Annotated in this window: 51 protein-coding genes, 1 tRNA gene, 4 pseudogenes and 1 riboswitch; of the genes and pseudogenes, 21 read left to right on the forward strand and 35 right to left on the reverse strand. The window is 66.8% G+C overall.

The window, feature by feature from the left end:
• The 5 genes and pseudogenes from GOAMI_RS03505 to GOAMI_RS03525 form a co-directional block, all read right to left on the reverse strand.
• Positions 1-371: pseudogene (locus GOAMI_RS03505) on the reverse strand (hypothetical protein); the annotation flags it as partial.
• Between the two features lie 135 nt (positions 372-506).
• Positions 507-1,811, reverse strand: a complete 1,305-nt coding sequence (locus GOAMI_RS03510; RefSeq protein ID WP_006435009.1) for a wax ester/triacylglycerol synthase domain-containing protein — start codon at positions 1,809-1,811, stop codon at positions 507-509.
• A 25-nt stretch (positions 1,812-1,836) separates the two neighbouring features.
• A complete protein-coding gene (locus GOAMI_RS03515; protein ID WP_006435010.1) occupies positions 1,837-3,003 on the reverse strand; it encodes an acyl-CoA dehydrogenase family protein in 1,167 nt (388 codons plus the stop codon).
• Positions 3,004-3,017: 14 nt separating this feature from the next.
• Complete coding sequence (locus GOAMI_RS03520; RefSeq protein ID WP_006435011.1) at positions 3,018-3,266, reverse strand: acyl carrier protein; 249 nt, start codon at positions 3,264-3,266, stop codon at positions 3,018-3,020.
• Positions 3,267-3,315: 49 nt separating this feature from the next.
• A complete protein-coding gene (locus GOAMI_RS03525; protein ID WP_006435012.1) occupies positions 3,316-4,656 on the reverse strand; it encodes a salicylate synthase in 1,341 nt (446 codons plus the stop codon).
• Between the two features lie 147 nt (positions 4,657-4,803).
• Between GOAMI_RS03525 and GOAMI_RS03530 the strand changes: the two genes are divergently transcribed.
• Positions 4,804-6,471: a (2,3-dihydroxybenzoyl)adenylate synthase gene (locus GOAMI_RS03530; RefSeq protein WP_006435013.1), complete on the forward strand. Its 1,668-nt coding sequence runs from the start codon at positions 4,804-4,806 to the stop codon at positions 6,469-6,471.
• A gap of 95 nt (positions 6,472-6,566) precedes the next feature.
• Here GOAMI_RS03530 and GOAMI_RS03535 read toward each other — a convergent pair whose 3' ends face one another.
• A complete protein-coding gene (locus tag GOAMI_RS03535) occupies positions 6,567-6,914 on the reverse strand; it encodes a GNAT family N-acetyltransferase (protein ID WP_006435014.1) in 348 nt (115 codons plus the stop codon).
• A gap of 183 nt (positions 6,915-7,097) precedes the next feature.
• A riboswitch (TPP riboswitch) is annotated at positions 7,098-7,212 on the forward strand.
• Here GOAMI_RS03535 and thiC point away from each other — a divergent pair.
• Both thiC and thiD read left to right on the forward strand, forming a co-directional pair.
• Positions 7,203-8,894, forward strand: coding sequence for a phosphomethylpyrimidine synthase ThiC (thiC, locus tag GOAMI_RS03540; RefSeq protein WP_006435015.1), 1,692 nt, complete (start codon positions 7,203-7,205; stop codon positions 8,892-8,894). Its footprint overlaps the riboswitch before it by 10 nt.
• Before the next feature lie 77 nt (positions 8,895-8,971).
• Positions 8,972-9,772 (forward strand): bifunctional hydroxymethylpyrimidine kinase/phosphomethylpyrimidine kinase, encoded by an 801-nt coding sequence (thiD, locus tag GOAMI_RS03545; protein ID WP_051995364.1) that lies wholly within the window; start codon positions 8,972-8,974, stop codon positions 9,770-9,772.
• 36 nt (positions 9,773-9,808) lie between these two features.
• Here thiD and GOAMI_RS03550 read toward each other — a convergent pair whose 3' ends face one another.
• Genes GOAMI_RS03550 through GOAMI_RS03570 form a run of 5 tightly spaced genes read right to left on the reverse strand, consistent with a single transcriptional unit; the run spans position 9,809 to position 15,951 of the window.
• The gene (locus GOAMI_RS03550; protein WP_376740315.1) at positions 9,809-11,425 is read right to left on the reverse strand and encodes an ABC transporter family substrate-binding protein; all 1,617 of its coding nucleotides are present in this window, start codon (positions 11,423-11,425) and stop codon (positions 9,809-9,811) included.
• A gap of 32 nt (positions 11,426-11,457) precedes the next feature.
• Positions 11,458-13,533 carry a dipeptide ABC transporter ATP-binding protein gene (locus GOAMI_RS03555; protein ID WP_006435018.1) on the reverse strand — a complete coding sequence of 692 codons (2,076 nt, stop codon included), beginning with the start codon at positions 13,531-13,533 and terminating at the stop codon, positions 11,458-11,460.
• A complete protein-coding gene (locus tag GOAMI_RS03560) occupies positions 13,530-14,528 on the reverse strand; it encodes an ABC transporter permease (protein ID WP_006435019.1) in 999 nt (332 codons plus the stop codon). Before GOAMI_RS03560 ends, GOAMI_RS03555 begins: the two co-directional genes overlap by 4 nt.
• A gap of 1 nt (position 14,529) precedes the next feature.
• Positions 14,530-15,513 (reverse strand): ABC transporter permease, encoded by a 984-nt coding sequence (locus GOAMI_RS03565; protein ID WP_006435020.1) that lies wholly within the window; start codon positions 15,511-15,513, stop codon positions 14,530-14,532.
• Between the two features lie 48 nt (positions 15,514-15,561).
• A complete protein-coding gene (locus GOAMI_RS03570) occupies positions 15,562-15,951 on the reverse strand; it encodes an SHOCT domain-containing protein (protein ID WP_006435021.1) in 390 nt (129 codons plus the stop codon).
• A 194-nt stretch (positions 15,952-16,145) separates the two neighbouring features.
• Here GOAMI_RS03570 and GOAMI_RS03575 point away from each other — a divergent pair, with 194 nt between their 5' ends.
• Positions 16,146-17,201, forward strand: coding sequence for an LLM class flavin-dependent oxidoreductase (locus GOAMI_RS03575; protein WP_006435022.1), 1,056 nt, complete (start codon positions 16,146-16,148; stop codon positions 17,199-17,201).
• A gap of 3 nt (positions 17,202-17,204) precedes the next feature.
• Here the strand turns inward: GOAMI_RS03575 and egtD are convergent, their stop codons facing one another.
• Together egtD and egtB are read right to left on the reverse strand one after the other, a co-directional pair.
• Positions 17,205-18,215 carry an L-histidine N(alpha)-methyltransferase gene (gene egtD, locus GOAMI_RS03580; protein WP_006435023.1) on the reverse strand — a complete coding sequence of 337 codons (1,011 nt, stop codon included), beginning with the start codon at positions 18,213-18,215 and terminating at the stop codon, positions 17,205-17,207.
• Positions 18,212-19,516, reverse strand: coding sequence for an ergothioneine biosynthesis protein EgtB (gene egtB / locus GOAMI_RS03585; RefSeq protein ID WP_006435024.1), 1,305 nt, complete (start codon positions 19,514-19,516; stop codon positions 18,212-18,214). Before egtB ends, egtD begins: the two co-directional genes overlap by 4 nt.
• A gap of 177 nt (positions 19,517-19,693) precedes the next feature.
• On the opposite strand from egtB, the pseudogene GOAMI_RS03590 reads away from it, so the two are divergent.
• A pseudogene (locus GOAMI_RS03590) lies at positions 19,694-20,448 on the forward strand (Clp protease N-terminal domain-containing protein).
• A gap of 5 nt (positions 20,449-20,453) precedes the next feature.
• Here the strand turns inward: GOAMI_RS03590 and GOAMI_RS03595 are convergent.
• A complete protein-coding gene (locus tag GOAMI_RS03595) occupies positions 20,454-20,948 on the reverse strand; it encodes a DUF5709 domain-containing protein (RefSeq protein ID WP_006435026.1) in 495 nt (164 codons plus the stop codon).
• A 132-nt stretch (positions 20,949-21,080) separates the two neighbouring features.
• Here GOAMI_RS03595 and GOAMI_RS03600 point away from each other — a divergent pair, with 132 nt between their 5' ends.
• The gene (locus tag GOAMI_RS03600; protein ID WP_006435027.1) at positions 21,081-21,653 is read left to right on the forward strand and encodes a hypothetical protein; all 573 of its coding nucleotides are present in this window, start codon (positions 21,081-21,083) and stop codon (positions 21,651-21,653) included.
• A gap of 90 nt (positions 21,654-21,743) precedes the next feature.
• Here the strand turns inward: GOAMI_RS03600 and GOAMI_RS03605 are convergent, their stop codons facing one another.
• Positions 21,744-22,175 (reverse strand): DoxX family protein, encoded by a 432-nt coding sequence (locus GOAMI_RS03605; protein WP_006435028.1) that lies wholly within the window; start codon positions 22,173-22,175, stop codon positions 21,744-21,746.
• 219 nt (positions 22,176-22,394) lie between these two features.
• Here GOAMI_RS03605 and GOAMI_RS03610 point away from each other — a divergent pair, with 219 nt between their 5' ends.
• Positions 22,395-23,762 carry a M1 family metallopeptidase gene (locus GOAMI_RS03610; protein WP_006435029.1) on the forward strand — a complete coding sequence of 456 codons (1,368 nt, stop codon included), beginning with the start codon at positions 22,395-22,397 and terminating at the stop codon, positions 23,760-23,762.
• A gap of 7 nt (positions 23,763-23,769) precedes the next feature.
• Positions 23,770-25,074, forward strand: coding sequence for a polysaccharide biosynthesis protein (locus tag GOAMI_RS03615; protein WP_006435030.1), 1,305 nt, complete (start codon positions 23,770-23,772; stop codon positions 25,072-25,074).
• Between the two features lie 126 nt (positions 25,075-25,200).
• On the opposite strand, the gene GOAMI_RS03620 is transcribed toward GOAMI_RS03615, so the two are convergent.
• Complete coding sequence (locus GOAMI_RS03620; RefSeq protein ID WP_006435031.1) at positions 25,201-26,046, reverse strand: glycosyltransferase family 2 protein; 846 nt, start codon at positions 26,044-26,046, stop codon at positions 25,201-25,203.
• Positions 26,047-26,113: 67 nt separating this feature from the next.
• On the opposite strand from GOAMI_RS03620, the gene ppgS reads away from it, so the two are divergent.
• Positions 26,114-26,815, forward strand: coding sequence for a polyprenyl-phospho-N-acetylgalactosaminyl synthase PpgS (gene ppgS, locus GOAMI_RS03625; protein ID WP_006435032.1), 702 nt, complete (start codon positions 26,114-26,116; stop codon positions 26,813-26,815).
• Between the two features lie 7 nt (positions 26,816-26,822).
• Positions 26,823-27,170, forward strand: coding sequence for a DUF2304 domain-containing protein (locus tag GOAMI_RS03630; protein WP_006435033.1), 348 nt, complete (start codon positions 26,823-26,825; stop codon positions 27,168-27,170).
• 254 nt (positions 27,171-27,424) lie between these two features.
• On the opposite strand, the gene GOAMI_RS03635 is transcribed toward GOAMI_RS03630, so the two are convergent.
• Positions 27,425-28,045, reverse strand: coding sequence for a dTDP-4-dehydrorhamnose 3,5-epimerase family protein (locus GOAMI_RS03635; RefSeq protein WP_006435034.1), 621 nt, complete (start codon positions 28,043-28,045; stop codon positions 27,425-27,427).
• A 28-nt stretch (positions 28,046-28,073) separates the two neighbouring features.
• On the reverse strand, positions 28,074-28,949 hold the full coding sequence (gene rfbA, locus GOAMI_RS03640) for a glucose-1-phosphate thymidylyltransferase RfbA (protein ID WP_006435035.1): 876 nt from the start codon (positions 28,947-28,949) through the stop codon (positions 28,074-28,076).
• A gap of 153 nt (positions 28,950-29,102) precedes the next feature.
• On the opposite strand from rfbA, the gene rfbB reads away from it, so the two are divergent.
• Positions 29,103-30,107, forward strand: coding sequence for a dTDP-glucose 4,6-dehydratase (gene rfbB, locus GOAMI_RS03645; protein WP_006435036.1), 1,005 nt, complete (start codon positions 29,103-29,105; stop codon positions 30,105-30,107).
• A 101-nt stretch (positions 30,108-30,208) separates the two neighbouring features.
• Positions 30,209-31,228: a UDP-glucose 4-epimerase GalE gene (gene galE, locus GOAMI_RS03650; protein WP_006435037.1), complete on the forward strand. Its 1,020-nt coding sequence runs from the start codon at positions 30,209-30,211 to the stop codon at positions 31,226-31,228.
• Between the two features lie 4 nt (positions 31,229-31,232).
• Here the strand turns inward: galE and GOAMI_RS03655 are convergent, their stop codons facing one another.
• Entirely contained in the window at positions 31,233-32,069 is an 837-nt protein-coding gene (locus GOAMI_RS03655; protein WP_006435038.1) for an MBL fold metallo-hydrolase, read from the reverse strand.
• 207 nt (positions 32,070-32,276) lie between these two features.
• Between GOAMI_RS03655 and GOAMI_RS03660 the strand changes: the two genes are divergently transcribed.
• Positions 32,277-33,881, forward strand: a complete 1,605-nt coding sequence (locus tag GOAMI_RS03660; protein ID WP_006435039.1) for a DUF222 domain-containing protein — start codon at positions 32,277-32,279, stop codon at positions 33,879-33,881.
• A 149-nt stretch (positions 33,882-34,030) separates the two neighbouring features.
• Here the strand turns inward: GOAMI_RS03660 and GOAMI_RS03665 are convergent, their stop codons facing one another.
• From GOAMI_RS03665 to GOAMI_RS03675, 3 genes are all read right to left on the reverse strand, one after another.
• On the reverse strand, positions 34,031-36,148 hold the full coding sequence (locus tag GOAMI_RS03665) for a DUF6541 family protein (RefSeq protein WP_006435040.1): 2,118 nt from the start codon (positions 36,146-36,148) through the stop codon (positions 34,031-34,033).
• 100 nt (positions 36,149-36,248) lie between these two features.
• Positions 36,249-37,514 carry an MFS transporter gene (locus tag GOAMI_RS03670; RefSeq protein WP_006435041.1) on the reverse strand — a complete coding sequence of 422 codons (1,266 nt, stop codon included), beginning with the start codon at positions 37,512-37,514 and terminating at the stop codon, positions 36,249-36,251.
• Positions 37,511-38,161 carry a GntR family transcriptional regulator gene (locus GOAMI_RS03675; RefSeq protein ID WP_006435042.1) on the reverse strand — a complete coding sequence of 217 codons (651 nt, stop codon included), beginning with the start codon at positions 38,159-38,161 and terminating at the stop codon, positions 37,511-37,513. The genes GOAMI_RS03670 and GOAMI_RS03675 overlap by 4 nt, the downstream gene beginning before the upstream one ends.
• Before the next feature lie 266 nt (positions 38,162-38,427).
• Between GOAMI_RS03675 and GOAMI_RS03680 the strand changes: the two genes are divergently transcribed.
• Positions 38,428-39,624: an NAD(P)-dependent malic enzyme gene (locus tag GOAMI_RS03680; protein WP_040004559.1), complete on the forward strand. Its 1,197-nt coding sequence runs from the start codon at positions 38,428-38,430 to the stop codon at positions 39,622-39,624.
• Between the two features lie 42 nt (positions 39,625-39,666).
• Here the strand turns inward: GOAMI_RS03680 and GOAMI_RS03685 are convergent, their stop codons facing one another.
• The 3 genes from GOAMI_RS03685 to GOAMI_RS03695 all read right to left on the reverse strand — a co-directional run bounded on the left by GOAMI_RS03685 (position 39,667) and on the right by GOAMI_RS03695 (position 42,711).
• A complete protein-coding gene (locus tag GOAMI_RS03685; RefSeq protein WP_006435044.1) occupies positions 39,667-40,782 on the reverse strand; it encodes a TIGR03364 family FAD-dependent oxidoreductase in 1,116 nt (371 codons plus the stop codon).
• Between the two features lie 37 nt (positions 40,783-40,819).
• Entirely contained in the window at positions 40,820-41,833 is a 1,014-nt protein-coding gene (locus GOAMI_RS03690) for a zinc-binding dehydrogenase (protein WP_006435045.1), read from the reverse strand.
• A 128-nt stretch (positions 41,834-41,961) separates the two neighbouring features.
• A complete protein-coding gene (locus tag GOAMI_RS03695; protein WP_006435046.1) occupies positions 41,962-42,711 on the reverse strand; it encodes a phosphonatase-like hydrolase in 750 nt (249 codons plus the stop codon).
• Between the two features lie 103 nt (positions 42,712-42,814).
• Here GOAMI_RS03695 and GOAMI_RS03700 point away from each other — a divergent pair.
• Positions 42,815-43,254 (forward strand): annotated as a pseudogene (locus GOAMI_RS03700) (UTRA domain-containing protein).
• Positions 43,255-43,257: 3 nt separating this feature from the next.
• Here GOAMI_RS03700 and GOAMI_RS03705 read toward each other — a convergent pair.
• The 7 genes and pseudogenes from GOAMI_RS03705 to GOAMI_RS03730 form a co-directional block, all read right to left on the reverse strand.
• On the reverse strand, positions 43,258-43,929 hold the full coding sequence (locus GOAMI_RS03705; RefSeq protein ID WP_006435048.1) for a 4a-hydroxytetrahydrobiopterin dehydratase: 672 nt from the start codon (positions 43,927-43,929) through the stop codon (positions 43,258-43,260).
• Between the two features lie 105 nt (positions 43,930-44,034).
• On the reverse strand, positions 44,035-44,742 hold the full coding sequence (locus GOAMI_RS03710; RefSeq protein ID WP_006435049.1) for a hypothetical protein: 708 nt from the start codon (positions 44,740-44,742) through the stop codon (positions 44,035-44,037).
• Between the two features lie 83 nt (positions 44,743-44,825).
• Positions 44,826-45,308 (reverse strand): hypothetical protein, encoded by a 483-nt coding sequence (locus GOAMI_RS22450; RefSeq protein WP_006435050.1) that lies wholly within the window; start codon positions 45,306-45,308, stop codon positions 44,826-44,828.
• 138 nt (positions 45,309-45,446) lie between these two features.
• Positions 45,447-46,635 (reverse strand): annotated as a pseudogene (locus GOAMI_RS22455) (hypothetical protein).
• A 794-nt stretch (positions 46,636-47,429) separates the two neighbouring features.
• A complete protein-coding gene (locus GOAMI_RS23865) occupies positions 47,430-47,912 on the reverse strand; it encodes a hypothetical protein (RefSeq protein WP_006435054.1) in 483 nt (160 codons plus the stop codon).
• A gap of 98 nt (positions 47,913-48,010) precedes the next feature.
• The gene (locus GOAMI_RS03725; RefSeq protein ID WP_439644224.1) at positions 48,011-49,201 is read right to left on the reverse strand and encodes a hypothetical protein; all 1,191 of its coding nucleotides are present in this window, start codon (positions 49,199-49,201) and stop codon (positions 48,011-48,013) included.
• Between the two features lie 47 nt (positions 49,202-49,248).
• Positions 49,249-50,130, reverse strand: coding sequence for a DUF8176 domain-containing protein (locus GOAMI_RS03730; protein WP_006435056.1), 882 nt, complete (start codon positions 50,128-50,130; stop codon positions 49,249-49,251).
• Between the two features lie 215 nt (positions 50,131-50,345).
• Here GOAMI_RS03730 and GOAMI_RS03735 point away from each other — a divergent pair, with 215 nt between their 5' ends.
• The 6 genes from GOAMI_RS03735 (at position 50,346) to GOAMI_RS03760 (ending at position 54,852) form a co-directional block, all read left to right on the forward strand.
• Positions 50,346-50,927: a hypothetical protein gene (locus tag GOAMI_RS03735; RefSeq protein WP_040004546.1), complete on the forward strand. Its 582-nt coding sequence runs from the start codon at positions 50,346-50,348 to the stop codon at positions 50,925-50,927.
• A gap of 51 nt (positions 50,928-50,978) precedes the next feature.
• Complete coding sequence (locus GOAMI_RS03740) at positions 50,979-51,473, forward strand: helix-turn-helix domain-containing protein (protein ID WP_006435058.1); 495 nt, start codon at positions 50,979-50,981, stop codon at positions 51,471-51,473.
• A 60-nt stretch (positions 51,474-51,533) separates the two neighbouring features.
• Positions 51,534-51,959: a VOC family protein gene (locus GOAMI_RS03745; RefSeq protein ID WP_006435059.1), complete on the forward strand. Its 426-nt coding sequence runs from the start codon at positions 51,534-51,536 to the stop codon at positions 51,957-51,959.
• A gap of 47 nt (positions 51,960-52,006) precedes the next feature.
• Complete coding sequence (locus GOAMI_RS03750) at positions 52,007-52,858, forward strand: esterase/lipase family protein (RefSeq protein WP_040004547.1); 852 nt, start codon at positions 52,007-52,009, stop codon at positions 52,856-52,858.
• A gap of 171 nt (positions 52,859-53,029) precedes the next feature.
• Positions 53,030-53,105 (forward strand) — tRNA-Thr (locus GOAMI_RS03755).
• 340 nt (positions 53,106-53,445) lie between these two features.
• Positions 53,446-54,852, forward strand: coding sequence for a PE-PPE domain-containing protein (locus GOAMI_RS03760; protein WP_006435061.1), 1,407 nt, complete (start codon positions 53,446-53,448; stop codon positions 54,850-54,852).
• A gap of 19 nt (positions 54,853-54,871) precedes the next feature.
• Here the strand turns inward: GOAMI_RS03760 and GOAMI_RS03765 are convergent, their stop codons facing one another.
• The 3 genes from GOAMI_RS03765 to GOAMI_RS03775 form a co-directional block, all read right to left on the reverse strand.
• Positions 54,872-55,525 (reverse strand): hypothetical protein, encoded by a 654-nt coding sequence (locus tag GOAMI_RS03765; protein WP_006435062.1) that lies wholly within the window; start codon positions 55,523-55,525, stop codon positions 54,872-54,874.
• A gap of 196 nt (positions 55,526-55,721) precedes the next feature.
• Positions 55,722-56,288, reverse strand: a complete 567-nt coding sequence (locus GOAMI_RS03770; RefSeq protein WP_006435063.1) for a hypothetical protein — start codon at positions 56,286-56,288, stop codon at positions 55,722-55,724.
• Positions 56,289-56,531: 243 nt separating this feature from the next.
• Positions 56,532-57,104, reverse strand: coding sequence for a TetR/AcrR family transcriptional regulator (locus tag GOAMI_RS03775; protein WP_006435064.1), 573 nt, complete (start codon positions 57,102-57,104; stop codon positions 56,532-56,534).
• Positions 57,105-57,176 lie beyond the last annotated feature (72 nt).

Genomic DNA, 57,176 nt, shown 5'->3' on the forward strand with positions numbered 1-57,176 from the left:
ACCGTGCCACCGCTCTCGGGCACGTTCTCCGTCGCAGCGGGTGCGGGTGCTGCCGCCGGGGCGGGCTGCCCGGGCGCGGCGGCCGGCTGCTGGGTGGCGGCCGGACCCACCAGGCCCTGCTGCTGGGGTGCCTGTGCGGAACCCAGGTTCACGACGGTCGGCTGCGCCGCCGACGCCGTGTCGTTGCGTTCGCTGACCACGATGCCGACCACGCCGATGGTGACGACGATCGCCGAGATCACCGCCGCGACACCCGCCGATGCCAGCACCGTCGGAATGCTGACCCCGCCCGAGCGCTTCTCCGAACCGGCTTCCGGCTCGTGGGTGTCACCCACGTATCCCGGGTCCTGGTAGCCGACGTCGTTCTGCATGGTGTTCTCCGTGTTTTCTTCGGTATGGCGTGTTCACTCGTGTGGCGTGGCCGCGCGCTCGATCGGCGTCACCACGTACTGCATCGTTCCCGATTTCCACCGGGATTACTAGGCAAGCCTAAGCTAGCTTCAGTGTCACTCGGGCGTTAGGGCCTCGTTCAGCACCTTGTCGAATGTCGTGACGAACTTCTCCGCGTAGTCGGGCAGTGCCTCCGCATCGGTGACGATGCCGAAACTCGTCGTGGTGCCGAGGATGAGGACCGTCACCGAGAAGGAGTAGCCGGCCAGCGGCGACAGCGGGGTGAGGCTCACGATCGACCTGCCCAGCACCGACCGCACCCTCGAGAAGCCGGGGTTGATGCCGATGTGGATGTCCGGGTGCATGTGCGCCATCGAGGCGTTCACGATGGCGCGCTGCAGGCCCCACAGCGGCGCGCGCGGGAGGTCGTCCGCCGCTGCGAGATAGAGTTCGGGCCGCCGTTGCGCGATCGTGGCCAGCTCACCACGAGCCCGTTCGATCTGCTGCGACAGGTCGGTCTCGTTGCCGGGCAGGTTGAGCAGCGCCACGGACACCGCGTTGCCGGTGTGCCGGAACTCCTCGTCGAGGGTCACCGGAAGCGTCACGCGGAGGACCTCCGCCGGCGGCGACGCCGGCGGATCGAGGCTGAGGGCCCGGCCGATGGCCCCGAGGACGAACTCGTGCACGCTGGAACCGTTGGCCTTGGCCGCTTTACGAAGAGCGCGGGTCGACGTGCCGAACAGCGCATGTTCACGACGCCCCGACTTCGTCAGGCTCGGCCAGGCGCGCTTCTTGCCACCACCGGCGGCGTGCTGATCGTTGAACGCCGCCTTGGCCTCGCCCAGCTTCTCCGGGTCGATACCGCTGATGTGGAACCGGGGACTCGTGGCGAACCGCTCGAACTCGGCGAGGTCCTCGCGCTCACCGTCGGCGAGCAATGCCGCGAAGGCCGCACCGGCGATGCCGTCGGAGATGCTGTGATGCACGCGGAGCAACACCCACTGACCCACGCCCTCGGCGCCCGCAGAGGGTGTGAACAGCGTGATGTCCCAGAACGGACGCGGACGCGGCAACGGCGTCTCCAGGAGCTTGGAGACACGACGCTGCAGGTGCTCGCGATCGGTGAAGCCGAGTTCCGAGACGTGTTCGCCCGCATCCCAGTTCTCGTCGGCGAGCACCACCTCGGGCTTGCGCCAGCGGCCGTTCTTGACACCCAGCCTGAAGATCTCGAACAGCCGGCCCCGTTCACGCACCCGGGCACGGACCTCGTCGAGGCCGAGAAGCGTTCCACCCGTCTCGAGTTCGAGGATCATCGACCAGTGCATGGGCCGGCTGTCGGTGTCCATGTGCAGGTAGGTGTGGTCCGGGGGTGCGAGCTCGGTGACGCGAGCGTCGGCCGGGGAAGTGACTGTGCTGTTCATCGATGACCGCCTGGATGAAGGACGCTCAGGGCGCCTGGGTGAGAGAACCGGAGAAGTGCTGCTGGTAACGCTCGGTGTCGGGTTTCATGGCCGCGGCGACCAGTTCCCACAGCACCTCGTCGGTACCGCCACCGACGCGCGCGAGTTTCATGTCGCGCCACCAGCGTCCGATCGGGGTCTCGGTCTCGAGGTAACCGATACCGCCGAAGATGTGCAGGCATTCCGAGGCGACCTCTTCGCCCAGGTTCGCCGCGGTCGCCTTGAGTGCCGCCGCGGTCCGGAGGTTGATCCTGCCCCCGGCGGCGACGCCGTCGAGCGAGTAGCTCAGCACATCCACGCGGGCCTGCAGGTCCGCAAGACGCAGGCGGAGTGCCTGATGGTCGTAGAGCTTCTTGCCGAACTGGGTACGCTCCATCATGCGGGCGAGCGTCACGCCGAGCATCACCTCACAGGCGGCCGCGATCTGCGCGGCGACCGAATAGCGTTCGTGTGCAAGGCCCCAGCTGATGATCGCCAGACCCGTGCCCGGGCGGGCGATCAGCGCCTCCTCGGGGATCCACGTGTCGATGGCGACCGGGGCGGTGTCGAGCGGTCCGGCACCCAGCTTCTGATACGGCGCGCCGACGCGGACCTGGTCGACCGGCACCGCGGCGAGCGCGACGTTGCCTCCGGCGTCGGGGCCGTCCTCGACGCCACGACACACGACGAACATGTAGTCGGCGATCGGCGACAGCGAGACGAACTTCTTGTTCCCCACGACGCGGTATCCGCCGTTCTCGCCGAAGATCCGCGTCTCCGAGTTCTGCAGGTCCGACCCGCCCTGCTCCTCCGAGGCGCCGATGCACAGGACGGCGTCGGTGGTCATCGCCCGGTACGCGAGATCTTTCAGGAAGTCGTTGCGGCCGAAGCGTCGGAGGATGGCGATCGCCGAATCGTGCAGGCTGACACCGACGCCGATCGCGGCCGAGCCCAGCGATCCGAGACGACGGCCCAAGGCGAAGTGGTCATGGAGGTCGGTGAGCTTGCGATCCTCCCACTTCCGGGTGAAAACCCCTGCCTCACCCAGATGTTCGAGGAGTGGACGCGGGAAGCGATGGTCCCTCTCGGCCTGCGCTGTCCACGCGGTGACCTTCTCGTCGAACGCCGCGTCGAGCAACTCCGTGTACGTATGCACTCCGGTGTCCACACTCATCCCCTCGCCCCCGGTCAGGCCGCGGTCCCGGCCTTCGAGCGGACCAGGTCTTCGAGATCACCGACCGTCTTGGACTCGAAGAGTTCGCGCTCGGTCAGCTTCACGCCCAGACGCTCCTCGATCGCCACGACACCGATGGCGAATGCCACCGAGTCGAGCCCCAGGTCGTCGATCAGTCTCGACTCGGGGGTGACGTCGCCGAGCGCGAGGTCGAGGTCCTCGGTGAGGATTCCTTGTAGCGCTTCGGTGATGTTGTCGGACATGTGATCACTCCTGAGGTGACGATGGTGGTGGGTCGGACGTAACGGGCGGTCAGCGTGGGATGACGTAGGGGGCGACGCTGCCCAATTTCTCACAGGTCTCCTCGAACTCGCGCTCGGGTGTCGACTGCGCGACGATGCCGGCACCGGCGCGCAGCCACGCTTTGCCCCCGGTCGCGAAGACGGTACGCAGTGCGAGGGTCGCCTCGAGCTCCCCCGACGACGACGCGACGAGTATCGCACCCGAATACGGGCCGCGACGCCGGGACTCGAGCCGGTCGATGGCCTCGACGGCCGGGGTCTTCGGAACCCCCGAAGCGGTGATCGACGGGAAGACGACTTCGAGTGCGCGCCAGGGTGTTTCACCGTCGGCGAGAGTACCCTTCACGGTCGAGGCCAGGTGCTGGACGCTGCCACGCTCACGCACCTCCATGAACTCGCTTACCGCAGTCGTGTTCGCGGCCGAGATCGACGCGATCTCGTCGAAGCAGGCACGAACCGACATCGCGTGCTCGGCGACCTCTTTGGCGTCACCGAGAAGCTCGGCGCGGGCGGCCGCATCACGCTCCGTCGAGATTCCGAAAGCCCTTGTACCCGCAAGCGGTTCGGTCACCACCGTCCGGTCGTCGTGCACCGCGACCACGAGCTCGGGGCTGAATCCGGCGGCCGCGAGATCACCGAGCGACAGCAGATACGAACGCGCCGGGGTGTTGTCCGCGCGACCCCGCGCGTAGGTGGCGGGGATGTCGACCGGGAACGGGATGTCGACGGCGCGGGAGAGGATGACCTTCTGATAGCGCCCGGCGGCGATCTCGGCGACGGCGGTGGCGACGCGACTGCGATAGTCCTCCGAGTCGACTCGCACATCGACCGGGCGCGACTCGCCGGGAGCGCTTGCCGTGAGGGAGATCTCGAGGAGAAGACGTGCTCGTTCGGGATCGGCGGTGCCGGTGTCCACGCCATCCGCGTCGACGAAGGCCTCGAACTCGGGGACGATCAGATGCGCGAGGACCGTGTCGTCGGGAACACGGTCGAGGATGCCGTGGTACGGCGCGCAGAAGTCGAAACCGACCCAGCCGTAGAGACGCCAGTCGGCGATCGACAGGGATTCCGTCGCCGCGGCGAGGGCATCTGCCGGGTCGCCGTGCCAAGCAGTGGTCGTCCGGCGCCCCTGGTCGTCGACGATGACCTCGCTGCGCGTGACGACCACACGCGCACGGACGCCCGCGGCGAAGGTCCAGCGACCGTTGCGCTCGTAGACGACGTGGTCACCAAACTCGCCCGAACCCGCCCAGGCCGCCGAGATCTCGGCGGCGGCGGCGCTGACCGGGGTCGCCGGTCCGAGCCCCGCAGCGTCGAGCGTCGGGGTTCGCGAATCGGTCGTCAGCGACATGTCCTTGTCCTCCGGTCGTGGGCGGCAGCGTGATCTTAGGAAGATTAGGACAGCCTAAGCAAACAGCCCCCGTTCGTCGATGGCGTGGCTCACACCGCCGACCGATCGGTAAGGTTACCCTATCCTGTCTGTGTTTGAATGGGACCCATGCAGACGCATCTGGACCGAGTGACCGACCTACTCGACGGTTTCACCCCGTACGCCGACGTCCAGGCCGAGCGCTACCGGGACGCCGGACTGTTCCGCGGCCTCCCCCTGTTCGCGAGCTTCGACGCCAGTGCCGATCGCACCCCCGACGCCCCGGCCGTCACCGATGCGTCGACCGACGGACCGCGGACGCTCAGCTACTCCGACCTGCGTGCCGCCTCGCTGCGTCGTGCGGCAGGTTTCGTCGGGGCCGGACTCCGGCCCGGACAACGCGTCGTCCTGCAGCAGAACAACTCCCTCGACTTCGTCGTGAACCTGTTCGGCCTGCTCCGCGCGGGCATCGCCCCGGTGATGACCCTGCCCGCCCACCGGATCACCGAGATCGCCCACCTCGCGGCCGGCGCCGGGGCCGTCGCCTACATCGGCGAGGACGGACGGCGCGGCTTCGACTTCCGGGATCTCGCCACCGAGCTGCAATCCCGCGTCCCCGACGTCGAGCACGTGTTCATCTCCGGCGATCCCGGTCCGTTCCGGGGGGCACCGGACACGGACTCCGCCACGGTCGACCTCCCTTCCCCGCCGGATGCCGGCCTCCCGGCGCTGTTCCTGGTCTCGGGCGGCACCACCGGTCTGCCCAAACTGATCGCGCGGACCCACGACGACTACGACCTCAATGCGCGACTGTCGAGCGACGTCGCGAACCTGACGGCCGACGACACGTACCTGGTCGCGCTGCCCGCGGCCCACAACTTCCCGCTGTGCTGCCCGGGCATCCTCGGCGTCCTCGGCGTCGGCGGCCACGTCGTCTTCACCGACAACCCGAGCCCCGACAACACCTTCGACCTCATCGAACGCCACCGCGTCACGGTGACCGCACTGGTGCCCGCCCTCGCGCAGCTGTGGTGCGCGGCGACCGAGTGGGAACCCGCGGACATCAGCTCCCTGCGACTCCTCCAGGTCGGCGGCGCCAAGCTGGCCCACCCCGACGCCGTCGCGCTCGACGAGGCCCTCGGCGACGTGGTCCAGCAGGTGTTCGGCATGGCCGAGGGGCTCATCTGCTACACCCGGCCGGACGAACCGCGCGATCTCGTCCACGAGGTGCAGGGTTCACCGATGTCCGAGTTCGACGAGGTGCGCGTCGTCGACGAGGAGGGCGCCGACGTTCCCGACGGCGAAGAGGGCGAACTGCTGGTGCGCGGCCCGTACACGATCCGCGGATACTACCGGGCCGACGCCCACAACGAGAAGTCCTTCACCCCCGACGGCTTCTACCGATCGGGGGACAAGGTGACCCGGCTGCCCTCCGGGCATCTGTCGGTGACCGGCCGCATCAAGGACACCATCGTCCGGGCCGGCGAGAACGTCGCTGCCGACGACGTCGAGGAGAACCTGCTCGCACACCCGTCGGTGCGACAGGTCGCGGTGGTCGGACTGCCCGACGATGCGCTCGGTGAGAAGATCTGCGCCGCGGTCGTGCTCTCCCACGACCATCCGCCGGCCCGGCCGCTCGAACTGGCCACGCTCCGCACGTTCCTCGCCGACCGCGGCCTCGCATCGTTCAAGCTGCCCGACGTGGTCCGCATCGTGCGGACCCTGCCCGTCACCGCCGTCGGCAAGATCGACAAGAAGATCCTGCGGACGACGCTGCTGGACTCTCCCGCTGGTTGAGCCCCTTCCACCGCTGATTGAGCCCCTTCCACCGCTGATTGAGCCCCTTCCACCGCTGATTGAGCCCCTTCCACCGCTGATTGAGCTTGTCGAAATCACACCGGCGCGAGCTCCACGATTCCCGGGTGATGGTCGAGGTAGTCCTTGGTGAACGAACACACCGGCCGGATCCGGGCGTTGTGTTCACGCGCGAAGTGGATGACCGTCCGGGTGAGACGCGTCGCGAGCCCGTGGCCGGTGTACTCGTCGTAGAGCACGGTGTGCAGAACGGTGATGGTCGTCTGGCCGTCGACGGTCTCCATCGAATAGCCGAGTACGCCGACGAGATCGCCCGCAACCCAGAGTTCGAACCGTTCGCGGTCGGGATTGTGCACCACCTGAGCGATCTGCTGCAGGATGGACCTCGCCGATTGCGGCGGTCGATGCCGGTTCTTGCGTAGCACCTACACCTCCTCATGTCGTCACCGTCTGCGGGTCACCGGCATCACGCCACTTCTTGACGTTCGGTCCCCTGTGACTAGGGTCACACCCTACCTTACGGATCCGTAACTGCTGAGAAAGGGTATCGATCTGCCAGGCATCGGGTGGCTCCTCCGCGGACGTTGTAAGGTGGCGAGCGCAACACAACTACACACCGCGGGGGCTCTCACGATGACCGAGGGCTGAGATGGCGACGGGCGGTCGCCGACCGCTCGAACCTGTCCGGGTAATGCCGGCGTAGGGAGACCATCATGGGCACACGTGTATCCACCACACCCACCACTGCAACCTTCGAAGACGGCGGACTGACCACGGGACCGATCGAGGGCAGTTCCAAGCACTACCTCGCCGTCGATCATCTCCGCGTACCGCAGCGTCGGATCCACCTCACCAACGGCGAACACCTCGACGTCTACGACACCTCGGGTCCGTACACCGACACCGAAACCGAGATCGATGTGGAGCGCGGACTGCCGAAGACCCGCGACTCGTGGCACCGCCCGGAACCGATCGACGGCGCGAGCACCCAGCTCGCGTGGGCACGAGCGGGGATCATCACCGACGAGATGCGGTTCATCGCCGCGCGTGAGGGCGCCGACGCCGAACTCGTCCGCTCCGAGGTGGCCATCGGTCGCGCGGTGATCCCGGCCAACCATCGTCACCCCGAATCGGAGCCGATGATCATCGGCAAGCGGTTCGCGGTGAAAATCAATGCGAACATCGGGAATTCGGCGGTGCGCAGCTCGATCGCCGACGAGGTCGAGAAGATGGTGTGGGCGACGCGTTGGGGCGCCGACACCATCATGGACCTCTCGACCGGCGCGGACATCCACACCACGCGCGAGTGGATCCTGCGCAACTCCCCCGTACCGGTCGGCACCGTGCCCATCTATCAGGCACTCGAGAAGGTGAACGGCGATCCCGTCGCCTTGACGTGGGAGATCTACCGCGACACCGTGATCGAGCAGGCAGAGCAGGGCGTCGACTACATGACGGTGCACGCCGGGGTCCTGCTCCGCTACGTTCCGCTGACCGCCCGCCGGGTCACCGGAATCGTCTCCCGAGGCGGTTCGATCATGGCCGCCTGGTGTCTGGCTCACCACGAAGAGTCGTTCCTGTACACGCACTTCGACGAACTGTGCGAGATCTTCCGCCGCTACGACATCACCTTCTCCCTCGGCGACGGACTACGGCCGGGGTCGATCGCGGACGCCAACGACGAAGCCCAGTTCGCCGAACTGCGCACCCTCGGCGAACTCACCACCATCGCCAAATCCCATGGCGTGCAGGTGATGATCGAGGGACCCGGACACATCCCGATGCACAAGATCGCCGAGAACGTGCGCCTGGAGGAAGAACTCTGCGAAGAGGCACCCTTCTACACCCTGGGCCCCCTGGCCACCGACATCGCACCCGCCTACGACCACATCACCTCCGCGATCGGTGCGGCGATGATCGCCCAGGCGGGAACGGCGATGCTCTGTTATGTGACACCCAAGGAGCATCTCGGGCTGCCCGACCGCGACGACGTGAAGGTCGGCGTCATCACGTACAAGATCGCGGCCCACTCCGCAGACCTCGCCAAGGGGCATCCCCGGGCGCAGGAACGTGATGACGCATTGAGCAAGGCGCGCTTCGAGTTCCGCTGGATCGACCAGTTCAACCTCGCCCTGGACCCGGACACCGCCCGCGAGTACCACGACGAGACCCTGCCGGCCGAACCCGCGAAGACAGCTCACTTCTGCTCGATGTGTGGTCCCAAGTTCTGCTCGATGCGGATCTCCGCCGACGTGCGCGCCTACGCGGAGGAGAACAACCTGGTGACCGCCGAGGACATCGACCGCAAGATCGCCGAGGGCATGGCGGCGAAGTCGGCCGAGTTCGCCGAGGGCGGCAACCGCGTGTACCTGCCCCTCGAGACCAGTCGAGGCGGTTCCGCGTGACCGGTCAGCCACCGCACGGCCACGGGGACTTCGAATTGCTGCCCGTCGCGGCGCCGGGTGAGACGCCGGTCCGCGTGATGACCATCGCCGGATCGGATTCCGGTGGCGGCGCCGGCATCCAGACCGACATGCGCACCTTCGCGCTGCTCGGCCTGCACGGTTGCGTCGCGGTGACCGCGGTGACCGTGCAGAATTCACTGGGCGTCAGCGGCTTTCAGGAGATCGCACCGGAGACCGTGGCCGCCCAGATCCGCACGGTCGCCGACGACATCGGGATCGGCGCCGCCAAGACCGGCATGCTGGCGTCGGCGCCGATCATCGACGCGGTCGTCGCCCAGTGCGCAGACAGCGCTATCGGTCGCGACACGTCGACACCGCTCGTCGTCGACCCGGTATGTGCCTCAATGCACGGGAACCAGCTACTCGCGGATTCCGCCCTGGACACTCTGCGCGACAAGCTGTTCCCTCTCGCGACGGTGGTGACGCCGAACCTCGACGAGGTCCGGCTCATCACCGGGGTCGACGTCGTCGACACCGATTCCCAGCGTGATGCGGCAAAAGCATTGTTCGATCTCGGGCCCGCCTGGGCCCTGGTCAAGGGTGGACACCTGCGCTCCAGCGACCACTCCCCCGACCTGCTCTACGACGGTGCGCAGTTCATCGAGCTCAACCACGAGCGCATCGACACGACCCACGACCACGGGGCCGGTGACACCCTCGCCGCCGCGATCACCTGCGCTCTGGCACACGGGTACTCGGTGCCCGACGCCGTCGCGTTCGCGAAGGAGTGGGTCACCCGCGGACTCGCCGCAGCCTATCCGCTCGGCGCCGGCCACGGCCCGGTGAACCCGCTGTGGCGGGTGGGCCCCAACCACTGAAGCGTCGGCCGCCACCGTCGAGGTTGATGGGCGACCCTACTTCTCCCAGCCGATGTCCTCGATCGGACCGATGTAGAACTGTCCCGCACCGTAATTGGCGAGATCTTCCTTCACCGCGACCATCGCCGGACCGTTGAAGAGCGGGAGGTTCGAGTACTGGGCGAATGCCTCGCGCTCGACCTTGTTCCCGGCCGCGATCTGGGACATCGGGTCGCCGATCCGTGCCATCGCCCTGATCTGTGCGTCGAGTTGGGGAGTGCCGGCCCCGGCGGGGTTGAACTGCGAGTCGCTGCACCACACCTGGCAGAAGTAGGCCATGCCGAACGGATCGCTCGAGGAGAAGCCCATCATGAACAGGTCGAACTCCTTGTTCACCACGACGGCGGAGAAATCCGACGGGGGACGTTGTTGCACCACGAGATCGACGCCGACCTTGCCCAGGATCGCCTGGAGCGCCCGTGACAGGTTGGCGCCGGTTGCGTCGTCGCCGACGTTGGGCAACACCAGCGACAGCCGTTTGCCGTTCTTCTCGCGGATACCGTCCCCGCCCTCACGCCACCCGGCTTCCTCCAGCAGCGCCGCCGCCTTGCCCGGATCGTAGGACACCACCCCCGCGAGGTTGTCCTCATACCCCGGCTGGAAGGGGTAGAGCGACAGCGAACCGGGGAGTTCCTCGGTGTAGTTCAAACCGGTGAACCGGATGCGCGCCAGGGTCTGCCGGTCGATCGCGGCGAACACCGCCTCTCGGACGACGCGGTCGGACAGTATCGGCGCATCGAGATTCAGTACGAGCAGCGCCTGCTGCGGCGACGCAGCGGTCCGGATGTCGATGCCGTTCATCGTGAGCACCCGCGCACGCGCGTCCTTGGCCGCCACCCCGGTCGCGTCGATCTCGCCGTTCTGGAAAGCATTGAGTGCCGCCTGCGACTCCATCTGCCGGAAGATCCGGCGGTCGAGTTTGCCGGGCCTCCCCCACCACTTCGGATTGCGTTCGAAGACGACGGTCCCGTTGTCGGCGTCATACGAGGAGACCGTGTACGGTCCTGCACCCCACTCCGGATGCGGTTGCCGCACATAACCTTCGTTGTACACCTCGGGCGAGGTGGCCTTCGGATGGAGCACGACGTTGAACAAGCCGTCCGGCCAGGCGTAGACGCCGTCGAAGCGCACGATGACCTCGCGGTCGTCGACCCCGCGGGTGACCGAGGCGATCTGGCTGTACCCGTCGGTGGAACTGACGATGTAGCGGTCGTCGACACCCCGACTGGTGCGCCACGTCTCGACGAAGGCGCGGTAATCGATCGGCGTGCCGTCGTTGAAGAACGCCTTCGGGTTGACCGTGTAGGTCACCACCGTGTTCCGGCCGACCGTCTCGGTACGGACGCCGGTGAGGTAGTCGGGATTCGGGGAGTACACGCCGTCGGGCGAGAAGTAGGCGAGCACCGGGTTGTACCAGCGCCACAGGGCCAGCGTGTAGGCGCTGGCATCTGCGTGGAAGGTGTTCCACTGGGGCGACACCTCGGTGATGGCCGTCGTGAGGCTGCCGCCGTCCTCGAGCTTCTCCCGGGGTTGCGGATTGAGCGAGGCCCCCTCGGTCTTCACCGCACCGCTGTCGACCGCTGCGCCGCAACCGGTCACGCAGGCGATGGTCATGAGCACCGCGGTGATGAACCGCCACCAGCGCCTCACTGCTCCACCTCCAGGAAGTGGCATGCCGCTCGGTGGTCGCCGCGAACAACACCTTCACGGTTCGCCGGCCGTAGCCGGGGAACGACGGTGCGGCACCGCTCGCGACGTTCGTCGTCGAGCTGCGCGTGCAACGGACAACGACTCGTGAAGCTGCACCCGACGATGTCGTCTGTCGCGCTGGGTTGTTCGCCGGTCAGGACGATCCGCCGCCGTTCGCGTTCGACGCGCGGGTCGGGAATCGGCACCGCCGACAGCAGCGCTCGCGTGTAGGGATGCGCGGGTTCGGCGAAGACCGCCTCGGTGGGTCCGGCCTCCACGATCACCCCCAGGTACATCACCGCGGTGCGGTCGGCGAGATGTCGCACCACGGAGAGATCGTGTGCGACAACCAGATAGGCGACATCACCGTCGGACTGCAGTCGCCGGATCAGATTGACGACGTCCGCCTGCACCGAGACGTCGAGTGCCGACAGCGGTTCGTCGAGGATGATCAGGTCGGGGTCGGTGGCCAGTGCCCGCGCGATGGCGAGCCGTTGTCTCTGACCACCGGAGAAGGCGGCGGGGAAACGGTCGGCGTGAACAGGGTCGAGCCCGACCCGCCGCATGAGGCCCGTCACCTTCTCCTCCGCCTCCGCCTTCGGGATCCCCAATGCCCGAAGCGGTTCGGCGATGAGGTCGAAGGCGGTGAACCTCGGGTCGAGCGCATCCGACGGATCCTGGAAGACGATCGACGCCCGCTGCCGCAGCGCGCGCGCCTCCCGCGCGCGGACCGCCGCCGGATCCACCCCGCCGATCCGGACGACGCCCTTCGGCTGTGCGAAGTCCATGATCTCCAGTAGGGTCGTCGACTTGCCACTGCCCGATTCCCCGACGAGTGCCATCGACTCGCCGCGTCGGATGTCGAAGCTGATGCCGTTGACCGCCCGCACCGATCCCACTCGCCGCTTGAGGAAACCACTGGTCAGCGGGAAGACCTTCGTCATGTCCACCACGTCGAGGACGGTCGGCCGCTCCACCCGCTCGATCGCGGCCACCGACGTCACCGGCACGTCGGGCAGCGGGAACACCGGCTCACCGTCGATCCGGCCGTCGGCATCGATCTCCCGGGCGCGGACGCAGGCCACCCCGTGGTCGCCGCTCAGCTCCGCCAGGGCCGGCTCGGCCCGACCGCAGTCGTCGATCGCGACCGGACACCGTGGCATGAACTGACATCGGTCCTGTACGTCGATGAGGACCGGTGGCGACCCCGGGATCGGGATCAACGCGTCGGTCCGCCGGTCCACGCGCGGCACGGCCCCCAGCAACCCGATGGTGTACGGCATGCGCGGCCCGCCGAAGAGCGTGTCGACGTCGGCGGTCTCCACCGACCGGCCGGCATACATGACCACGACGTCGTCGGCATGGCCCGCGACGACGCCGAGATCGTGCGTGATCAACAGCATCGCGGCACCGGTCTCCCGGCGCGCGGTGGCGAGCAGGTCGAGGATCTGGGCCTGGATGGTCACGTCCAGGGCGGTGGTCGGTTCGTCGGCGATGATCACCGACGGGTCGTTGGCGATCGCCATCGCGATCATCACGCGCTGACGCATCCCGCCGGACAACTCGTGCGGAAAGGCCTTCGCGCGGCGTCCCGGATCGGCGATGCCGACCAGGTCGAGCAACTCGACCGACCGCGCCCAGGCCGCCTTGGCGGTGACCGACTGGTGGGCCCGCAGCGCCTCGGAGATCTGCGCACCCACCGTGAACACCGGGGTCAGCGACGACAACGGGTCCTGGAAGACCATCGCGATCTCCGAACCCCGGACCGCCGACATCTGCTTGTCCGACAACCCGATCAGCTCCCGGTCCCGCAGGACGACCGATCCGCTGACGTGCGCGGAGTCCGGCAGCAGTCCCAGGACCGCCAGTGCCGACACCGATTTCCCCGATCCCGATTCGCCGACGATGGCCGTGGTCCGGCCGGGTCGCAGGTCGAAGTCGAGACCGCGGACGGCGTCGACGACCCCGGCCTCGCTGCCGAAATCCACTCTCAGGTCACGGACCATCAGCACCGCGTCGGACCGGCTCGTCATCGGCGGGTACCTCCACTCGACGTCGGGTCGAAGGCGTCGCGCAGACCGTCGGCGATGAGCGCCATCGACACCGTCAGGAGCGCAAGCACGGCGGCGGGGAACCAGAACAACCACGGTGACGCGGCGAGGGTCCCGGCACCCGCCTGCAGGAGCGAGCCCAGGGTGACGTCGGGGATCTTCACCCCGAATCCGAGGAACGACAGCCCCGTCTCGGCGAGCACGGCCGCCACCACGCCGAGTGCGAAGTTGATCACCAGCAACGACGCGATGTTGGGCAGGATGTGCCGCAGGATGATCGCCGGCGGGGACACCCCCAGATACTTTGCTGCGGTGACGTAGTCGCGCTCCCGGACGGTCACCGCCAGCGAGTGGATCACGCGCGCGAGCATCATCCACCCGAATGCGATGAGCACGACGATCAGCCACCGCCAGTCGCCACCGGTGCTGTTCGAGACCAGGGCGAGGATGAGGAACGTGGGCACCACGAGCAGCAGGTAGACGACACCCAGGATGACGCGCTGTACCCAACCGCCGAAATAGGCCGCGATCCCGCCGAGGAACGCGGCGATCGCGGTCGTCCCGATCGACACGGTCAGCGCGATCGTCAACGAGCGCTGGAGTCCGTGCACCACTTGCGCATACAGGTCGTTGCCGGCGTCGTTGGTGCCGAACCAGTGGGCGCCCTCTGCTCCTTGCGTCGACGGGGGGAAGCCGATGGCCAGGAAATCGGTGTCGGTGTAGGTGTAGGCGGTGAACAGCCCGCCGAACACGGCGAAGAAGACGAGCAGGACGAACATGACCAGGCCCAGCATCGCGGAACGGTTGCGCGCGTATCGCTTGGCGAAGATCACGGCCCGGCCGGTACGACGCCTCGCCAGCGGCGCCGACGCGGTGTCCGACTCGTCGAGGAGACCGCCGGTCTCGCCCATGATCGGGGCGGTGGCATCGAGGTGCCCGGACTGCGGTCCGCGCGGTTCGGGTGGCATCATCGCCATCTCAGCTCACCCGCACTCTCGGATCGAGATAGACGACCGCGAGGTCGGCGAGGATCGCACCGACCGCGGTCGCCAGCGCACCGAATGCGGCGACCGCGACGACACCGTGGATGTCGTTGGTGTTGATCGAGGTGACGAAGTACCGGCCCATCCCCTCCCAGCCGAAGATGGTCTCGGTGAGGACCGCGCCGGTGAACACCGCCGGGATCGCGAAGGCGATACCGACGGCCACCGGGATGATGGCCGTGCGCAACGCATGTCGTCGCACTGCCACGCCGCGGGTGAGTCCCTTGGCACGTGCGGTTCGTACGTAGTCGGCGTTGATGGTGTCGAGCACCATCGACCGCTGCAGGAGATGCAGTCCCGCGTACTGGATCACGACCAGGGTGATGGTCGGCAGGATGAGGTGTTGAATGCGATCCAGCAGCACCGGGAAGAACCCCTCGACACCCACGCTGGACGCCCCGGAGACGAACACGACGCTGTGGCCGAGGGATTGATTGAGTGAGATGGCGACCAGCACGATCCCCAGGCCGACAACGGGAACCGGCAGGTTGATCATCGCGATCGAGATGAACTGCCAGGCGCGGTCGGCGAGCTTGTACTGCCGGAGGGCGGTGTAGACGCCCAGGGCTATGCCGAGAAGGGTGGAGATGATGGTGGCCGCGGCCAGGAGCTGCACCGAGGAGACCAGGCGGAAGCCGATCTCGGCGTTGACGCTCTCGCCCACGGGAGTCGACCCCCAATCCCAGTGCAACACCACGCCCGTCAGCCAGTTCCACCAACGTTCGACCAGCGGGGTCTTGTCGTTGAGGTTGTGGGAGGACAGCGTGGCGTCGACGACGCTCTCCGGCAACGGCGGTCGCCGGATCGCGTAGTTGGATCGCGGGTCGAGAAACCAAGTGGCCAGGAAGTAGGTCAGATTGGTCGCGATGAAGACGAGGACAGCCCAGGCCGCGATGCGTTTGCAGAGGTATCCGATCACCGCGGCTCCAGGTCGTCGTCAGGCCGGCTTCACCGACCGCATCGTGACTCAGGCAGCTCCGCCGAGTGCCTTCGACTTGAGGTGTTCGAACTCCTGCGGGGTGATGGTACCGGAGTCCAGGAGAGCCTTCGCCTCCGTGATCTGCTGGGTCGGAGAGGTTCCCGCAACCGACTTGATGTACTCGTCGGAGGCCTGCTTGGCCTCCGTGTAGGCCTCGCGCTGACGCTCGGCCATGCCCTTGCCCTTCGCGAGCAGGTACACGATGGCCGTGATGTACGGGAAGATGATCAGGAAGACCACCCAGGCGGCCTTCTGCCAGCCCGATGCCTTCTTGTCACGGAACAGGTCGGTGATGATGTGCCACAGGACGATCAGGTACGCGACGAACGCGAAGATGACGACTGTGTACCAGATGAAATCCCAGAATGAGTCCCACATTGAAGGTCTCCCGTTTCTAGAAGAAAAGGACCATGCCGAATGGTCCCCTGACGAATAGAAGCATGTCACAGCCATACCCTCGGCATCGCGCTGTCAGGCCAAAGTGGCCGTGAGAAGTAGTAGCACGTCCCCCAGGCATGCACCGTTTGCCGCTTATACGAAGTTGTGCCACGAACCGACAAAAGAGAGACGAGATGGAATCGCAAACGGCCACGCATGAACTCGAGTTGGGCTTGGACACCTTCGGCGACATCACCGCCGAGCCCGATGGCACTCCGCGATCGGACGCACAGACCCTGCGGGACGTACTCGAGCAGGCGATCCTGGCCGACGAGGTCGGCGTCGACTTCCTCGGTGTCGGTGAGCATCACCGCTCCGACTACTCCGTATCCGCACCCGAGGTCGTGCTCGGCGCCATCGCCGCCCGCACCAGCCGGATCCGCCTCGGCTCGGCCGTGACCGTGCTGAGCTCGGACGATCCCATCCGCGTGTTCGAGCGGTTCTCGACCGTCGACGCGCTGTCCTCGGGCCGTGCCGAGGTGATCCTCGGCCGCGGTTCGTTCACCGAGTCGTTCCCGCTCTTCGGTTACGACCTCTCCGACTACGAGGAACTGTTCACCGACAAGCTCGCGCTCTTCGCCGAACTGCGCACCGGCAAGCCGGTCACCTGGTCCGGCTCGACGCGGGGTCCCTTGCGTGCTCAGCCGGTGTACCCGCAGCTCGAGAGCCCGCCGCTACCCACCTGGATCGCAGTGGGCGGCAGCCCCGAATCCGTGGTACGCGCAGCGTCGTACGGGCTTCCGCTGATGCTCGCCATCATCGGCGGTGACCCGGTGCGCTTCCGCCCCTACGTCGACCTCTACCACCGTGCGCTCGCCGAGATGGAGCAGGACGTACTTCCGGTCGGCGTGCACTGCCCGGGCCATGTCGCCGACACCGACGCACAGGCACGCGACGAGTTGTGGCCGCACTACCGCGGGTACGTGGCGCGGATCGGACGCGAACGGGGGTGGCCGCCGCCCACCCGGATCGACTTCGAGCGGTCGACGGGCCCCGACGGTGCGCTGTTCGTCGGGTCGCCGGAAACCGTCGCACGCAAGATCGCCTCGACGTCGAAGGCTCTCGGGCTGAGTCGTTTCGACATGAAGTACTCCCACGGAACCCTGGGCCATGCCGAGCAGATGCGCAGCATCGAACTCTATGGCACCCGAGTGATCCCACGGGTCCGCGAGCTGCTCGCCGAGGGGTGATCGTCAGCGTCGGCTCAGAGTGAGCGCGAAATCCCCGGCCGGGTCGGTCCACACGGTGACCACCTGCAGTCCGGCGGACTCGAGTTCGTCGCGGAGTGCATCCGGCTCGAACTTCGTACTGATCTCGGTGTGGACCTCGGCGCCGGCAGGCAGCCGCCAGGCTCGGCCCAGGACCTCGAAGTACGCGTCGATGTCCCGCCGGGCACGCAGCCACATCTCGATGCGATGTTCGCCCGGGTTCCAGCGCGCGATGTGTTCGAAGTCGTCCGCATACAGTCCGCGGGCATCCAGTCCCGTCCGCAGGACCTCGATGAGGTTGCGGTTGAAATCGGCTGTGACGCCCGCCTTGTCGTCATAGGCGGCCACGAGTCGGCCGGTGTCCTTGACGAGGTCGGTACCGAGCAGGAAGAAGTCACCGGGCGAGAGCGCCTTCGCCAGACCCTGATAGAACTCGCGCCGCGCCTCGGGATTGAAGTTCCCGATGGTGCCACCGAGGAACACCGCGAGGCGGGCGCCGTCGGCGTCGGGGAGATGGAGGTCGGGTTCGGTGAAGTCCGCGCCCAATGGGACGATCTCGACGCCCGGATAGTCGGCGGACAGCACATCGGCTGTGGTCGTGAGCATCTCGGAGCTGACATCCACGGGAACGTAGGTGAACCGCCCGGAGTCGGGGGTGGCGGCACTGAACGCGTCGAGCAGCAACCTGGTCTTGGTGGAGGTGCCCGAACCCAACTCGACCATCACTTCGGCATGCGTGGCCGCCACGATGTCGGCCGAATGCTCACGCAGGATCGCGGTCTCGCGACGCGTCGGATAGTACTCGGGAAGCCGGGTGATCTCATCGAAGAGCCGGCTTCCGCGCTCATCGTAGAGCCACTTGGTCGGCAGCGTCGGCGGGTCCTGCCACAGACCCCAAAGCGCGTCCGCGGCAAGTCCTGTCGTCGCCTTCTCGACTTCGGTACGCGTGTCGTCGCGCTCGGATGTCCTGGGCTGCGCTTCGCGCTCGGGAGTCATCGAGCGAGCCGCAGTCCCGAGAACACCCACCGCGACGCAGCGGGAAAGAAATTGCGGTAGGTGATCCGCTCATGCCCCGGCGGCGTCACCGCGCTCGCGCCACGCAGGACGTGCTGGTCGGACATGAACTTTCCGTTGTACTCACCGACGGCCCCGTTCGCCGGGACGAATCCCGGATAGGGCAGATGCGCGCTCGCCGTCCACTCCCACACGTCACCGACCATCGCGGTGCCGGCCCGGCCGGGGTGACATCGGCCGGGATCGAGAAGCCGGCCCCGCGCGTCGCCGAGTGTTCCGGCCGCGACCTCCCATTCGAATTCGGTGGGCAGTCGGGCGCCGGCCCAGCGGGCGTAGGCGTCGGCCTCGTAGAAGGACACGTGGGTCACCGGCTCGTCGGGCACGACGGGCCGGCGTCCGGAGAGGGTGAAGGTGGTCCACCCACCGTCCTCTTCGCGCCAGTAACCCGGCGCATGCCAATCGGTTTCGTGGATCTTCGCCCACCCGTCGGAGAGCCAGAGCTCGTGGCGCCGATATCCGTCGTCGGCCATGAACTCCAGCCAGCCGGCGTTGGTCACCAGCCGATCGGACACCGCGAAGTCCTCGAGGTGGACCCGGTGGCGGGGGCCCTCGTTGTCGTAGGAGAATCCACTTCCGACAGCGCCGATCTCGTGCACCCCACCGGAGAACTCCCGCCAGCCGAGCGGCGCGGACCGCCCGGGCACGTCGGGCTCCCGGTCGACGTAGACCGGCCCGAACGCATGCGTCGAGAACAGGTGCTTGATGTCCATCAGCAGCAACTCCTGGTGCTGCTGTTCGTGGTTGCAGCCGAGCTCGACCAATTCGAGCGCCGCGTCGTCGAATCGCCCGGCCTCGAGAGCCTCGACCATCGCTGCGTCGACGTGCTCGCGATAGCGTGTCACGTCGCGTACGCCCGGTCGCGTGACGAGACCGCGATCGGGGCGCGGATGTCGTTCTCCCACCGTTTCGTAGTAGCTGTTGAACAGGTACCGGAAGGTCTCGTCGTACACGACATAGTCCGGGTTCTGACGGAGGATGAACTCCTCGAAAAACCAGGTGACATGCGCCCGATGCCATTTCGCGGGACTCGCCTCGGTCATCGACTGCGGCGTCTGGTCTTCAGGTGAGAGTCGTTCGGCGAGAGCATCGGTCAGCGACCGCACCTCGAGAAACCGTCGGACGGTGTCGGGACCGTCCGCCGTGGCGACACCCGGAGGCCGGGCAACCGGGGACTCGGGATCTGATCTCGGGTCCGGGCGGACGGTGGATTCGGTGATGCTCACTGGAAAACCTCCCGTGGCAAGGCGGTGGAGTGCGGCGGCGTCTTCGGCGGATCTCCGCATCCATCGTCACGACGGTTTGCATCCGTGTCAACGATGGCCGGCCTTGCCCCCGATTCGCTGAATGATCGATCGTCAACCGAGGGTTGACGAAGTTCGGCCGTCACCTACGGTTGGCGCATGACGAAGAACGCCGTTCCCATTCGGCTGGACGACCTCATCGCAGCGATCCGCAAGGTGCACGACGACCCCTCGACCAGCTGTCCGACGCGGTATTGGCCGCGGCTCATCTCGACGAGGTCGCCGACAGTCTGATCGGCCATTTCGTCGACCAGGCGCGCCGCTCGGGCGCTTCGTGGACTGCGATCGGGGCCAGCATGGGCGTCAGCAAGCAGGCCGCCCAGAAGCGGTTCGTCGACCGGGTGTCGGCCGCCCGCGGCACCGACGGCGGCCTGGCCGGCGAGTCGCACCCGTTCTCGCGGTTCACGCCCCGCGCGGCGAACGTCCTGATGGCGGCCAACGGTGCGGCGGCCGCCGATCGAGCCGAGTACGTGACCCCCGCCCACGTGGCGGCAGCCATGACCGCCGAGCCGCAGGCCCTCGTCTTCGTCGTGCTGCGGGAGTTCGGCGTCGACCCCGATGCGTTCTCCGATGCCGTGGCACAGCTCGTCCCGGCGCCGCGGGACGTCCCGGATGCCGAGGCATCGTCCGTCGTGCCCTACGACGCCGCCGCCAAGGCGGTCCTGGAGGCGACCGTCGGCATCGCCGTCGACCTCGGTCACAACTACGTTGGCACCGAACACCTGTTGCTCGGGCTGTTCACCGACGATCCGGTGGCCGGTGCGCTGACCGGTCTCGGACTCGACGACAGCGCGATCCGCGACAAGATCGTCGCCACACTCGCGCAGTTCGGGGAAGCTCCGCCGGCCGAGTAGCCGAACTACTCCTGCTCCGAGATGTAGTGCACCGCGGCCTCCTCGGCCGAGGCCGCGGCGCCGTCGATACCCGCATCCGCGGCCACTGCTTCGGCCTCCGTGTCGATCCCCGATCCCTCGTCCGGGGCGATCAGCCGGCCGGCACGCCGGTCACCGACCTCGTCACCTTCGTCGAACTCGTCACTGCGATCGGAATCGTGCGCACGCCAATCGGTTCGGGCGTGCTCGTCGGCAGTGATCTCGTCGAGCGGATCGACCGCACCGACGTCGGGCTCCTCCTCGGCCAGCCGCTCGTCGAGGGTCTCCCCCTCCGCCTGCTCGCGGACCGTGAGTCCGTGGATCGCAGCCTTGGGCGGGTAGTCGGGTGGCGAGTAGCCCTCGTCGAGGACGTCGTCGACGCCGCGGTCGACCAGGGTGTCCTCCGGCTGGAGCTGGTCGTCCTGGTCGAGGCTGAACTCGCCGTCGGAGCCTTCCGGGGTGCTGCCGATATCGTCCTTCACCCTTGCCACGATGCCAGCCGAACGGGGCGTGTGCCAGAGTTCCGCAGACTTGTCTGGGACACGTGACCTCGGGTGGTCCCAGTTCGGGCAAAGCGCCGGTGACCGCCGGCGGAATCGGCGAGAATGTCGAAGATGATCGAGGAATTGCAGGCCGAGGCCGAAGCCCTCCTCGCCGCGGGCGAATACGAGCACGCGCTGGCCGCGTTCTCCGTGCTCCGCGAGGTCAGAGCACGACGCGAAGGACCGTACTCGACGAAGTACCTGTCCAATCTGCACGACTGCGTCCGATGCATGTCCCACCTGCAGTTGTGGATGGACGCCAACTACCTCTGCAGCGAGTTGCACGGCAAGTACGTGCGGACCCACGGTCGCGGGGAGGCCGACACCGTCGACGTCGCCAAACACTGGGCCTGGGCACTCGTGAACCTCCACGACTATCCACCGGCCATCCGCCTCTACCTCATGACCGCCGATGCCCTCTGGGAGGTCGATCCCGGTCAGGCACAGCGCCTTCTCGGTGCCGCGGTGATCCACCGGCACGACACCGACCCCCTGGCGATCCTCACCCCCGGCGTCATCGACGGGGTGGGGCTCCACCACGCCGACGAGGAACGGACCGTGATCTCGCGTCTGGTGGCCGAACTGGCCGACACGGACACGGCGTCGCGGAGCTCGGCCACCATCGACGGCTTCGCGATCGCCTGACGCATCGCACGATCTCGCCACCCCCGCCCCGTCGCGCTGTTCGGGCTACGCAGCTGCGCGGAAGTGGCGATCCTGTCTACCGTCGACGTCTCAGACCACCTCGGTCCGTCGGCGGCGGCGTCGCAGGAGGTAGTTGTCCGCGGCTACGCGTCCGGCCGAGGTGAATCCCACCGCCAGCAGTCCGGCGATCAAGGCCAGCGGCCATTCGTAACCACTGTCGGTGTTCCAGAATCCCGCATCCCAATGAACGAAGACGATCGCGCCGATCATGTCCGCGATCAGCAGCGTGGCGACGATGGGCAGCAGGAGGCCCAGGATCAACAGGATGCCGCCGACCAGTTCCACCCAGGTCGCGTAGTACGCGGCCAGATCCGGAAAGGGCACGTCCATGCCCGCCGGACCGAAGGCCACCTTGGTGGCGTCCATCCCCTGTGTCACCAGCTTCTGCCAGCCGTGGGCGATGAAGATGATGCCGAGTATCAGTCGCGCGAGAAACTGCGCGACACTGCCGAATCCGGTCATAATGCTGCTCCTCGCATCGTCGGACGGGCCTGGTTCCCCGCCGCCAGGTACTCTCACAGTGTCCGCGACGACGAGACCTCGTCGCGGGTGATACGCCAAAATCGAGTCATCAACCGCAACCGCACCGTGACCACAGGCACCGCATCGCCGGCGTCCGATGACGCGGCCGGCAGCAGGCGGGCGAACGTGCCATACGGCAGAACGGAGTAGGAGTCGAGAGTGCCGGGAAAGTCTGGCCCTGGGTCACGGGGGCACGCCGGGGAGCCCTTCCTGGGTGCACCGTCCGACGTCCTCGATCCCTACCTGCCGGACAACGGAAATCTCGGCTTCCGGATCTCGCGCTACGACCTCGAACTCGAGTACAAGGTGTCGAGCAACCGCCTCGAGGGCACCGCGGTCCTGACCGCGACGTCGCATCGGGAACTCAGACGCTTCACACTCGATCTCGCGAGCTCGATGTCGGTACAGCGGGTCTCGGTGAACGACAAGCGTGCCCGGTACAGCCATCGACGCCACAAGCTGTCCATCACTCCCGACACCCCGGTACCGCCCGGCGGGGCCATGACGATCACCGTCCGCTATCACGGCAACCCCCGGCCGATCCGTGGCCCCTGGGGCGAGGTCGGCTGGGAAGAACTGACGGACGGCTCACTCTGCGCCAACCAACCCAACGGCGCGGCGTCGTGGTTCCCGTGCGACGACCATCCGAGTGCCAAAGCGCCGTACCGGATCTCGATCACCACCGACAGCCCGTACCACGCACTCGCCAACGGCGTACTGGAGTCCAAGCGGGTCCGCGCTGCGCAGACCACCTGGGTCTATCAGCAGGTGGAGCCGATGCCGACCTACCTCGCGTCCATCCAGATCGGTCAGTACAAGCAGATCTCGTTGGCCAGCAAGCCTTTTCCCGTGATCGGCCTCATCCCGTCCCGCCTCGAGGGGAACTTCGGGATCGATTTCGGCCCGCAGATGGAGATGATCTCGGTGTTCGTCGAGATGTTCGGACCGTACCCGTTCCCGCAGTACACCGTCGTCGTCACCGACGACGAGCTCGAAATCCCCATCGAGGCACAGACTTTCTCGACGTTCGGCGCGAACCACTGCGACGGCAGCCGGGACGCCGACCGTCTCATCGCCCACGAGCTCGCCCACCAGTGGTTCGGCAATTCGGTGACCGCGGCACGGTGGCGCGACATCTGGCTGCACGAGGGATTCGCCTGCTACGCCGAATGGCTGTGGAGCCAGCGGTCGGGCGGTCGCAGTGCCGACGAATGGGCACGCCACTACTACGAGAAGCTCGATGCGAACCCGGTGCGGGTGCCGCTGGCCGACCCGACCCCGCGCAAGATGTTCGACGACTGGGTCTACAAACGCGGTGCGCTCACCCTGCACGCCTTGCGGCTGAGAATCGGCGACGGCGACTTCTTCGCGCTTCTGCAGCGCTGGACCGAGAAGTACCGCTACGGGTCGGTGACGACCGAAGACTTCATGGCGCTCGCCGCCAACCACTCGTCGAAGCCGCTCAAGGACCTGTGGGACGCCTGGCTGTTCACCCCGGAACTGCCGCCGTTCCCCAGTCCGTCCTGAGGATCCGATGACGGACGTGCCGGCACCGACGCCGGAGACGCCTTCCGGCGCGGCCGGAGAAGTCGACACCGACGCGCGTTCGCTGGGACGCGTCACCGTCGCGACGCTCATCGCCGCCGCGTCGGGCTATCTGGTGCTGCTGCTGGCCGCACGTCACCTCGGTGCGATCGGGTACGGCGTCTTCGCGGTGTTCTGGGCTGCCTACGGTCTGGTCACCGGTGCACAGAACGGTCAGCTGCAGGAGACGACGCGCGCGGTGCGCGCGGCATCCGGTGGTGGGGCTCGGTCGCGGCCGCTGGTCGTGAACATCGGGATCGGCGCCGGTCTCGCCGTACTGGTGGCCGCGACGTCACCGCTGTGGAGCGGTGAGGTGTTCACCGATCGACGCTGGCTGTCGGTGGCATTGCTGGCGATCGGGGTGGCGAGCTTCGCGGTGTACGCCCACCTGTGCGGTGCGTTGTCCGGGATGCTGAGTTGGTCGTCGTTCGCGGTGCTGCTGTCGGTCGACGCACTGATCCGCCTGGCCGGTGCCGTCGTCGCGGTGGCCGCCGGCTGGGGTACGACGGCCTTCCTGATCGTCACGGTCATCGGTTCGGTGTCGTGGTGCCTGCTGCTGGTCGGGTCCCCCGCGGCCCGACGCGCGGTCGGGATCGGCGGAGACGTACCCCCGCGCCGACTCACGACCAACACCCTCACTGCGATGGCAGCCGCCGCCGCGAGTGCCGTTCTCGTCATGGGCTTCCCCGTGCTGATCAACCTGACCGCCAACCTGCGCGGCACCCCCGACGCCGGCGAGGCCCGGGTGATCGGCGCGCTGATCCTGGCGGTGACCCTCACGCGTGCACCGCTGCTGGTGCCGCTCAACAGCTTCCAGGGCGTGCTGATCTCGCGCTTCGTCGATCACCGTGACCGACGGCTCGCGGCGCTGGCCGCCCCGCTCGGCGTCGTCGGCGTCGTCGGCGGGGTCGGGATCCTGGCCGCGTGGCTGGTCGGGCCCTGGCTGCTCCGGTCCATCTTCGGCGCCGACTTCGACCTCGACGGCATCGTCGTCGCATCGCTCACCGCCGGCGCCACCTGCCTCGCCCTGCTGACCGTCACCGGTGCGGCCGCGATCGCCGCAGGTGCCCACCGCTGGTACGCCGCGGGCTGGTGGGTCGCCACCCTGGTCGCCGTCGGGTTGCTGCTGATCCCGGCCGACGTCGAGGTCAGAACGTGCGTCGCGCTCGTCGTCGGCCCGCTGGTGGGGCTCGTCGTGCACATGGTCGGGGTGTTGCGGCACCGAGCTAGGACCGACAATCTCTCGCCGACCTGAGGTTTCCACCTGCCGCCCGAGGTGCGAGGAGCGCAAGCGACGAGCCACGAAGGGCCTGGTGAGACGGCGTCGATAGCCCGTCGTGGCTCGCTCCGCTCGCACCTCAGGGAGCGGAGGGGGCAGGCCCTACCCGCGGCTGAGCTTGCCTGCCACCGCACCCACGCGGGCCTGCAGGTGATTGAGCCTCGACGTCGCATGCAGCCGTGCCGCCCGGGCCGCCGTCGGCCAGCCCCGCGCCGCGCACCGTTCCGCCTCGGCGGCGAAGAAGCGGTTCTCCTCGTCGAAGCGGCGACCGTCGACGGCCTGCACCGAACTCACCGACGCGCGGTGGCGGCGGTAGGAGAACACGACCTCGGGGTCGTAGACGAGCGAGCCGTCCTGTGCGGCGAGGTCGACGAGAAGCGCGAGGTCGAGGACGATCTCCAGCCCGGGCCGGAACCCGACCTTCCGCACCGCGGCGGTCCGCCACAGCAACGACGGAAAGTAGGTCCAGTTGCCGTGGTAGAGGCTGGTGGCGAGGCGTTCACCGGAGAGCACGGTCGCGCGAGAGGGAGCCAGCACGTTCTTGATGCGGTCCCCGAGCGGACGCACCGCCTGGCCGTTCTCGTCGATGACGTCGACGCCGGGCGCGATGACCGACGCTTCCGGGTGATGCCGGGTGAGGGTGCGGACGGTCGCGAGGTAGTCGGCGTGCATCACGTCGTCGCAGCCCATGACGACGAACCAGTCGGCGGTCACGAGGTCGACGCAGCGGCGGAAGTTCCCGTTGACGCCGAGGTTGGTGCCGTTGCGCAGGTAGCGGACACGCGCGTCGTTCAGCGAGGCGAGCCATTCGCGGGGCGTCGGGTCGGGATAGCAGTCGTCGACCACCACGAGCCGCAGATCCGGGTCGCTCTGATCGAGCACGCTGGTCACCGCCTCGCGGAACTGCGCGACGTCGCCGTAGAAGGGCATCATCACGTCGATCGGCACCCGACCAGACTAGCCGGGCCGTGCCGGGCGATGAGTACCGCGACCGGCCGGGTTAGGGTTGTTCACCATGGCCGACCCCATCACCAATGCCGACGTCTGGCTGGTGGTACCCGTCTTCAACGAAGGACAGGTGATCCGGGAGGTCGCGACCAAGGCTCGCGAGACCTTCCCCAACATCGTCTGCGTCGACGACGGCTCGTCGGACAACTCGGCCGAGGAGATCAAGACCGCCGGCGTCCACCTCGTGCGGCACCCGGTGAACCTCGGGCAGGGCGCCGCGATCCAGACCGGCGTCGAATACGCGCGCAAGCAGCCCGGGGCCCGCTTCTTCGTCACCTTCGACGCCGACGGGCAGCATCAGGTCGACGACGTGTCGGCGATGGTCGCCCGCCTGCGGACCGAACCGGTCGACATCATCGTCGGCACCCGGTTCGCCGAGGGACGCAGTGAGTCGGTCCCGCTGCTGCGGCGGATGGCGTTGCGCACCATCGTCTTCCTGAGCCCGCGAACGCGACGGCTCGGATTGTCCGATGCGCACAACGGACTTCGCGTCTTCAACAAGAAGGTCGCCGACGACCTCGACCTCCTCATGAGCGGCATGAGTCACGCATCGGAGTTCATCGCGCTCATCGACCACCACAAGTGGCGGGTCGCCGAGCAACCGGTCACGATCCTCTACACCGAATACTCACGCGCGAAGGGACAGTCGCTGATCAACGGGATCAACATCGTCGCCGACGGCCTGTTCCACACCCGGATGAGGAAGTGAGGACTCGATGATCTGGTTCCAGATCCTCGCGATCATCGGCCTGCTCGCGCTCGTCGGATTCTTCGTCGTCAACCGCGGCACCGCCCGGTCGTCGGCCGGTGTGAAGATATTGTTCGTCGCGTTCGTGGGTTTCGGCCTCTACGCGATGCTGCGCCAGGACGACGTCACCTGGGTCGCCAACAAGATCGGCATCCAGCGCGGCCTCGACCTCGTGCTGTTCCTGCTGGTCATCGCGTTCGCGTTCACCACCGTGTCCACATATCTGCGGTTCCGCGACCTCGAGGTGAAATACGCCCGACTCGCCCGCGCGATTGCCTTGCAGAACGCCGAAAAGCCCGAAGATCCCGCCGCCTGACCCTTCGATACGCCCCTCCGCAAGCTCCGGGGCTACTCAGGGAGCGGAAGGAACACGCCCTCCGCAAGCTCCGGGGCTACTCAGGGAGCGGCAGGAACACGCCCTCCGCAAGCTCCGGGGGCTCCTCAGGGAGCGGGGCCCCAAAGGTTCCGGGTGAGTACCGCACAGCGGTGCGAATATCGCGTCCATCTCAGGGCCTTCCAAGGGCGATATGCCCTCGGATGGTGCTCACGGGGACGAGTTTTTCGGGCGGTTCACCGCGCGGCGAGTCCCCGCAGGTATGCGGCGACGTCGTCGTGGTTCGGCAGCAGTCCCGACTCCCGCGCCTCGGTGAGACCCGGTGCGGCGGTGTCCTTCTGGGACAGTTCGTAGTCCAGCGGCGACCCGTCGCGGGCCTGCGTCGGCCACTCGATGCCGAGTTCGGGGTCGAGCGGGTTGATGCCGTGTTCACCCGACGGGTTGTACCCGGTCGAGCAGAGGTAGGTGACGGTCGAGTTGTCGGCAAGCGCGCAGAAAGCATGTCCGAGACCTTCGGACAGGTAGACGGCGCGACGGTCGACGTCGTCGAGCAGGACGGTGTCGTAGGTGCCGAAGGTCGGGGAGCCGACGCGGATGTCGACGATGACGTCGAGGATGGCACCCGACGCGCAGGTGACGTACTTCGCCTGTCCCGGCGGGACATCGGCGAAATGCACGCCGCGCAGCACACCCGCCGCGGACACGGACAGATTGACCTGGGCGAGGTCGAAGCGGTGCCCGATCACCTCGGCCAGCAGGTCCCCTTTGAACGCCTCGGCGAACAGCCCGCGTGCGTCGCCGTGCTGCACCGGCGTGAGTTCCCACGCGCCGTCGATCGTGAGCGGTCGCACCTTCATGGATGAGCCTTTCGCGTCGGATGTGTACTCAGAATCCCTTGCCTCGCTGCAGGAGTTCGAGCAGGTAGTCACCGTAGCCGGACTTGCGGAGTTTCTCCGCGCGAGAACGGAGTTCGTCGTCGTCGAGCAATCCACGACGCCACGCGATCTCTTCGGGCACAGCGATCTTGAGGCCTTGGCGTTGTTCGACCGTGCGCACGAAATTGCCGGCGTCGAGGAGGCTGTCGAAGGTTCCGGTGTCGAGCCAGGCGGTCCCGCGCGGCAGGACCGTCACCGAGAGTTTGCCGCGTGCCAGGTAGTGGGCGTTGATGTCGGTGATCTCGTATTCGCCGCGTGCGCTGGTTTTCAGGTTGCGGGCGATCTCGACCACCTCGTTGTCGTAGAAGTACAGGCCGGGCACCGCGAAGTTCGACTTCGGTTGTGCCGGCTTCTCTTCCAGCGAGATCGCGGTCCCGTCGGCGTCGAAGTCGACGACACCGTAGGCCTCCGGATTGGACACCCAGTAGGCGAAGACCGCTCCGCCGTCGACGTTCTCGAAACCCTGCAACCGGCTGCCGAGACCGGGTCCGTAGAAGATGTTGTCGCCGAGCACGAGTGCGACCGACTCGTCGCCGATGTGGTCGGCGCCGAGGGTGAAGGCCTGGGCGAGGCCGTCGGGCGAGGGCTGGGTCTTGTAGGTGAGATTGATGCCGAACTGGTCGCCGTTGCCGAGCAGTCCCTGGAAGGCGGGCGCGTCGTGCGGGGTGGTGATGACGAGGATGTCGCGGATACCGGCGAGCATCAGCGTGGAGAGCGGGTAGTAGATCATCGGCTTGTCGTAGACCGGGACGAGCTGCTTGCTCACACCCTGCGTGATCGGGTGCAGGCGTGTGCCCGTACCGCCGGCCAGAATGATCCCTCGCATGCGCCACAGCCTAGTGCCCGACGCTCCGGCTCACTGCGCGCACACCCGGGGGCCATGGCCGGTCCCCATCCGCGTGGCAAGCTCGTCACCTCGGGTCGGGGTGCCGGTCTCGGTAGAGTTGCGTCGACGAATACCTCAGGCGGAAGGATCGATGTGCGTGTTCTCGTGACCGGTGGTGCCGGTTTCATCGGCGCCAACTTCGTGCTGCGCACGCTGGCCACCCGCCCCGAGTGCTCGATCCGGGTGCTGGACAAACTCACCTACGCCGCCAACCCCGAGACCCTGGCCCCCGTCGCCGACCGGGTCGAGCTGATCGAGGGCGACATCGCCGATGCCGCCCTGGTCCACCAACTGGTCGGCGAGGCCGATCTGGTGGTGCACTTCGCCGCCGAATCCCACAACGACAACTCCCTGGCCGACCCCTCGGCCTTCGTCCACACCAACCTCGTGGGCACCTACACCCTGCTCGAAGCCGTCCGCGCCCATCAGGTGCGCTATCACCACATCAGCACCGACGAGGTCTACGGCGACCTCGACCTCGACGACCCGGCGCGTTTCACCGAAGCCACCGCCTACAACCCCTCGAGCCCCTACTCGTCGACCAAAGCCGGCTCCGACCTGCTCGTGCGCGCCTGGGTGCGCTCCTTCGGCGTCGCTGCCACCATCTCCAACTGCTCCAACAACTACGGCCCGTACCAGCACATCGAGAAGTTCATCCCCCGCCAGATCACCAACGTGCTCTGCGGGGTACGCCCCAAGCTCTACGGCGACGGCCGCAACGTGCGCGACTGGATCCACGTCGACGACCACAACGACGCCGTCTGGACCATCATCGACCAGGGGCGGATCGGCGAAACCTATCTGATCGGCGCCGACGGCGAGGTCGACAACCGCACCGTCGTGGAAACCATCCTCGAACTCCTCGGCCAACCCACCGACGCCTTCGACTTCGTCACCGACCGCCCCGGCCACGACCGCCGCTACGCCATCGACTCCACCCGCCTGCGCACCGAACTCGGCTGGCAGCCCAACTACGTCGACTTCCGCGCCGGCCTGGCCGCCACCATCGACTGGTACCGCGACAACACCAGCTGGTGGCAACCCGCCAAAGACGCCGTCGAACAGAAGTACGCCGCCACCGAACGGGTGACGGGCTGACCTCGATACGGGCCTCGGGTAGCCCCTCGGCCCTACTCGGCCTGGCAGTGGTGGCGCCCGCCGTTTGGCGTTCTCCCAGCTCCGCCCCCTACGGTGTTCACATGCGCGTACTCGTGAGCGGCGGCGCGGGCTACATCGGCTCGCACACCGTGATCCAACTGGTCTCCGCCGGACATGACGTCGTCATCGTCGACGACTTCAGCAATGCCAAGCCCACGGTCGTCGGTCGGCTCGAGGCCTTGAGCGGTCGTTCCATTCCGGTACACGCCTTCGACCTCGCGGACGTGGACAAGACCGAGCACTTCTTCGCCCACGAGGACGTCGACGCGGTGATCCATTTCGCCGGATACAAGGCGGTCGGCGAGTCGGTGGCCAAGCCGCTGGACTACTACCAGAACAACCTCGGCACGACGTTCTCGCTGTTGCGGGCGATGGAACGCCACAACGTGCACACGCTGGTCTTCTCGTCGTCGGCGACCGTCTACGGCGCCGACCCCGAGTTGCCGATGACCGAGGACCTCCCGACGTCGGCGACCAATCCGTACGGCTGGACCAAGGTGATGATCGAGCAGGTGCTGCGCGACGTCGCGGCCAGTTCCGACGCCTGGCGGATCGCGGCGCTGCGCTACTTCAACCCGGTGGGTGCGCACCCGAGCGGTCAGATCGGTGAGGACCCGTCGGGCATCCCGAACAATCTGATGCCCTTCGTCGCGCAGGTCGCGGTGGGCCGGCGCGAGAAGCTGTCGGTCTTCGGCGACGACTACGACACCCCCGACGGCACTGGCGTCCGCGACTACATCCACGTCGACGACCTCGCCGCCGGCCACGTTGCCGCGCTGGACCGTATCAGTACGGGTGACACCGGCATGTCGACGTGGAATCTCGGTACCGGCCAGGGTGTTTCGGTCCTCGAAGTCGTGCACGCTTTCGAGAGGGCGAGCGGCAAGCCGATCCCCTATGAGATCGCACCGCGCCGGCCCGGTGACATCGCCGCGTCGTACGCCGATCCCACCCGCGCGAACGCCGACCTGAACTGGCACGCCACCAAGACGATCGACGACATGTGCGCCGACACCTGGCGCTGGCAGTCGGGAAACCCGACGGGCTATCCGGACGCCTGAGCCGTCACCGAGCGGCGTACGGATCGTCGGGATCGACGGTCTCGTCGGTGGCCCACCCGATGTAGCGGCGGGCCGACGTCTCGACGACCTCGCGTGCGTTCTCGTCGACGACGACGCCGAACGCGTCGTACAGTCGATCGAAGGGTAGTGCCGTGACCCGGTCGGCGATCTGACGAACGAGTCTGGGCGACAACGGGATCATGTTCGGGTAGCTGCGCATGAAGGTCACCATCCCCGGCTGCATGACGCCCTTGATCGTGTCGCCGGTCAGCAACGCTCCCCGACCGTCGGCGGCGTCCGGCAGGTGCAGGACGGCGCTACCCGGAAAATGCCCGCCGCACTGGATGATTCGCACCTCGTTGAGGATCTCGGCGTCGCCGGACCAGAACTCGACGACAGGATCCGGCCGGGTCAGCCATCGACGATCGAGATCGTTGTAGTAGACCGGCACCCCACCGAACCGGTGGCTGAGAGACACACTGGCGCCGTAGAGGTGCGGATGACTGGCCGTGATGGCTGCGACGCCGCCGCATTCCACCAGCCGGTCGACGAGAGAGGGACCGACGAAACCCGGTGGTTCCCAGAGGATGTTTCCCTGCGAAGTGGCCACCAGGAATCCCTGCTGGCCGATGCCGACCGACGGCCTCAGCGAAAGCCGGGTGAGGCCCGGCTCGACCACGGCGACGTCCAGCGCATTGTCGGCGTTCTCGTCGAGTCGAGTCCACTGTTGTCCGCTCGTCGGAATCCACTGCCGGTCGTCGTCGCAGATCGGACAGACCTCGGGAAGGTCCGCGTCGGGCGCGAACTCGTTCGCGCAGAAGACACACATCCACGGCTGCATGACTCGACGCTAGCCCGGGTCCGGTTCCCAGGTCGACGATTAGGACAGACGGGGTTCGACGAACCGACGAGGCCCAAAAGGTACCAGACGCCACCGACAGAAACGTCGCTACCGGATTCTCTCGACATTCGTTGCAGCACTGAAGAATCGGGCGTACTATCGAACACACGTTCGTTCGCAGCATCGGTTTCGAAGGGGGTGCCCGTCATGTCCGACATCTCGCATGGCGATCCGGCCGTCCCGGAACCGTCCGACGCCGCCCCGCGTTCTGATGCCGCCGCACTCATCGATCAGCTCCACTCCCTCATCGACGAGCTGCAGACAGTCAATCTGACCTCGTGCACCGATTCCGAACTCGTGGAAGTCGCCGCGGAGACCGAACGTGCCATCGCGCGACTGAGTTTCGCCGGTGACCGTCAGGTCGTCGATGCCACCGAACGTGACCTACCCCGAAAGACCGGGCACCGCAGCGTCATCCAGTTCATGACCCACCGCCTGCGGATCGCCGAACCCATGCGACGCCGCGACCAGATGTCTGCCACCGCAACCTTTCCCAGCCCCACCGGCGAACCACTCCCACCCCAGCACCCCACCCTGGCCGACGCCTTCGCCGACGGGCATGTCGGCCCCGCCCATGTGCGCGCGGTCATCGACGTCCTCGACCAGATCCCGCACGCCGTCGACCACGACGTCAAGGTCGCCGCCGAACGACAGATGACCGAGATCGCCGTCGACCACACCCCCGCCGACATCACCAACCTCGGTGCCCGACTGCTGGCCCACCTCGACCCCGACGGCACCCTCACCGACGACACCGACCGCAAACGACGCCGCCAACTGTGGGTCAACCGCCAACGCGCCGACGGCACCGCGAAGATGACCGCCACCCTCACCCCCGAACTGCTCGCCCGCATCACCATGCTCCTGGCCGTGTGGGCCAAACCCGGCATGAACAATCCGAACGATCCCGACTCCCCCCACGGGTCGATCGACGACGCCGACCCCGACGCGGTAGCTGCCGCCGCCGACCGCGACGACCGCACCCCGGCCCAGTTGAACCACGACGCCCTCAACGCCCTGCTCAAAGTGGTGTTCGAGGACGGACTCCTGGGTAAGAGCCACCGCGGACTCCCCGTGCAGATGATCTTCAAAGCCGACCTCAACGATTTGATCCGCGAAGCCGGGTTCGCCACCACCGCCACCGGCACCCTGATCCCGATCAAAGATCTCATCACCCTCGCCGCCGACGCCCAACCCTGGCTGGCCGTGTTCAAAGACGCCACCGCGATACCGCTCTACTTCGGGCGCGGCAAACGCCTGGCCACCCGCGAACAACGCCTCGTGTCCTTCGCCCGACCCGACGGCGAGGTCTGCTCCACCCCCGACTGCGACCTAGCGGCCACCCACGTGGAAATGCATCACGCCCAACTCGATTGGGGTCTGGGCGGGCTCACCGACATCACCGACCTGACCCCCGCGTGCTCGAAACACAATCGGATGGTCGGCGATCAACCCGGCCAATACACCACCCGCATGGTCCGCGAGGGACCCGACGAAGGGCGTTGCGCCTGGCGGCTCAATGCCGAACCCGGAGCGCCCCCGAATCCCGAACGCATCAACCGGCGACCCGACATCCCCCGCCGATTCGCCGAACACCTCCAACACGTACGCACCGACATCCACGGACCCACCACGGCGTCCGGCGATCAACCACGCCTGCACCTGCGCCAAATCATCGACCTACGCAACGCCTCCGACGCCGAAGCCACCCTCGCCTCGATAATGCTCGCCGCCGCATACCCGCGCGCCTGAGATGGCATGGGTGTGACGTTGTGCCCGGAATCCGGGCACAACGTCACACCGATCGAAAGCAGGGAGCCCGATGCTCGCGGAGGGCGGCGCGACGAGCAGGCGTCGCACCCAAGCCGAGGACGCCGGACAGCATGCGACCTCGTCCCGGGTCAGCCCGCGGGCGGCGCCTCGACAGGCGGGGCGCCCACAGCCGGCACACCCTCCACGGGCGCAGGCGGGTACACCAGGTCGTTGACGCGGTAGACGACGGCCTCGCCCTGCCGGAACACCTCGGTCAGGCCGGGAGCCCCGTTCTCGCGCAGTTCCAGGAACGGGTCGCCCTGGTGGCCGTTCTCGGGATCGGGCCGGCCGCGCTGGAACTCCCAGTAGCTCGTCGGGGAGTCGATCACGTAGTGCACGTTCATGTCCCGGACGATCTGGTCGATCGCGGGGTCGGCGCCGATCTTCGCGACACCCCAGAAGACGTCGCGCTGCCGATCGGAGAACTCGTTGGCGCGGTAGAACGGGAACATCGGGGTGACGCCGGTGACCGGGTACATCCAACCGGTGCCCTGGTCGAGGTTGTTGAGGACGAGCACGTCCTGGGCGTCGGGTTGCGAGGCGAGCCATGCGTAGGCGGCGAGGTCGTCAGGGCCGATGTACTTGCCGCCCCGTTCCTTCGACGCGATCTGCGCGTTCGGCGAGTAGCGGACCACCGCGGCGCCGGCGATCAGGGCCAACAACACCACGTACGTGGTCGTGACCAGCCAACCGGCGCGGTTCGTGCCCGTGGTGGAGGTCTCGTCGGACGGCCCGAACCGCCGCCCGACGACGCCGATGAGGGCGACCACGGCCACGCCGATCGCGACACCTGCGGCCGCCGCCGAGAAGATGGCGACCACGAAGGTGAGTCGGTGTGGCGAGTTGTAGAAGTAGCCCCCGATGGCGCCGAGCGGGTAGGACAGCGGGCCGAGTGACACCACCGAGTTCGTCGTCACGAGCGCGAAGACCAACCAAGCCGCGAGTCCGGCCCAGCACCGCAACCAGGCCAGGACCCCGAGGCCGAGGACGGTCACGATGATCAGCGGCCAGACCGGGAAGTGATCGAGATTCAGCGGGATCGTGCCGTTGAACGCACCCTGCGCCAGGCCGTCGAGTATTCCGATCCCTTCCTCACGGAAGTCGAAGAACGGGAGTTCGTTGGTGTCCGCGACGCGGATCGTGCCGAGGACCACCGGGAAGATCAGGATCAGCGTGAGGACGGCGGTGACCGCGAGGGTCGCGAGATCACCCACACGGCTCACCGCCGGTCGCCAGAGGCCCTCACACAGCCACCACAGTCCCACGATGACGCCGACGAGGATCAGACCGGAGGGATGCGTGGCCGTCACACCGGCCACCGCCAGAGCGGCCGGTAGCACACGAGACCGGTCGCGGACCACGCTGAGAACCAGTACCGCCGCGACCGGAGCAAGACTCACGCCAACCGCATTCGGCACCGAGGTGAGCTGCACTTCGACGTACGGCAGTGACGGGAACAGCGCGGCGACGGCGGCAGCGGTACCCGCGATGAGAGCGGAGGTGTCGACGTCGTAGCGGTGTCGGGCGAACCAGTAGGCCAGCGACGCCACACCCAGCGGCACCGTGACCGCCAGTACCGCAGGCGAATACGTGTTGTACAACTCGACCGGATTCGCGCCGGTCAGCGGGAACAGCAAGGCGCCCAGGGCATGCCACGTGTTCGGGTAGTAGTTGAACCCGTGGGTGTCGTAGTTCATCAGCTCGCCCATGCGCAGGGCCGAACCGATCCCGGTCTCGTGGATCCACCGCAGAGAACTGGCGTGCCACAACGAGTCCCACACCTGCGAGATGTTGTCGAGTCCCGCGAATGCGGTCTTGGCCACCGGCCGAATGCAGGTGATCGCGATGATGAGCCCGCCGAGACCGAGACCGGGGACCACGCGCAGCATCGCGGTACGCCCGACTCCTGGTTCGCTCGTATCCGCAGGCACGGGCACAAACCGACGTCCGACGCCGGTGCGCAGCAGGCGGGAGTACGCCCACGCCCCCGCGAGAGCGAGAACCAGCCCCACGAGCGCCGAGATCGGGTTCCACACGAAGCCGACCGCGGAGTACAGCACGGTGAGGATCGAGACCAGCGCGAACGTGATGGCCGGTCCCGCCGCGAACGCCACCGGCCACGGCAGGTTCATCCGGCGTCCTACGAATGCACCAGGCAGGATCAGCACCAGCGCGGACACGATCACGACCCACGCAGCCAGCACCATCACTCCGCGCCTTTCCACACTCGCCTGTCACCCGCGGTGGGACCCGTTTCCACTCCCTGCCGGGCCCGACCAAACACTCAGCAGGGTACCCGGCGTCGTATCAGTGCGACTGTCCGGTGACGACGCTCTCGTCGGGCATCGATTGCCCGTCGGACACCGGGAGGACCTCCGGGCGATGCTTCGAGTGCCCGGACGCCGCGACGGCGAGGCAGGCCAGGGCTGCGACCGCACCGAACACGAACATCTCCGTGTAGGTGATCGACGTCCAGGTCCCGGTGATCCAGGCCAGGACCGCGGGGACGGCGAAGCCGAGGTAGGTCACGCTGTAGAACACCGCGGTCAGACCGGCGAGGTCGTCCGGACCGGCGATGCGCTGCACCTCGAGCAGGCCGGCGATCAGTGCCATCCCGTAGCCGCAGCCGAGAAGGGTTGCGGCGACCAGTGACAGCCACACGGTCAGCACGTGTGCCGCCACGGCGGCGACGAACATGCCCGCGACGAGGGTCGTGAGCGCGACGACCACGCCGCGCGAACTGCCCGGCACATCGATGCGCCGACCCACCGACTGGATGCCGAACCCGGCGCCGAGTCCGAGGACACAGCACAGGGCGGCGAAGGCGATCGGCGCCCCGGAGGTCCGTGCCGACATGAGCGCCGGGATGATCGCGTACGCCGTCGCGGCGGCACCGAAGACCCACGGCGCGACCGGCAGGACCACGAACATGAAGCGTCGGTGACCGGCGGCGGGGATACGCAGGTCGTCGCGCAGGCGGCCGGGCGACAGGCTGGGAAAACGCGTCTCGGGCACGACAGCCAGAAGAGCCCCCGCGCACACCGCGACGGCGATGTTCACCAGGTACGGCAGCACATGCGGCCACGGACCCCACTGGGCGAGCACGCCGGCGACACCCGCGCCGATACCGAAGCCGGCGGTCAGGCTCATCGCCGCACGTCCGGCGCCACTCCCGGCTCGCGCACCGTCACGGTCGGACAGTTCCTTGATCCAGCTGCCGCCGACCGCCATCGACAGGCCAAGCGCGACGCCGCTGCAGATGCGTCCCACGGTCAGCAACGCCACCGACTGCGACCCCGCGGCCAGCAACACCGAGCCCAGCGCCGCGAACACCGGCGCCGGCAGCATCAGGGGACGACGGCCGAACCGATCCGACAGCGGTCCGCCGATCAGCAGTGCGGGGACGATGCCGAGGACATACGCGAACAGCAGGGCGTCGACGACGACCGGCGAAAGACCGCTGATCTGGCGGTACATGACGAGCAGCGGGGTGAACTCGTTACCGCCCCACGCGGTCGCGAAGACGGCCAGCGAGACCGCGGGCCATCCGAAGCGGTGACGGTTGTCGGTCATGCGGGTTCTCCCGGGAGGTCATGGACACCGGCGAGGTGCCCCGCCAAGAGGTGTTCGAAGCGGTCGGCGTCGGCGGACTCGATGGCGCCGAGGAGGTCGAGGTGGTCGGCGATGATGCGGGCGGCCACCCCGGCGTCGCGGTGCACCGAGGCGATCGTCATGCGGCGATGCCGCTCGCCCAGCGTCGTATAGAAATCGGCGAGGAGCGGGTTGTCGCCGGCCGCGGCGATCAGCTGGTGGAACTCGGCGTCGAGCCGCGAGAACTCGGCGACGTCGGTCGTGTCCGCTCGCCGGTGCGCCTCGAGGTTGGCTCGCAGTCGCGCGGCCAGCTCGGCCACGGCGGCGGGACGGGAGGTGACCGCCCGGACCGCGTGACCTTCGAGGAGACGTCGGGCGTCGACGACGTCGCGCTTCTCGCGGTCTCCGATCGGTACCACGAGCGCCCCTCGCTTCGGGTAGAGCCGCATCCACCCCTCGGTCTCGAGCCGCAGGAATGCCTCACGCACGGGAGTGCGGCTCACCGAGCACCTCGAAGCGATCTCACCCTCGCTGATCAGCTCACCGCCGGCGATCTCATTTGTGAGAATTTGCTCTTTGACCTCGGCATATACCCGCTCAGCAGCGGATTCAGCAGAGGTCTGCGACATAGACACAAGTTGTACCTTACCAATGCCTGATGGCGCCGTCACCAGGGCAGACCCGACTTCCATGACGGTCCTCATCGGTGAGACACTTGATGCGGCCGTAACGAGCGTCACCCTCGCTCACGAGCCCTGATCGCGTCCGCTGAGCCACCCGCTCGCGTCGATGCGGATCTCGACAGCTCGCGGGCAACGTGGCCGGCGAGACGATGCAACCCGCGTTTCGCGGCATTCAGGAGGACCCGACCGTGACGAGCACGGAGGACACACGTATGGGCGACACCCCGATCACCGAACCGACCATTGCCGATCTGCCGATCACCGATGACGAGATCTTCTTGGCGCACGCCGGCGGCAAGCTGTCCGTCGAGTTGCGCTCGCCGATCGACACTCAGCGCGACCTGTCGATCGCCTACACCCCGGGCGTCGCCCAGGTGTCGCGCGCGATCGACACCGACGCCACCCTGGTGAACAAATACACCTGGACCGACCGTCTGGTGGCCGTGGTGAGCGACGGATCGGCTGTGCTCGGTCTCGGTGACATCGGCCCGCGTGCGTCGCTGCCGGTCATGGAGGGCAAGTCCGCACTGTTCCGTAGCTTCGCCGGGCTGAATTCGATCCCGATCGTCCTCGACACCAAGGATCCCGACGAGATCGTCGAGACCCTGATCCGTCTGCGTCCGAGCTTCGGCGCGGTCAACCTCGAGGACATCTCGGCGCCACGCTGCTTCGAGATCGAGCGGCGCGTGATCGAGGCCCTCGACTGCCCGGTCATGCACGACGACCAGCACGGCACCGCCATCGTCGTCCTCGCCGCCCTGAAGGGCGCGACGACGCACCTCGGCCGCGACATCACCGGCCTGCGCGTGGTGATCTCCGGCGCCGGCGCCGCGGGTGTCGCATGCGCCAACATCCTCCTGGCCGTGGGCGTCTCGGACGTCATCGTGCTCGACTCGAAGGGCATCGTCTCGGAGGGACGCGACGGCCTGAACGAGTCGAAGGCCGAGCTGGCGAGCCGCACCAACCCGCGTGGCCTGACCGGCGGCGCCGTGGAGGCCCTCGAGGGCGCGGACGTCTTCATCGGCGTCTCGGCCGGTCTCATCCCCGAGGAGATCATCGCGTCGATGAACGACGACGCGATCGTGTTCGCGCTGTCGAACCCCGATCCGGAGATCCACCCCGAGGCCGCCGCCAAGTACGCGGCCGTCGTCGCGACCGGACGCAGCGACTTCCCGAATCAGATCAACAACGTCCTCGCCTTCCCGGGCGTCTTCAAGGGCGCACTCGACGCCGGCGCCCGCCGGATCAGCGAGGGCATGAAGATCGCTGCGGCAGAAGCGATCTTCTCGGTCGCCGCCGAAGACCTGCGCGCCGATCGCATCGTGCCCAGCCCGCTCGACGACCGGGTCGCACCGGCGGTCGCGGCCGCGGTCGCCAAGGCCGCGCAGGACGAGGGTCTCTGCTCCTGATCGAAGGCTGCGCCTGGCGCCGCTCACCGCGGCGCCAGGCCGCTACCAGCCCATCAGTCCCGCAGATTCTTCCGCGCTGGCGGGCCCCAACGTCATCCCCCGCCCGCCCGGTCCGGTGACGGCCCAGACTCCGTCGGCGATCGACTCCCGGCACACGATGCGATCAGGTTCGGTGCACTGGCTGTAGACACCGGCCCAGCGTCGTTGAATCTGCGGTAGGGCCCTGCCCAGCAGGCCCTCCGTCACCGCCACCAGATGCGCGTAGGGGTCCTCGTCGACGTCGAACGCGAACGGCTCCTCGTACTCATGGGTGTCCCCGATGGTCAGCCCGCCGTCGAGCCGCTGAACACACAACAACTGCATGCCCTGCTCGGCTGCGATCGGTCGTTGCGGCTCGGTTCGCCGCAGTTCGTCCAGCGCCGGCCCGGCGAACCCCGGGTAGTAACGCAGGCTGTCGCCGTCGGCGATGGAGGTCGTCAGCCGCTGCCCGAGCGGGGCCGTCTGCATCATCTGCAGCCGCACCCGGCGGATCGGGAGCTCACCGAACACCTCGTGCAGGAGACCGCGGTGATTTGCCCCGGGGCACAACAGGACACAGTCACCGGCGTGGACCGTGCCGGCGTCGTCACGCACGGAGGTCCCGTAGATGTCGCGAGCCTCCACACCCGGCACGAATGTATACCGCCCCGAACGCGCGAGATGCGCTCGGAGAGCCGGCATCGCCTGTCGCGACTCGACCGCGGCATCGCTCGTACAGTTCAGTCCGGCAAGATATTCGCCTTGAAGGGCCGGGTTGATCTCGGCGACCTGGGCTCTCGTGAGGAGGCGAAAGCCGCGGCGGTCGGCATCCTCACGGGCGACGACCTCCTCTGCGACTGCCACTTCGGCAGCGTTGCGCAGCAATGTGATCGACCCATTGGCACGAAATCCGACAGCCGGGACCAGTGCCCCGATCTCCTCCCAGAGCACGCGCGACCGCAGCGTGATCTCCAGTTCGGGCGCCGACCGGCCCGACACCCACACCAGACCGAAGTTGCGGACCGTCGCGCCCCGCGCCTCCAGCTCACGGTCGAGGTGAACGACGTCGTGACCTCGTTCGACGGCCATCCAGGCGTGCGCGGTTCCGGTGATTCCGGCTCCGACGATGATCACGCGCATCGATTCAGATCCTCTCGTTTCCCATCGGTTTCGGGGTCTACGGCGCGACGGCGACGCGTAGCTTGCGGCCGGGGGCCGACCGCACCGCGGTCTCGATCTGTTCGAGTGGTAGCGGATCGGTCACCAGTTCCGACCACGGATGACGATCCACCGTGCGGCCGAGAAAGGCGACGGCCTCCCGCAGATGGCGTGGCTCATAGTTGTGGATGCCGGTGATCGTCCACCAGCGTCGGACGATCTGCTCCGGATCGACTTCCAGCAACGGCCCCGGGGCGACGGACCCGGCGAGAACGAGTGCCCCGGAGATCGCAAGCCGCGGAAGGCTTTCCCGGATGAACGACGCGGCACCGGTGAAATCGAGTACTGCATCGACCATCTCGCCGTCGTCGAGCAGAGCTCCGAAGCTGACCGCTTGTCCGAGTCGGACCCGGTCGGGGTCGACGATCATCGCGTGGGCCCCGCGGTCGGTGCACACCGCCGCGGCGGTCGTACCAAGCATGCCGGCACCCCGGATCAACACCCTGCGGCCCGACATGTCGCCGGCGCGCTCGACCGCGGCCATGACCGTGGCCGTCGCGCAGGCGGCCGGAGCGGCCACCGCGTCGCCGAGATGCTCCGGAACCCTGACCACCGCAGTACCCGAAGGCAGCACGATGTGTGTGGCATAGCTTCCCGACAACGTCCAGTCACTGTCGAAGGACTCGTGGCCGACTTTCCGTACTCGCCGGCACTTGGCGGTGATCCCGCGCCCGCAGCGGTCGCATTCACCGCACGCGACCGTGACCGACCACACGACCCGGTCGCCCACCCGCGCGGGTGCGCCCGCGCCGACTGCGACGACCTCGCCGACCGCTTCGTGCCCGAGGACCGACGGGCACGGCGACTGTCTACGCCCACTGACGGTGTGCAGATCACTGCCGCAGACCGTCGCCAGTCGGATTCTGACGACGATCTCTCCTCGCCCCGGCGCGGGTAGCGGCATCTCGACGATGTCGATCCGATCGCCCCGCCACACGGCGGCGCGGGTCAGACCTGTTTCGAACGTATCCATGCCGACAACCTTTCGATGGCAAACACAATGACGAAGATGACGATCCCGAGGACCGTGGACGTGCGGATGCCGACGTCGAGAAGCCTGCGAATCATCATGGGGTGACGCGATTCTGGGGAAGGGAGTGCTCAGGAGTCGGGGATCAGCGCGGGGAGGTCTGCGACCGAGGCGAGCACGGCGTCGGCACCGGCCGCACGGAGGGTGGCCTCGTCGTGTGCGCCCGTGAGGACTCCGACCGAAAGGCCGACGCGCGCACGACGGGCGGTCTCGATGTCACTGGAGGTGTCGCCGACGACGATCACGTCGGCCAGGTCGTCGACCTGTGCGGTCAGGGCCGCGGCGAGTACGAGATCGGGGTATGGCCGGCCGCGCAGGCCCGCGGTAGGTGCCAGGACGTGGTCCACGGCCTCGGTCCATCCCAGAGTTCTGAGGATTCGCTGTTGCGTCGCGGGACTGAACCCGGTGGTGAAGGCGGTCGCGATGCCCCGAGCGCGAAGACCGGCGAGCACTTCGGAAGCCCCCACCACGGGTTCGACTCCGCGGGTGATCAGTTCTCCGTAGGCGCGTTCGAACTCTTCGTTGGCGGTTTCGGCTGCACCCTCGGCGCCGAAGAGGGCACGAAAGACCGCGATCTTCGATTGCCCCATGGTGTCGAGCACGTACTTGCGGGCGCGTTCACGTGCCTCTCCCGCCTCGGGGACGCCGACCGCGGTGGCCGCTGCCTCGAAGGCCTGGGTGACGAGACCGTCGTCGACGACGGTGGTACCGGCCATGTCGAAGACGACCAGCTGAACGGGACCGGTGATGTACTGGGGGACAGTCGAGTCGGTGACCTCCGAGTTCGGTGTGCGGATGCTGCCTGAAGTCTGCATGCGCACAACTCTCACCTTTGGTATAGCCCAACTCGGGTGGTTCCTCCGAACTCCAGATGAACACTCGGCTTCCATTTGGTCTAGACCAAGTTTTGATAGCTTCGGCATCATAGATCTGTCCGAGCGGCCGCGGGTTCTGAAGCACCAGGTGGTTCGGTCACGGCTCGAAGAACTGCTGGAAGATCTCGTCGAGGTCGATCCGTTCCCTGCGGAATGTGAACTCGCCGAATCATTCTCGGTATCCCGCGAGACCATTCGTCAAGCACTCCGAGAACTCTTGCCTATCCCGATCTCGAGCCGCACTTCGAGGTGTCGTCGTCGCTGTACGCCGAATTCGCGAGGCGCGGAATCAATTTCGGCAGAACGGAGGACACGATCGAGACCACTCTTCCCGACGCGCGCGAAGCATTGCTACACATCGACGCGCGTACGCCGATGTTCGTGCTCAAGCGCCAGTCGTACGACGACCAGGGCGTTCCCATCGATTTCCGCCGCTCACTCTATCGAGGCGATCGGATGGCGTTCACCCAGACGATGTACCCCGACTGACCATCAGTCGGTCCGTTCTTGCCAGGTACACAGGCAGATCTCGTTGCCTTCGGTGTCGGCGAGAACCCACCACGCGGGCGCGTACTCATCGGTCAGTAGCTGGCCACCCGCAGTGATCGCCGCCTGCAGGCGTTCGTGTACCTCGTCGTGGGGCACCCACAGATCGAAGTGCACCCGGTTGCGTTCCGGTCGTGGCGAATCCATCTGCTGGAACCAGACGGCAGGCAAACGTCCGGCAGGATCGATCAGATCGACGGACTCGTCACCCACCGCGTCGGAGTAGCCGAGCACCGCCCTCCAGAACGGTCGAATGGCTTCGATGTCTTGTGCGTCGATCCCCACGTCGAACTGGCCGACGGGCTCGGGGAACGTCTCGAGGCCCATCTCAATCGCGATGCCCGCGATGCGGTTCGCCAGTGCGACGTCGGCCTCGGTCAGCTGGTGGGCACTGTGCGTTGTGAGAACGAGATGCACTGAGCCGTAGCGCAGATCGATGTCGGGGTGGTGGTTCGCCGCCTCGGCCGCGTCGACGATCTTGGTGATGAACTCGAGACCCCGCACCATCGAACCGGTGCGATAGGCCGCCTGGAGCTTGTACCCGATCACACGCCAGGGATCGGGTACCGCTTCGGTTGCCTGGGCACGGGACAGCGGAGTGCGTGTTGAGCCGGTCATACTCCCCCATGCTGCCTGCTGGACCGGCGATGCGAAAGGGGCGCAGTTGCAGAGTGCGGGCTGAGTGCCGGTTTCCGGTACTCAGCCCGCACTCTGGAAATTCGGTCAGCGCTGGTTCGACGTCGCTGCGGCCAGTTTGGCGATCGCCTCGGCCGTCGCAGGTAGAAGCCCGCGTCGAGCGTCCTGGTCCAGCGCGGTCCCGGCACCGATGACCGGGTCGTAGTCGAGGCCGATAACCGTGCCGACCGCCCCGGACACGACCCCGACCAGCATGTCCGCGAGGCCTTTCTGCTGTGGCACCGGCAGCTGGGACCCGATCACGACGACGGTGTGCTCGAGCACCCCCGCGCGGTCCCATTCGGTGAAGATGATCCGTGCCCGGTTGAGCAGGTCGGGTCGCGGGCTGATCACGAGCACCGGCGTGAGGTTCGGGAGGTCGTCCTCGGCGAGTTCGGGCAGCAGCGTCAGCGGGTGCGCCCCGGCGTCGACGACCGGCACCGCGCCCTGCCGCCATACCTCCACCACAGCGTCGGTGACTGCTGCCTCCTCGGGAGACAGCCAGAGACCAGTGCCCGACGCGGTGCGCAGCAACTCTTCGTTGCCGGTTCCGCGGAGTCGGAGTTCGATGTCGCAGTCGTTGCCGGAGGCGTCGACCCACCACGAGAGCAGGCCGAGCGACGATGCGGCGCGATGTTCGGCGAGGAGGGCCGACACGACAGACGTGCCGACCCCACCGGCGGTGCCACAGACGACGACGGCCCGCTCATCCCAGGTCTGCGGGTCGCCGTCGCGAGGCTGTATCAGGCCAGTCATCGTCGATCAGGGTACGGAGTTCGCGGCCGGTTGCCGTGGTCAAGCGAGTTCATGCAGGCTCGTCATCTGACACACGAGTACTTCTACGGGACAAGCATGTGGAAACCCACGAGACCACCTGTGGGTGTCCTGACCGGATTGTTCACCGCGTACGTCGTGATACCAATGGTCGCCGGACCCGATCCGGTCGGGACATCCCATTCTGTCTTCTCACCGGGACCGGGACCGAATGTTGCTGGCACCCATTTGTGCAGTGCATAGCCCCGAAGACTGGTGTAAGTCGTCTGGAACAGTACTCGGCACTTCGGATTTCGTTTCCAGCTGGCGCCGTCACCACCGAATCCGAGTGACCGTGCAGTCACACGAACCACGCCGCGCTTGTTCTGTGGAGTGTGAATCGCGAGGTTGACAGTGCCACGGCACAGAGAATGGTCTCCCATTGTCGCGAGATTGTGGCCGTAGAGCGCGATGTTCGGGATTGGCGCAGCGGCCGCACCACCCGCCCCTATGCCGGTGGACACGATCGCGCTGACTCCAGCAATCAATCCGATGAACAGTCTTCTCATCTCAATCCTCTTCTTGTCCGTCGCATGCTCTTCTCTCCGGCGCGACCCATCCGCGGGGTGAACTCGATCGTGTGCTGAACACTTGCATGTGTTCGACGGACTGGGTGTAGGGCTGTCACTCTAGCGCTCGTCATAGGACTATTCATTCTCCGTCGGCCAGAGGACTTCACTGCCGGGGATGGCGTTCTTCAAGCCGTCCGATTGCGCCCTGGTCCAGTCCCGGACGGACTTCTCTGCGCCCTCGCCAAAGACCGAATAGGGCGACCTGGCCTGCGCAGCAGACCATTTCACCGTCGATGCCCCAACCTTGACGTCCACGTCGCCGCGATGATTGACCACATAATCAACCGCAGGCAGACCCGACCGGCGCGCTTGTTCGGGCGACAAAATGGAACTCGAACTGATTCACTCCATCAGGCCCAGGCGCCGCATGCCGCGGCCGGTTCTGGCGCCACGGCTCATCTGGGTTCGCACCCGGATCACCAGCACCGAGCGAGTACGCCAACAAACCGCCCGCGGTACCACCAATCGCCGCACCGAGCGCGGCACCCGCTGCCCCCACCCCGATACCACCAACGGCGGCTCCGATCCCGGCACCGGCGAGCGAATCGATCCCTGAGGTAGCGCAATATGTGAAGACGCAACCAACGACGGCGCCGGCGATCGCTCCGACCCCGGCCCCACCAACAGCACCAACCACCGCCGACGGAATACCCAGCGCGACAGCACCAGCCGTACCGCCGGCCATCACACCGATGATCGTCGCAGCAGCCCGACGACTCGCCTCATCCTCCGGCACACCCACCGAGATCAGCCCCTGAGCGATCTTCGCCTCGCCATACGCCGACCACGCATTGATCGAGTTCACATCCTTGTCCGACAGACCCTCAGGAATATCGGTCACGAAGTTGCCCACACGAATCTTGTCCGGCGGCGGCGCAATCGGACGCACCGGCGGAGCAACCTGCGGCACAACAGGATTGTTGATCACCGGCGAATACGGCCGCTCATAACTCCACGAACTCGCATCGTCGTACGAACGATACGGAGCCTCCACCGGCGGACCCGGAACCGAACCCGGACCCGGCACCACCACAGGCTGCACCACCGTGTCACCCGGAGCCGGAGCACCCGGCGCAACATCAGACGGACTCGTACCACCCTGACCCGGCGCCGAATCCGACGGATCAGTACCACCCTGCTCCGGAACAGCGAACGCCGCACCCGCACCAGCCGTGATCGACACCGCCACAACAGCAGACGTCACCGACAGAACCGGACCACTCGGGGACCGACGCCTACGATGCCGACCACGACTCTGAGACATCTCGGTACAACCTTTCTGCGTGACTAGAGAGTGGCAATGCGCTCTACGTATGTCGCGCGAAGACGACGCTATGCGTCCGCAACCCAGGACAGGTTCCTGGTCGAATCACTCGACCTGATTCAAGCGACATCCGCGCCCGGCCCCTACGGGACCAGGACATAAGCTCCTCCGTTGTATCCCTGGCGGGCACGTACCGGACTGTTCACCGAATAGGTCGTCAATCCGATCGACGCAGGACCCGATCCGGTGGTGACTTCCCAAGTCTTCTTCTCGCCTCTACGGGGTCCGAACGACGCGGTTACCCACTTTTCACGACCGAGCCCTTGGGTGCCGCTGTACAACGTATTGATGAGCATGCGGCACTTCGGGTTCCGCTTCCACGTGGGACCGTTACCGGCGAACCCGAGGGAAGTCACAGTGACCCGGACGACACCCCGCTTCTTTGCCGGGGCGTCGACATCGACCCTCAGAACGCCGTGACAGAACGAGTGGTCGCCGAACGTTCCGAAAGAGGTGGACGAAGGGAAGTGCGGGATCGGCGCGGCTGTCGCCTGACCTATGCCACCCAGGCTTGCAGTCGCCAGTATTGCGGATGTCGCCGCAGTGACCGCTAGTTTCTTCATATCGTTTTCTCCATCCGTCTCACCGTGCGAACAACGTGTCACAGCAGGGTCGTCGATGCGGCTTCCAAAGGACCGGTCTGAGCCGACCCTTGACTGCATCTACGCCGTACCCTCGGCCGGCCAAAGAACCTCGCTGCGGGTCGCCGTCGCGCGGTGTCGTAGAAGCAGTCACTACGGGACGAGCAAGTAGATCCCTGTGCCGTAACCTTGCTGGAGACGTACCGGACTACTGGCCGAGTATGTCGCGACGCCGACCGAAGCCGGACCCGATCCTGTCCGAACTTCCCAAACCTTCTTATCGCCCCGCCGCGGGCCAAAGGAACCCGTCACCCACTTCTCCATGTTCAGACCTCGAGAGCCGTTGTACAGAGTGCCGAAAAGCACGCGGCACTTCGGGTTCCGCTTCCACGTCGCACCATTCCCAGTGAACCCGGCCGATGTCGCAGTCACCCGAACAACTCCGCGCTTGTTCGGTGGCGCATCAGCCCTGATGTTCACAGTCCCGTTACAGAAGGAGTGATCGCCAAACGTTGCGAAGCTGCTCCCAGACCCGTAAACGTGTGGAATCGGAACGGCCGCAGCCTGACCTACGCCCACCAGACCTCCGGACGCAACAACGACAGATGCCGCGGCGATCACTGCCAGCTTCTTCATCTTGTTCTACCAATCTCGAGCGATGAAAGGGGTTTCAGGTACGCGGCCCGCCGGGTCGGCATACCAGATGAGCGGAACCGAGACGCACACATCTCGTCCTATGCGGGGCCCTCGGCCGGCCAAAGAACCTCGCTGCCGGGAATTGTCTTCTTCAAGTTGTCCGACTGCGCCCGTGTCCAGTCTCGAGCAGACTCCTCCACGCGCGGACCGAAGACCGCATACGGCAGACGCGCTTGGGCACCAGACCATTTGTGGACCGATGAACCGACCTTGACGTTCACATCGCCACGGTTGTTGACCACGTAGTCGACAGCAGGAAGGCCACTCCGACGCGCATCCTCCGCCGCAAGGTGGAACTCGAACTGGTTCGCCCCACCACCCTCGGGTGCCGTGTGTCGAGGACCGTTCTGCCGCCATGGCTCTTCCGGGGTGGCTCCCGGATCACCGGCACCGAGGGAATAGGCAAGGAGGCCGCCCGCCGTGCCGCCGAGCGCGAAACCAACGGCGGCCCCTGCCGCGGCACCGCCGACACCGCCGACTCCGGCTCCGATCAGGGCGCCTACACCAGCACCATATGGGGCGTTCGCACCAGCAGTAGGAACACCGGTGATGATCGCTCCCGCGATCGCTCCGACCCCGGCCCCGCCAACAGCACCAACCACCGCCGACGGAATACCCAGCGCCACAGCACCTGCCGTACCACCAGCCATCACACCGATGATCGTCGCAGCAGCCCGACGACTGGCCTCGTCCTCCGGCACACCCACCGAGATCAGCCCCTGAGCGATCTTCGCCTCGCCATACGCCGACCACGCATTGATCGAGTTCACATCCTTGTCCGACAGACCCTCAGGAATATCGGTCACGAAGTTGCCCACACGAATCTTGTCCGGCGGCGGCGCAATCGGACGCACCGGCGGAGCAACCTGCGGCACAACAGGATTGTTGATCACCGGCGAATACGGCCGCTCATAACTCCACGAACTCGCATCGTCGTACGAACGATACGGAGCCTCCACCGGCGGACCCGGAACCGAACCCGGACCCGGCACCACCACAGGCTGGACCACTGTGTCACCCGGAGCCGGAGCACCCGGCGCAACATCAGACGGACTCGTACCACCCTGACCCGGCGCCGAATCCGACGGATCAGTACCACCCTGCTCCGGAACAGCGAACGCCGCACCCGCACCAGCCGTGATCGACACCGCCACAACAGCAGACGTCACCGACAGAACCGGACCACTCGGCCTCCGACGCCTACGATGCCGACCACGACTCTGAGACATCTCGACACAACCTTTCTGCGCCACTCCCAATGGCGCTGCGCGTGAACTCATTCGACGGATCTGATGGACTGGATGAATGTCTTGCCGCCCGTCGTCGACGTCCGGATGACCTGGCGGTAGGTGATCGGCGCCGCGTCGGGCTGCAGCTCGGTGAGCACGACGGAGTACTCACCGGGAGCCCGTTCGGTGATCTTCAGACAATGCCGTGTGCCGATCGGGCGCTGATCGATGTACTGCTGCATGACGTACTCGGAGGCGACGGCACCCGGGGCGGCAACCGCGCGTGCGGCTTTCGCCGAGCGCAGTACGTAGTAGGCGTGGTTGAACGCGCGGATCGCGCCCGGACCGGACTCCTGGTCGCCCTTCTCGTCGTCGTTCGACACCGTCGTCCCCGACCCGACGGGACGCTGCGCACACGCCGGGTTGCGGGCGACCGCTGACGTCGTCGGACTCTCGGTCGGCGAGGCGGATTCGGAGGTTTCCGCAGCCACAGCGGAGCGCCCGGAGTCGGCACCGGTCATCGAGATTGCGACAACACCTGTGGTCAGAATCACAAGAACTGCCGCTGCCGCACCCGCGATCCGCGGTCCCGAACCCAGCAATCGGCGCCACCCGGGAGCGAAGCCGGACACGGCCTTTCGCTTCGCGCGGACCGATCTCTCGGCCTCGGCGAGGAAGGCGTCGAGATCGGAAGAGGGCTTCTCGGGAACAGCGGCCACGGGGGTTTCACCCCTCGTCACCGATCGCCCGACAGGAGTGGCCGGAGCGCCGAGCACTGCCACGGCCGTGTCGCCGACATCGCTCTGAACTGCGTCGACGGATCGGAATCGAGCCAGGTGAGCGGCCAGATCGACCGCCGGCGTGGCACCGGAGGGCGGCCAGGGGGCAACATCGGGGAACCACAAGGCCTGCGGACGCTGCAGCACCATGAGACCCCCTCCCCCCGGCTGGTGATCGTCGTTGTCAGTTGTGCACGCGACGACACGACACCAAAGGAAGATCCCCCGTGGCGCCGGCACTGCCGTCGCTGATCTCGGGTCACCCTACAACAGCTCTCAGCAACATCTCAGGCGTCATCCACAGGCACGACAGGCACTCACCCGACTCTCTGCGCGACCCCAACGCGCTCGCTACGGTCGGAGACGTGCTTCTCACAGCTGCAGTGGCGCGCGGGGTCGCCGACGGTTCCGTCGACCTCGCCTTCCGTCGCTGGGGGCATCCCCGCATCCGACCCGGATCGAGCTTCATCGCCCTGACACACGTCATCGAGGTGACGTCCCTCGAGCGAGTCGATCCCGCGCAGATCAGCACGGAGGACGCCCGCCGGGCAGGCTACGAGAACGCTGATGCGATACGGGCGACGCTGTGCGTCAACACCCATAATCCGACCTACCGGATCGGACTGCGGTGCATCGGGGAGGATCCCCGGATCGCACTGCGCGCCGACGACGATCTCTCCGACGACGCTGTCGCGGAGATCCGTTCGCGGCTCGATCGAATGGACACTCGCTCCGAACACGGACCCTGGACACGGGACACCCTCGCGATCATCGACCGCCGGCCCGGCGTCGTGTCCACCGAACTCGCGGTCGAACTCGGCAGGGACCGAGCAGGTTTCAAGGCCGACGTCACCAAGCTGAAGAAGCTCGGGCTGACCGAGAGCCTCGAGGTGGGCTACGAACTGTCACCGCGCGGCGTCGAATTCCTCCGTCGCGATGCCACCTAGCCGACGGTCGAACAGGGCGCGGGGTCATCGCGGGATCGGCATAATCAATCCATGTCCAGCGCACATCCGGCGCGCCACCTGCTGCGCGCCAAGGATCTCGCCGACGTCCGGTTTGCCGAGCCGCTGACCGTCGATGACATGGCCGCCGCGGCAAAGCTGTCCCGCGCACACTTCTCGCGCGCGTTCACCGCCACATTCGGCCAGTCCCCCCATTCCTACCTGCAGACCCGGCGACTCGAGCGGGCCGCAGCGATGTTGCGGTCGACGGATCGCACGGTGGCCGACATCTGCATGTCGGTGGGACTGTCGAGCGTCGGATCGTTCACCACGAGCTTCACGCGCGCATTCGGCAAGACGCCGACCGCGTACCGTGATTCGTTCCCACCCGCGGCCACCTATGCTCACGTACCCGCGTGCGTGTTGCGGGTCTACTCGCGGCCTGGACCGTCGAGTCGCGTCGAACGTCCGGAACCGTCCGCAGCGCCGGCCGAGCAGCTTCCGAAGACAGCACACGGGAAGAAGACCGCCACACCCGCGCGGCCGTAACTTTGGTTCCACCACCGGGAGAACACGCCCGAACACGAACCAATCCGAAAGGTGCACACCATGATTCGTATCGCCAGCGCTCAGCTGTGGGTCCATGACCAGGACGAGGCCCTGGAATTCTGGACGACGAAGGTCGGGATGGAGGTCCGCTCGGACGTCTCGCTCCCGGAAATGGGCGGGTTCCGCTGGCTCACCGTCGGCCCGCCCGGACAGGACGACGTCTCCATCGTGCTGATGGACATCCCCGGTCCGCCCGCCTTCGAGGCCGAGATTTCCGGTGAGATCCACAGCCTGATGTCCAAGGGTTTCGCAGGGACCGTCTTCCTCACCACCGACGACTGCCGGGCCGACTACGAGGCATTGTCCGCCCGCGGCGTCGAATTCACCGAGAAGCCCGAGGAGCGGCCATACGGGATCGACGCGGGCTTCCGGGACCCGTCGGGCAACAGCATCCGCCTGACGCAGATGGCCGAGATTCTCGCGTAGCTCCGAGAGTGCCTGTCGCGCCGACGGTCGTGGGCGACAATGCTCCCATGAGCCGTCTCCGATCAGGCCTCGCCGCCGCCGCGACCGCGCTTGCCGCGGCCTGCGTGCTGCTCGTCCCGGGCACCGCGCAGGCCGCGCCCTTCCCGGTCACCACGAATCCCGACGAGGCGATCGCCGCGCACTACCTGGGTCCGGCAACCGAGTCGCCGGCCGGCAGCAACCGGTTCGGCTGCCGGGATCGAGAAGGGCGCGACCCGATCGTCCTGCTGCATGCCACCGCGATGAACCAGAGCGCGAACTGGGCCTACCTCGCCCCGACCCTCGCCAACGCCGGGTACTGCGTCTTCAGCACGACCTACGGTCAGGCGTCGTGGAGTGGCACCACCGGCGGCCTCGGCAACAAGGAACGATCCGCGCGTCAGGTCGGGCCGTTCATCGACAATGTCCTCGCCGCCACCGGCGCCACCAAGGTCGACCTCATCGGCCACAGCCAGGGCGGAGCGATCGCCCAGCTCGTGACCCAACTCCCCGGCCGCGCCGCGCAGGTGGACACCATCGTCGCGTTGTCGGCATCACACCAGGGGTTCTCCCGCGTCGGCTCGATCACCGACCGACTACCGGCGCGGGCGCCCGGCCAGAGCTACTGGGGCCCGCGGCACCCGTCGATCGACTACGTCAACTTCGCAACCAGGTACGACAAGATCTCGACGCCGTATCAGGTCACACTGATGACACCTGGTCCGAACGTCGTCAACACCTTGGTCCAGGACGTGTGCCCGGCGTCGAAGATCGGTCACGTCGGCATGGCCTACTCCCCGACCGTCGCCGCACTCGTCCGCAATGCGCTCGACCCCGACCACAGTGTGCCGGTGGTGTGCGGCTCCGACTACCCGTTCTGAGTCCCGAACCGCCACAGAATCTCCAGGTCAACGCCCGTTCGTCAGCTGTAACTGGCGCTTCTTCGCGCAGGTGCCGATTCTGCGCGGCGACGCGAGGGGCGGCACAGCTGGGCCGGTTTTTGTTGCGGACGATGGACTCGCTAGACTCGTCTCCGCTGCCTCGCGTAGCACGCCGCCCTAGCTCAGTCGGTAGAGCAATTCACTCGTAATGAATAGGTCAGGGGTTCGATTCCCCTGGGCGGCTCCACCAGGATCGTACGATTCGACCCTCGTACGACGCTTCCTCGCATCGACGGATCCACTCCCTCACGCCACTACCGAAGGCACACCGAGGACCCTTCCGCCCTTCAAGAGAATCTTCAGCCCTCCAAACCCTTAGCGATGCAAAAATAATTCGGTGCCAGGTATGTCCCGTTAATCCGATCGGATGACAGACTCCGAGCCCTCTGCTCCTTACACTCCATGCGACTGTAGGAGGTCAATTGGGGGCACGTCGCGGACGAAAGCACCGGTCTCAACCGGCGCGGACTGCCATAACACCTCGTAAACCGTCGCGAGCGACAGCCACCTCGCTGACGATCAGCGCATTGTCTCTCGCCACCATCGTGCCGATCGCCGTCGCCTCGACGAACGTCACCGCCGTGGTCGAATCCCTCATCGACCGCGGCGTCGTCCGCGAAGCCGCCCAACACGACAACACCAGCGACGTCTTCGCCGACCTGCCCGACGGCACCATCATGGTCGTCACGCCCGGGACCGACGACACCATGCTGATGCCGCGCAATCTCCCGTACGTCGGCAACCGCCAGGCCCTCATCGTCAACTACACCGAGTCCTTCGGACCCGTCATCGCCGGCCGCTCGAACACCATCGCTCCGTTCTCGCCCGGCTACGACGAGTCCAAAGAGCATGCGATGAACCAGAACCTGGCCGTGATGGCCGCGTTCGCCGAGATGGGCGAGGACCGCCCGTTCGTCGTGTACACCGGCTATTCGCAGGGCGCCGACGCACACGGCGATGCCGCCGAGAATCCACGGGCCTACGACGACGACTTCTTCGTCCCGGGCAAGGACATGGTCCTGGTCTCCGACCCGCGGAGCCCCTGGGGCATCAAGGCCTGGCTCGACACCATGCCGTGGCTCAAGCCGATCGTCGAGGCGGCCGGGATCGACGCGAACGGCGCACGCGACCCGGAGGCCACCGGCAAGGTCGAGGTCGCGTCGGTGATCATCGTCGGCGACCCGGTCAGCAACTTCCAGTGGGTGTCGTACCGGCCCGTCGCGTCGCTCATCGTCAACGCGGCCGGCTTCCTCACCATCCACTCGGGCACCGGACCGCACACGTACGGCGACGTCGAGCGACTGGGTGACCCGAAGGAGTACAAGAGCGGCAACACGACATACCTGGTCTACGACGCCGCGCATCCCCTGGCGCTGTTGGTGGCTGCCGTCCACGACCAGCTCGGGATCACCTACGACAAAGACGACCTCGCTCGTTGGGACGAACTCGCCGAGGCCTACTACCCGACCCAGGCACCGAACCCCGACACCGCAGCGGTGCCGGTGACGGCAGTGGACTCGGTCAAGCAGGACCGACCGGGCGACGGCTACACCGTCACCGTTCCGTCCGAGGTGGCGACAGGCGCGGAGAAGCCGGGTGACCCGCCGAGATCCGGCGGGTTCGTGCCGGGAGGGATCGTTCCGCCGCCGGCCGAGGACGTCCCGACCGACGATCGGACGCCCGCAGATGACCGCGGCGAGGGCGAGCCCGGCAGCGGAAATGCCGACGACCGGCCCGGCGGCTCCGAAGCGCCGGACTCTGAGGGTTCGGGTTCGGGTTCGGAGAAACCGGACTCCGGAGACAGCGGAGCCGGGGACTCCGGTTCGCCGACCGGCGGTGACGACTCATCGAGCGCCGGGACGGACCGGGAGAAGTCGGACTCCGCCGAAACAAGCTCGGCCGGTGGGGATTCGACGGACCGCGAGGCCGCCTGATCCCCAACCGGCCAGGGGATCAGCTCGACCCGAACAGATTTCCCAGGCTTCCGTTGCCCGAGTCGCCGCCACCGGTGTCACCACCACTGTCGCCGCCACCGGTGTCACCACCACCGCCGTCGCCGCCACCGGTATCGCCACCACCACTGTCGCCACCACCCGGGTTGTCGGGAGCCTTGCCGGTTCCGGTCACGGTGTAGACCTGCGCGAGGCCGTTGATGGTCAGACCGAGGACCGGGTCGGGGGTCGTGCATTCCTGGTAGATCGCATACGACGTGTCCGTCCGGTTGGAGACCCACGTTCCGGTCGACGAGGCGTCCTTGGCGATCGACACGCCACTCCATACGACGCGGAGCGCACCCTCGGCCGCATCCGCACGAGCGCTGTCGAGCACCGCGGACTCGATACCCGAGGCGATGATCGCGTTGACGGCGGCCGCGCGCAGAGTGAGCTGGTTCTCCTTGCTCGCGTCATGGACGGACAGCCAACACGTCGCCGTCTTCGACGTCTCGTTGGTCACGTTCACGGTCACTGCACCATTGCTCAGCGACTGTGTGTGGGGGTACGACGACGGCAGAAGCAGCGCCGCCGAAGCCTCTCCGCTCCCGGTGAATGCCACCGCGGCTCCAGCCGCCACTCCGATTCCGGCCAGCGCCATCCGCGAAAACCGCATCTGTTCCCTTTCGTACACGTGATTCATTGCCCTACAACACGTGTCGTAGGCGCACCCCGACAAGATCGACAACCTCGGGGAATTGAGCGTTCTGATTTGGTGCGGGCACAGCGATGCACCCAGAGCAGCGATGTGACATTGACGCCGCCGGGGGGTCAAAGGATCTCGGCCCGCCGATCCCCCACCGTCCGAGGAACTATCCGAGGAGTCCGCCGAACAGACCTGCGAGGCTGCCGTTGCCCGAATCGTCAGGCGAGTCAGGAGACTTGCCGGTTCCGGTCACGGTGTAGACCTGCGCGAGGCCGTTGATCGTCAAGCCGAGGATCGGATCGGGGGTCGTGCACTCCTGGTAGATCGCATACGACGTGTCGGTCCGGCCCGAGGCCCACCACCCGGTCGACGAGCCGTCCTTGGCGATGCTCTTGCCGTTCCACACGACCTTGAGCGCACCTTCGGCTGCATCCTCACGAGCGCTGTCGAGCACCCCCGACTCGATACCGGTGGCGATGATCGCGTTGACGGCCGTGGCGCGCATCTTGAGTTCGGTCTCGTCGCTCGCCTTGTGGACGGACAGCCAGCACGTCGCCGTCTTCGACGTCTTGTTGGTCACCTTCACGGCCACCGTGCCATTACTGAGGGATTGTGTGTGAGGGTACGACGACGACAGAAGCAGCGCTGCCGATGCCTCTCCCGATCCGGAGAACCCCATCGCAGCCGCAGCCGCCACCCCGATTCCTACTGCCGCCACCTTCGTGAATCGCATCCACATACCTTTCCCAGCCCCTGATCCGTTGCGCGTCAACAGGTGCCGTAGGCACTCTCCAACGGATTGATTACGCGGGAACATTAGCAGACCGAATTAGAGATTCGGCCGGATACCGTTTCAACAATCGCCGATCATGGCCCCAATCCGTTCCGGATAGATCAATCGACCAGAATGCCTCAACAATTGGTTCAAATGACCCACTGATTGCTTGGCGGGCCATTCCTCCGAACAAGTGACAATTTATTCGAGAGCCTGATCGATCAGGATCTCGGCGGCACTCCGCGCGTCGTCGGCAGCCTGTGCGGTGCCGGCGATCGCCGCGGTCGTCTGGGCCCCCTCCGCCAGGATCGACAGTTGCGCGGCAAGTCTCGGCGGCCCGCCGAGTTCGGCCACCAAACCTGCCACATAGTCCTGGAAGCCGTCCTTCTGCTTACGCACCGCCTCGGCGACCGACGGCAATTCTCCACCCAGTTCGCCGTAGGCGTTGATGAACGCGCATCCCCGGAACTCGTCGGTGCCAAACCATCCGAGCAGGAAGTCGAAGATCGCCAGCAGCTTCTCCCGCGGCGTCGACAGCCCTTCCGTGCAGTCGGCGATACCGGCGTTCCACTGACCGCTCCGATCGTCGAGAACAGCGAGGATCAGCGCCTCCTTGGAAGGGAAGAGTGAGTAGATCTTCTTGAGCGACACACCCGCGGCGTCGCGCACCTTGTCCATCCCGACCGCGTGCACCCCATGCGCGTTGAACAGCTCGTCCGCGGCGCGGATCACCCGCTCACGAGGGTGGACCGCGGTGTTCTCGGAGGCCGCCACGACGCACCGTCCCTTCCGGATTCCGAATTGCCCCTTGCGTGGGGAACGATCGTTCTCTAGTGTAGCAATCAC

This window comes from Gordonia amicalis NBRC 100051 = JCM 11271, from assembly GCF_000332995.1.
GTDB lineage: Bacteria > Actinomycetota > Actinomycetes > Mycobacteriales > Mycobacteriaceae > Gordonia > Gordonia amicalis.

Bases quoted from the DNA above. Each gene is read 5' to 3' on its own strand.
- GOAMI_RS03570 (WP_006435021.1), bottom strand. From the start codon at position 15,951: ATGTGGGACTCATTCTGGGATTTCATCTGGTACACAGTCGTCATCTTC.
- GOAMI_RS03560 (WP_006435019.1), bottom strand. From the start codon at position 14,528: ATGGCGATGATGCCACCCGAACCGCGCGGACCGCAGTCCGGGCACCTC.
- GOAMI_RS03630 (WP_006435033.1), top strand. From the start codon at position 26,823: ATGATCTGGTTCCAGATCCTCGCGATCATCGGCCTGCTCGCGCTCGTC.
- GOAMI_RS03520 (WP_006435011.1), bottom strand. From the start codon at position 3,266: ATGTCCGACAACATCACCGAAGCGCTACAAGGAATCCTCACCGAGGAC.
- thiC (WP_006435015.1), top strand. From the start codon at position 7,203: ATGGGCACACGTGTATCCACCACACCCACCACTGCAACCTTCGAAGAC.
- GOAMI_RS03555 (WP_006435018.1), bottom strand. From the start codon at position 13,533: ATGACGAGCCGGTCCGACGCGGTGCTGATGGTCCGTGACCTGAGAGTG.
- rfbA (WP_006435035.1), bottom strand. From the start codon at position 28,949: ATGCGAGGGATCATTCTGGCCGGCGGTACGGGCACACGCCTGCACCCG.
- ppgS (WP_006435032.1), top strand. From the start codon at position 26,114: ATGGCCGACCCCATCACCAATGCCGACGTCTGGCTGGTGGTACCCGTC.
- GOAMI_RS03725 (WP_439644224.1), bottom strand. From the start codon at position 49,201: ATGTCTCAGAGTCGTGGTCGGCATCGTAGGCGTCGGAGGCCGAGTGGT.
- GOAMI_RS03510 (WP_006435009.1), bottom strand. From the start codon at position 1,811: ATGAACAGCACAGTCACTTCCCCGGCCGACGCTCGCGTCACCGAGCTC.
- thiD (WP_051995364.1), top strand. From the start codon at position 8,972: ATGACCATCGCCGGATCGGATTCCGGTGGCGGCGCCGGCATCCAGACC.
- galE (WP_006435037.1), top strand. From the start codon at position 30,209: ATGCGCGTACTCGTGAGCGGCGGCGCGGGCTACATCGGCTCGCACACC.
- GOAMI_RS03730 (WP_006435056.1), bottom strand. From the start codon at position 50,130: ATGGTGCTGCAGCGTCCGCAGGCCTTGTGGTTCCCCGATGTTGCCCCC.
- GOAMI_RS03675 (WP_006435042.1), bottom strand. From the start codon at position 38,161: ATGTCGCAGACCTCTGCTGAATCCGCTGCTGAGCGGGTATATGCCGAG.
- GOAMI_RS22450 (WP_006435050.1), bottom strand. From the start codon at position 45,308: ATGAGAAGACTGTTCATCGGATTGATTGCTGGAGTCAGCGCGATCGTG.
- GOAMI_RS03635 (WP_006435034.1), bottom strand. From the start codon at position 28,045: ATGAAGGTGCGACCGCTCACGATCGACGGCGCGTGGGAACTCACGCCG.
- GOAMI_RS03750 (WP_040004547.1), top strand. From the start codon at position 52,007: ATGAGCCGTCTCCGATCAGGCCTCGCCGCCGCCGCGACCGCGCTTGCC.
- GOAMI_RS03525 (WP_006435012.1), bottom strand. From the start codon at position 4,656: ATGTCGCTGACGACCGATTCGCGAACCCCGACGCTCGACGCTGCGGGG.
- GOAMI_RS03530 (WP_006435013.1), top strand. From the start codon at position 4,804: ATGCAGACGCATCTGGACCGAGTGACCGACCTACTCGACGGTTTCACC.
- GOAMI_RS03655 (WP_006435038.1), bottom strand. From the start codon at position 32,069: ATGCAGCCGTGGATGTGTGTCTTCTGCGCGAACGAGTTCGCGCCCGAC.
- GOAMI_RS03770 (WP_006435063.1), bottom strand. From the start codon at position 56,288: ATGCGATTCACGAAGGTGGCGGCAGTAGGAATCGGGGTGGCGGCTGCG.
- GOAMI_RS03710 (WP_006435049.1), bottom strand. From the start codon at position 44,742: ATGACTGGCCTGATACAGCCTCGCGACGGCGACCCGCAGACCTGGGAT.
- GOAMI_RS03600 (WP_006435027.1), top strand. From the start codon at position 21,081: ATGATCGAGGAATTGCAGGCCGAGGCCGAAGCCCTCCTCGCCGCGGGC.
- GOAMI_RS23865 (WP_006435054.1), bottom strand. From the start codon at position 47,912: ATGAAGAAGCTGGCAGTGATCGCCGCGGCATCTGTCGTTGTTGCGTCC.
- GOAMI_RS03705 (WP_006435048.1), bottom strand. From the start codon at position 43,929: ATGACCGGCTCAACACGCACTCCGCTGTCCCGTGCCCAGGCAACCGAA.
- GOAMI_RS03685 (WP_006435044.1), bottom strand. From the start codon at position 40,782: ATGCGCGTGATCATCGTCGGAGCCGGAATCACCGGAACCGCGCACGCC.
- GOAMI_RS03515 (WP_006435010.1), bottom strand. From the start codon at position 3,003: ATGAGTGTGGACACCGGAGTGCATACGTACACGGAGTTGCTCGACGCG.
- GOAMI_RS03670 (WP_006435041.1), bottom strand. From the start codon at position 37,514: ATGACCGACAACCGTCACCGCTTCGGATGGCCCGCGGTCTCGCTGGCC.
- egtD (WP_006435023.1), bottom strand. From the start codon at position 18,215: ATGACTCCCGAGCGCGAAGCGCAGCCCAGGACATCCGAGCGCGACGAC.
- GOAMI_RS03660 (WP_006435039.1), top strand. From the start codon at position 32,277: ATGTCCGACATCTCGCATGGCGATCCGGCCGTCCCGGAACCGTCCGAC.
- GOAMI_RS03615 (WP_006435030.1), top strand. From the start codon at position 23,770: ATGACGGACGTGCCGGCACCGACGCCGGAGACGCCTTCCGGCGCGGCC.
- GOAMI_RS03550 (WP_376740315.1), bottom strand. From the start codon at position 11,425: ATGACCATCGCCTGCGTGACCGGTTGCGGCGCAGCGGTCGACAGCGGT.
- GOAMI_RS03665 (WP_006435040.1), bottom strand. From the start codon at position 36,148: ATGGTGCTGGCTGCGTGGGTCGTGATCGTGTCCGCGCTGGTGCTGATC.
- GOAMI_RS03605 (WP_006435028.1), bottom strand. From the start codon at position 22,175: ATGACCGGATTCGGCAGTGTCGCGCAGTTTCTCGCGCGACTGATACTC.
- GOAMI_RS03575 (WP_006435022.1), top strand. From the start codon at position 16,146: ATGGAATCGCAAACGGCCACGCATGAACTCGAGTTGGGCTTGGACACC.
- GOAMI_RS03745 (WP_006435059.1), top strand. From the start codon at position 51,534: ATGATTCGTATCGCCAGCGCTCAGCTGTGGGTCCATGACCAGGACGAG.
- GOAMI_RS03765 (WP_006435062.1), bottom strand. From the start codon at position 55,525: ATGCGGTTTTCGCGGATGGCGCTGGCCGGAATCGGAGTGGCGGCTGGA.
- GOAMI_RS03680 (WP_040004559.1), top strand. From the start codon at position 38,428: ATGGGCGACACCCCGATCACCGAACCGACCATTGCCGATCTGCCGATC.
- GOAMI_RS03740 (WP_006435058.1), top strand. From the start codon at position 50,979: ATGTCCAGCGCACATCCGGCGCGCCACCTGCTGCGCGCCAAGGATCTC.
- GOAMI_RS03690 (WP_006435045.1), bottom strand. From the start codon at position 41,833: ATGGATACGTTCGAAACAGGTCTGACCCGCGCCGCCGTGTGGCGGGGC.